The organism is Pseudomonas sp. TKO26, from assembly GCF_003225665.1.
GTDB classification, from domain to species: Bacteria; Pseudomonadota; Gammaproteobacteria; order Pseudomonadales; family Pseudomonadaceae; genus Aquipseudomonas; species Aquipseudomonas saponiphila.
Genome location: NZ_QKLN01000041.1, coordinates 56,883 through 113,661 on the forward strand (window position 1 = coordinate 56,883; position 56,779 = coordinate 113,661).

A 56,779-nucleotide genomic window follows, 5' to 3' on the forward strand; every position below is an offset into this window, starting at 1 on the left:
ACCGACTGAGCTATCACGGAACTACATATTTCAAGTTACAACTCTTTACTTCATCCTCTTTGGCTGTCCCGTATCGCTACGTTCATGCCTCCGAGGCGCGCTATTTTACAATCTTCAAACTACCTGTCAACCCCTTAAATTGCTTTTAAGACAATGATTTGCGACTTCATTGCCGGTTTCTTCTACATCAGAAAAAACCTAGGGGGGTGACTGACTGCGGGGCGCACTTTACAAGCCTTTTCCTTACAGTTCAACACCCTAGTGAAAAAAAGGCCTCGCCAGGCGAGGCCTTTTTACTCACCGGCCATCCAAGGCTCAGGCAAAGACGATTTCGTCGTCCTGCACCGAGGCGGTGACTGTGGCGCCTGGCAGGAAGCCACCGGACAGGATCAACTGGGCCAGCGGGTTCTCGATCCAGCGCTGAATCGCCCGCTTCAACGGCCGCGCGCCATACACCGGGTCGTAACCCACGGCTATCAGCTTGTCCAAGGCCTCGTCGCTCAGCACCAGGCTCAGCTCGCGCTCTGCCAGACGGCTGCGCAGACGCCCCAGCTGGATCTGCGTGATGCCAGCGATCTGATCCCGCGCCAGAGGCTCGAAGATCACCACTTCGTCGACCCGGTTGATGAATTCAGGCCGGAAGTGGGTGGACACCGCATCCATCACCGCTGCCCGCTGTGCTTCACGGTCCCCTACCAACTCCTGGATCTGTGCCGAGCCCAGGTTGGAAGTCATGACGATCACCGTGTTGCGGAAGTCCACGGTACGTCCGTGGCTGTCCGTCAGACGACCATCTTCCAGCACCTGCAGCAGGATGTTGAACACATCCGGGTGCGCCTTCTCGACTTCGTCCAGCAGGATCACCGAGTACGGCTTGCGACGCACGGCTTCGGTCAGGTAGCCGCCCTCTTCATAACCGACATAGCCCGGTGGCGCACCGATCAGGCGAGCCACGGAATGTTTCTCCATGAACTCGGACATATCGATCCGCACCATGGCCTCTTCGGTGTCGAAGAGAAATTCCGCCAGGGCCTTGCACAGCTCGGTCTTACCCACACCGGTCGGGCCGAGGAACATGAACGAGCCGCTGGGCCGGTTCGGGTCGGACAACCCGGCTCGGGAACGGCGCACCGCATTGGCCACCGCCACCACGGCCTCGTTCTGGCCGATCACCCGCTGATGCAACAGGCTTTCCATCTTCAATAGCTTGTCGCGCTCGCCTTCGAGCATTTTCGACACCGGGATGCCGGTCCACTTGGACACCACTTCGGCAATTTCTTCCTCGGTGACCTTGCTACGCAGCAACTGGTTTTCGCTCTGGCCGTGCTGGTCGACCATCTGCAGGCTTCGCTCCAGATCGGGAATCACCCCGTACTGCAGTTCGGCCATACGATTGAGGTCGCCTTTACGCCGGGCAGCTTCCAGCTCCTGACGCGACTGCTCGATCTTCTGCTGGATCTGTGCGGAACCCTGCACTTCGGCTTTCTCCGAGGTCCAGACTTCTTCGAGGTCAGCGTATTCGCGCTCCAGACGGACAATCTCTTCCTGGAGTTTTTCCAGGCGTTTGATCGCCGCCTCATCGTCTTCTTTCTTCAAGGCCTGGGATTCAACCTTGAGCTGAATCAGGCGCCGCTCTAGGCGGTCCAGCACTTCCGGCTTGGAATCGATCTCCATGCGGATGCGACTGGCGGCCTCGTCGATCAGGTCGATGGCCTTATCCGGCAGTTGCCGGTCAGTGATGTAACGATGGCTGAGCTTGGCCGCGGCAATGATCGCGCCGTCGGTGATCGCTACCTTGTGGTGCACCTCGTAGCGCTCTTTCAGGCCCCGCAGGATGGCAATGGTGTCTTCCTCGCTCGGCTCGTCCACCAGCACTTTCTGGAAGCGCCGTTCGAGGGCTGCATCCTTCTCTATATATTGGCGGTACTCGTTGAGCGTGGTGGCACCCACACAGTGCAACTCGCCGCGGGCCAGCGCCGGCTTGAGCATATTGCCCGCATCCATGGAGCCTTCGCCCTTGCCGGCGCCGACCATGGTATGCAACTCATCGATGAACAGAATGATCTGCCCTTCCTGCTTCGACAGTTCATTGAGCAGGGATTTCAGGCGTTCTTCGAACTCGCCACGGTATTTGGCGCCAGCGATCAATGCCCCCATGTCCAGGGACAGCAGGCGCTTGCCTTTCAGGCCATCGGGCACTTCGCCATTGATGATCCGCTGGGCCAGGCCTTCGGCAATCGCGGTTTTACCCACGCCGGGCTCGCCAATCAGCACCGGGTTGTTCTTGGTCCGGCGCTGCAGCACCTGGATGGTCCGGCGAATTTCATCGTCACGGCCAATCACCGGATCGAGCTTGCCCTCTTCGGCGCGCTTGGTCAGGTCAACGGTGTATTTATCCAGGGCCTGACGCGACTCCTCGACGTTGGCGTCATTCACCGCCTCGCCGCCGCGCAGGTTGTTGATGGCGTTCTCCAGAGCCTTCTTGCTCACACCCTGGCCCAGCAGCAGTTTGCCGAGCTTGCTGTTTTCATCCATGGCCGCCAGCAGCACCAGCTCACTGGAAATGAACTGATCGCCTTTCTGCTGCGCCAGGCGATCGGCCTGGTTGAGCAGGCGCGCCAGATCCTGGGACATGTTGACGTCGCCAGTGGGGTTCTGGATTTTCGGCAGTTTATCGAGCTCTTTGCTCAGCTCCTTGCGCAGGCTGTTGACGTCGAAGCCCACCTGCATCAGCAAGGGCTTGATCGAACCGCCCTGCTGTTCAAGCAGCGCCTGCATCAGGTGCGCTGGCTCGATGGCCGGATGATCCAGGCCAACCGCCAGAGATTGAGAATCGGATAAGGCCAGCTGAAGCTTGCTGGTTAATCGGTCTATACGCATTAGTCACCTTCCTTTTGAGCAGGCCGGAGCGATGGACACACCTAAATAGAGAAACCTGCCAGATGTTTCTCTAGATGCGGTCGATTCTGGGAGATTCAAGCGCCAGCAGCTTGACGCAAGTCAGATTAGTCTAGCGCTCAAGCCAGATCAGGGAGGCAAAACGTCCGGTACGCGGGCTGCGCCGGTAAGAGTAGAAGCGTGGGTCAGTCACGGTGCAGCAACCGCCACCATAGACCGCCGTTACCCCCCGCGCCGCCAGGCGCAGGCGCGCCAGTTGGTAGATGTCGGCCATGAAGCGGCCGGCATTGACGCTTGGCACAAAGGCTTGCTCGGTAACAGCCAACTGGCTGACGAAGGCTTCGCGCACTTCAGCCCCGACCTCAAAACGCTCCGGTCCAATGGCCGGCCCCAGCCATACCAGCACCTCGGCGGGTGCAGTATCCAGGCTGTCGAGGGTGGCCTCCAGCACACCGGCCGCCAGCCCGCGCCAACCGGCATGAGCCGCCGCAACCCGGGTTCCACTTTGGTTGCAGAACAGCGCCGGCAGACAATCGGCAGTCATCACCGCACAGGCAATCCCCGGAGTCGCGGACCAACTGGCATCGGCGGTTGCCACCACCCAAGGATCCGCGTGAGCCACGGCAATCCCGTGCACCTGCTGCAACCAGGCCGGCGCAATGTCGAAACGCTCGGTCAGGCGCCGTCGGTTTTCGGCCACCGCTTCAGGTTGGTCTTCAACGTGATCGCCCAGATTGAGGCTGTCGAACGGCGCCAGGCTGACGCCGCCGCTGCGGGTGGTGACACAGGCTTTGACCCCGGCCGGCGCGGGCCAGTCAGGCAGCAGCCAGTCACTCATCCGACGAACGCCTCACGGTCTTGCTTGAGCAGCGACAACAGCCAGACGAAGTCATCCGGCAATGGCGACTCCCAGCTCATGCGCTCACCGGTGGTCGGATGATCCAGCTCCAGGAAACGGGCATGCAGGGCCTGGCGCGGGAAGTTTTTCAGCGACTCGACCATGGTCTGGCTGGCCGCCGGTGGAATGCGGAAACGACCGCCATAGGCCGGGTCGCCCACCAGCGGGAAGTTGATATGGGCCATGTGCACCCGGATCTGGTGGGTACGACCGGTTTCCAGCTTGACCCGCACGTGGGTGTGGGAACGGAAACGCTCCAGTACCCGATAGTGGCTGACGGCCTGCTTGCCGCCTTCCATCACCGCCATACGCTGACGCTGCTGGCCATGACGGCCGATGGGCGCGTTGATCTTGCCCCCGGCGGTGACCACACCGATCACGATGCATTCATAGATGCGGCTGACGCTGCGACTCTGCAGTTGGGCCACCAGCTGGGTCTGCGCCTGGATGGTCTTGGCCACCACCATCAGACCGGTGGTGTCCTTGTCCAGACGGTGGACGATACCGGCCCGAGGCACATTGATAATGTCGGGAACGTGATGCAGCAAGGCGTTGAGCAAGGTGCCATCAGCATGGCCAGCAGCCGGGTGCACCACCAGGCCCGCGGGCTTGTTGATCACCAGGATGTCGTCATCCTCATAGACGATGTCCAGCTCGATGTCCTGGGCGATCCACTCGCCCTGGGCCTCCTGCTCGGCGGTCAGCTCGAGTACGGCACCGCCGTGCACGATGTCCCGCGGGCGGATCACCGCTCCGTCCACAGTCAGGCGGCCGTCTTTGATCCAGGCGGAAAGGCGCGAGCGCGAATGCTCAGCGAATAGTTGGGCGGCGACTTGATCGAGGCGTTGACCGCCCAGTTCGGACGGCACCTCTGCGCGAAGTTCAATTTTATCGGACATGCTCGGACTGGGCGTCGGCACAGCCTTTGGTTTCGGCTGCGCGCTTGTGGTTAAATACGGCGTCTTTTGCCCCGAGGCTTTCAACGGGGCGCTCATCATAACAGGACGGCCCCGCCCAAGACAGCGGCCGTCATAGGGACGCAAGCCGCCATGCAAGTGAAACACCTGCTGCTGATCGCCATCCTCGCACTGACCGCTGCTTGCTCATCGAAGGAAGTCGTTGACGAAAACCTGAGCGAAGTCGAGTTGTACCAGCAGGCGCAGACCGACCTGGACAACCACAGCTACACCAGCGCCACTGCCAAGCTCAAGGCCCTGGAATCGCGCTATCCCTTTGGTCGCTACGCCGATCAGGCACAGCTCGAGCTGATCTACGCCAACTACAAGAATGCCGAGCCCGAGGCCGCCAAGTCCGCCGCCGAGCGTTTCATTCGCCTGCATCCCCAGCACCCGAACGTGGACTACGCCTACTACCTCAAGGGCCTGACCTCCTTCGACCAGGACGTCGGTCTGCTGGCGCGCTTCCTGCCACTGGACATGACCAAGCGTGACCCGGGTGCCGCTCGCGACTCCTATAACGAGTTCGCCCAGCTCACCAGCCGTTTCCCCAACAGCCGCTACGCCCCGGATGCCAAGCAGCGCATGATCTACCTGCGCAACCTGCTGGCCGCCTACGAAATCCACGTGGCCGACTACTACCTGACCCGTCAGGCCTATGTCGCCGCCGCCAACCGTGGCCGCTACGTCGTGGAAAACTTCCAGGAAACCCCTTCCGTGGGTGACGGCCTGGCGGTGATGACCGAGGCCTACCAGCGCCTGCATCTGGACGAGCTGGCCGCAACCAGCCTGGAAACCCTGAAGCTCAACTACCCGAATCACCCAAGCCTGGTGGACGGCCAGTTCGTACCGCGCGTGGCCGAAGCCGACAACCGTTCGTGGCTGAGCAAGGCCACCCTGGGCCTGATCGAATCCCGCCCACCGCTGCCGCCGGGAGAAACCCGCGCCAACCAGGACGTGATGAAGCAGTACCAGGACGCCAAGGACGCGATCCCGTCGGAGCTCAAGCCCAAAGACAGCAACGGCGATGCGATCGAGGAAGAAAAGCACGAGGCCGCCGGCAACAACGGCGACCGCTCCTGGTTCAGCTACATGACCTTCGGCGTGTTCGACTGATAGCCAGCGCAGCTAATAAAGGGAGACTTCATGTCTCCCTTTTTCATGCCTGACACTTCTCGGGCCTGTGCGCCTGCCAGGCGCTTGGCTAAACTGCCGCCTCTCTCCCCCCACAAAGCGGGTCACCATGCTTCGTCTACTGTTCTGGATCGCCCTGATTGCCGCTGCGGTATGGTTCTGGCGCAAGTTCAAGCGCCCCGCAGCCACACCCCGCAGCCCCAACGAACCGGCCACTACACCAATGGTGCGCTGTGCCCATTGTGGTGTGCACCTGCCTCAGGACCGGGCGCTGAGCCTGTCGCAACAGTGGTACTGCAGCCAGGCACATCTGGAACAAGGCCCAGGCCGCCAGGACCGCTGACAGCTGCGACAAGGGCTCAAGCGCGCAGCCATTCCCGACATGCGCGCCTCGAGCCCTTGCCTGCACGGGAAGCCGTTGCTTTCCCCTCGCCCTGCCAGCTGCGGACTCACAGCGACAACCCACACAACTGGCGACAAAATAACCGTCGCCCAAGCCCCTGCGCGCGCCTCCCCACGGGCCTAGACTTCATCTCTCGCCTACAGCACGAGCGCTGTCGCCCGCTGTTCACTCTCGGAGAAAGACGGCCGCCGCCATGAATCCACAGCACAGAGCGCTGGTGGTCGATCAGACCAGGGAAATCCGCTCTGTGCTGGAGATCACCCTGGGCCGCATGCGTCTGCACACCCAAAGCGCCCGCAGCCTGCAGGAAGCCCGCAGCCATCTGGCCCGGGAGCACTTCGACCTGTGCCTGACCGACCTGCACCTGCCGGACGGCAGCGGCCTTGAGCTGCTGCAACATATTCGCCGGCACCATCCCCAACTGCCGGTGGCCCTGTTCAGCCACGAGGCCAGCGCGCCAACCAGCGCCCTGGCAGCCGAAACCTGCGACCTGCTGCCAAAACCCCTGGACCTCAAGCGCCTGCGGGACTGGGTGGCCACAGCTCTGAAACGACCACAGGCTTGCACCGCGACTCACGCCTCAGAGCAACTGCCGGGGGATTCACCGCCCATGGTCATGCTGCGCCGGCACATCGCCAAACTGGCCGCCAGCCTCGCGCCGGTCTATATCAGCGGTGAGTCCGGCAGCGGCAAGGAACGAGTGGCCCGGTGGATCCACCAGTCGGGCCCCAGAGGCGCGCAGCCCTTTGTCCCGGTCAACTGCGGGGCAATACCCGGCGAACTGATGGAGAGCGAGTTTTTCGGTCACCGCAAGGGCAGCTTCAGCGGCGCGCTGATGGATCAGCCCGGACTGTTCCGGGCCGCTCATGGGGGCACCCTGTTCCTCGACGAGATCGCCGACCTGCCGCTGGTCATGCAGGTGAAACTGCTGCGAGCCTTGCAGGAAAAGTCCGTACGCCCAGTAGGCACTCAAGAAGAACAGGCGGTGGATGTGCGAATCCTCTGTGCGACCCACAAGGACCTGAAAAGCGAGGTGCAAGCCGGACGTTTCCGCCAGGACCTATTCTATCGGCTGAACGTCATCGAGTTGCGGGTTCCCGCCCTGCGCGAACGTCGGGACGATATCGGGCTACTGGCCAGGCACATCCTCCAGCGCCTGGCCACCAGCAGTGGCCGGCCAGTCCCAAAGTTGCGCCCACAAGCGCTGCACGCCCTGGAGCGCTACGACTTTCCCGGCAATGTGCGTGAACTGGAGAACCTGCTGGAACGGGCCCAGGCCCTTTGCGAGAGTCCGTGGATCGAAGTAGCAGACCTGAATTTGCCCGCCCCCGAACCTGAGGACGGGCTCACGCCAGGGCCCGCCCCCAACTTCGATCTGGCGCGGCACCTGCAGCAGGTGGAGCGCCAGTTGCTGCTCCAGGCCCTGGAACAAACCCGCTGGAACCGCACGGAGGCGGCCCGGCGGTTGAGCCTGTCGCTGCGCTCGATGCGCTATCGCATGAAGAAACTCGGACTGGACTAGACACGCCCTTCGGGGGCATAGGGCGCCGGATCGATGATCGGTGGGTGCCCCAGCAACAGGTCGCAGAACAACTGGCAGGAAGCCGGTGCCAGCACCAGACCGTTGCGGTAATGCCCGCAGTTGAGCCACAGGCCGGCAAACCCGGGAACCGCTCCGATATAGGGAATACCCTCGGGAGAGCCGGGGCGCAGCCCGGCCCAGTGCCCCACCACTTCGGCATCCGCCAGGGCCGGGATCAGCTCGACGGCAGAGGCCTTGAGGCTCTCCAGTGCCGAGGCGGTCGGGGTCTTGTCGAAGCCCTCATGCTCCAGAGTACTGCCCACCAGGATATGGCCGTCACGTCGGGGAATGGCATAACGCCCCTTGGCCAGAACCATGCAGGACAGGAAATCAGCAGCGCACTTGTAGAGGATCATCTGCCCTTTAACCGGCTCCACTGGCAGCTCCAGCCCCAGGCTGGCAAGCAACTCGCCACTCCAGGCACCGGCACAAAGCACCACCTGATCGGCACGAATCTCTCCGAGCGAGCTATGCACCCCTGCCACTTGCTGGCCGTCGCGGATAAAACCACTGACCGCGCATTGCTCGTCAATGCGCACATTGGGCAAGGCCTGCAATGCCGCCTTGAGGGATTTGACCAGACGCGGGTTACGCACATTGGCCACATTGGCCATGTAGATCGCCAGCTGGTAGCCGGCGCCCAGCACCGGCACTCCGTCATGCACCGCCGAGATATCCACAGCACTCAGGGGACGGCCTTCGCGTTGCGCCCACTCCAGCGCCTGGGCCTGGTCTTCGAGATCCAGCCAGTAGAGCCCGGTGGTGTGGACCTCGGGATCGACCCCGGTGGCGTTCAACAGTTGCTGCGCCAGCTGTGGATAAAAATCCTGGGACCAGTGGGCCAGGGCCGTGACCGCCGGGCTGTAGCGCCAGGGATACAGCGGCGAGACGATCCCGCCACCGGCCCAGGACGACTCACGCCCCAGCTCCGAGCGCTCCACGAGCCGTACCTGCTGGCCCCGGGACGCCAGATTGAAGGCCGTGAGCAGACCAATCACCCCGCCACCCACCACCAGCACTTGCTGTTGTTCAGCCATAGTCAGATCCATTCAAGAGAAAGACAGTGGGCGCCGCAGCCCCCGAAACAAGTGATCAACGCCCCCAGCAGTCCTTGGCTGTCAGCCCTTCGGCCTGACCACTGACACTGATGGCGCCGGTTTGATCGATGCTGAAACTGCCGCATTTGTCCCCCGCCATCAGCGTATCGGCCTTGGGCGAAGCGGTCAGCGAGAAGCCGGTGTCGGTCAGGGTCGGGGCAATGCTGTAGTAATCGTTGCCAGCACTCAGGTCCGGGGCGTTGCTGTAGACACCAGCTTTGGAAAAGTGGCGTTCGAGCTGCTGCGCCTGCTCGGTGAGCAACGCCGCGATCTCGCTGCGATGGGGCTTCTTCAGGTGTTCGGTGATGCTGGGAAGGCTCAAGGTCAGGACCAGACCTATGATCGCAATCACGATCATGATTTCGATCAGGGTAAAACCTTGGTTGGATCTGCGCATGGTCAAGAATCTCGCTTACTGAATTTGTCGCCACAGGATGCGCCGGCTGCCACCCCTGGAGCTTTCCTCCAGGAAACTGCTGGCGCCGCCAGGGTCGCTGACGATCTTGCGGGGCTGATGGCTGGAAACACCCGCACGGCCGGTGAGCGCATCAGCGGTGCCCGTGGAGAAGGTTTCCTTGTCCGCCACGCCTCCGGCGCCGTCGGCGTCCAGCGGCGCGGCGTCGAGCATCTTACCGCTGAACGCCTGCAACTCGATCAATTTCCCGCAGGCCAGGCTTGAACAACCCACGCCAGCCTTGAACCATCCAGCACTCAAGGGCCACGGACCGGATAGACCGAACGGCTGCGAAACCTGATCAGCTACCGTGGCTGGCGACTGTACATCACTCGCGACAACCAGCCCCCAATTGCCCGGCAGCGCGACTGCAAACACCAACGGCCGCAGGTATCGAAGCACGCCGGACTCAGTACTTGGCATAAATGCTCTCAAGCACGCTGCGCGCCTGCCCCGCCAGCCCTATTGCAGTCACTCGGTACAACGTGGCCGAGGTGTCGGGGGGCAGGCCGACCGCATTCAGGACAGTCCCCAGGTTCTGCACCGCATAAAAACCCTCGCCAGTGGCGATCCAGGTCACGGCCGAAGCCTCATTGAACCCGGCACCGCTGACCACCGTCGATTCCGCGGGAGGTGCGCAGCGCACAGGATCTGCGCACAGCGGCAAAGAGTAATCACCCTGGCGGACCGCGCTTTCCCCCAGGCGCAACGCCGCCTCCGCGGCCTGGAAAGCCCGATTGTGCCGGACCAGGCTGGCGGCCATCTTTTCCTGCAAAGTGGCGTTCTGCAGGGATGACAGGCCAATCAGGCTCAGCACCAGCAGAAACACCAGACTCACCAACAGCGCCATGCCCCGTTCACCGACGGGCTTGAGTCCTGCCGGGAACCTCATCAGGGCAACCTGTTGCGCAAGGCCACTACCACCGTGTAGCTCTGCGGGCGGACACGGGCGTCGGGGTCGGCCAGGGTCAGGCGCAATCGCACGCTGCGAATCCGCGCCGGATCACCCGGAAGCGAGCTGTAGCTTGAAACCTCGCTATCCGTTGCAGTGCGGGCCACACCGAAACCGACGTCAAAGGCTTCGACGTTGTCCAGCAGCACTGCTTGCTGCTTGCCCAGGCCACTGCCCAGCAACAGTTGACGGTTCCTGAAGCTGTAGAACACGCGTCGCAAGGCAAACACCTGCTGCCCGACGCCTCCTTGATGAGCCCCCGAATAGGCCACCGCGCTGCGCTGGCAGTCGGTGACCAGGCTCCAGGTCGGCGCCCCGCCATCCTCACCGACATCCGCAGTGATCAGGGTCAGCTTGTGCTCGGCACTGTCCCACTGAATCGGAGTGGCCCGGTAGCGAGAAAACTCCGCGGCGCTGCTCGCGTCGTCAACCTCGCGCAAACAACCTGCCAGCCCCGCCATGCGAATTTCCTGGAGCATCTTGCTCAGGACAAATCGCCCGTCCTCCTGCAAGTAGGCCGCGGCGTTCTGGCTGAGGTAGGTGTTCTTCGCCGCGATAAATACCTGGGTTGCGGCCAAAACCAGCACCAGCCCCAAGAGCAGGGCCAGCATCATCTCCACCAGCGCAAACCCGCAGTTGCCTCGCTTCACCGCGTGCCTCCCGGCTCCACCGCCACTCGGCTGCTGACTTCAAGGCTGCGCTGGCTTTCGACCTGGCCCGCGGCGCGGGAGTCGTCCCAGGTGATGCGAACGGTATAGACCTGCCCGCTGACGCTGATGCGGCCCTTGGCGCCGGGGCCGCCAAAGCTGGCGACGTTGCCGGCGAAGTCCACCAAGTCCTGATCCCGCACCGTGCCCGCCCTGCCCCCAGAGGGAGTGGCAAGGGTGTAGTCGGCAGATGCATTGGCCCGGATGCGGTCGAGCATGTCGTAGGCGATAAAGCTGGCCTGGGTGCTCATACGCGCACTGTCGGTATGCTGCAGCGCCCTGATCTGCAGCGCCGCGGCTCCCAACAGGCCCAACGCCAGAATCGACAGCGCCACCAGCACCTCGATCAAGGACATGCCGTCCTGTGCATGCCACCGGTTCATCCGTAACGTCCTCCATGACACCCCTTTCATTGCGCCAGACACCGGCCACTCGCCGCAGCGACTGCCGCACGTAGGCGATGGCCAATCGAGCTCCGCCAGGAAGGCGCAAATCGATGCCGCCTCCAGAGGTTAGTCTCGGCGTCGCTCCCAGGGCGCTGGCTGGAACACCCCGCAATACATTGCCCTGCGCCCCCACACAGCGCGTACCGAAGGCGACAACGGACAGAACGATCTACGGTTGCGGCTAGCTGAAACCCTTTGTACGCAAATTCACCGCAGGCCTTGGCAAAGTCCTCGGCTATAACAGTTCAACGCCTGGCCGGTCGGAGACTGGCACCCCGGTCCTTTGGCTCAAGGGCCGTTAGCGATTGCGTGAAACCGGGCGCACCAGGGAGGGATACCGCATGCATGAGAAGGGTTTCAGCCTGATCGAACTGCTGAGCGCGCTGGCGGTGCTGGCGCTGTTGCTGCCACTGTCCGGCGCCGCCTTCAGTGAGCTGCTGCGCTCCAATCGCCAGCAGGACACCGCGCAGATGCTTGCCAGTGGCCTGCGCAATGCCCGGGCGGCGGCGATCCTGCATCAACGCACCGCGCTGATCCATGGCCTGGACAACGACTGGAGCCGAGGCTGGCGCATCATTCTGGACATCAGCGGCAAGGGGCCGGAGGATTCGGGAAATCCGCTGCTAATCGAGCGGCGCAGCGGCGGGCAGGTACTGATCGTGGGTAATCGCCCCGTGCAGCACTACGTGCGTTTCAGCCCACTGGGCAACCCGTTGCTGCCCAGTGGCGCCTTCCAGGCCGGCACCCTGCACATCTGCCAGGCCGGCCAGGAGCACAGCCGTCATCAGGTGGTGCTGTCACGCAGCGGGCGGGTCAGCCTGCGTAGCGATTCCGCCGAGCAGGCCTTGTGTGCGCCAGCAGGCTGATCAGAGCAGGGAGCGAACCCGCAGCTCTTTGGGCATGGAGAAGGTGATGTTCTCTTCGCGTCCCGCCAGTTCGTCGGCTCCCGTGGCACCCCAGGCTTGCAGTTGCTGGATCACGCCACGCACCAGCACTTCCGGAGCCGAAGCGCCGGCGGTGATGCCGATGCGCTCGACACCATCGAACCAGCTGCGCTGCAGATCCTCGGCACCGTCGATCAGGTAGGCCGGGGTGGCCATGCGCTCGGCCAGCTCGCGCAGGCGGTTGGAGTTGGAGCTGTTGGGGCTGCCGACCACCAGCACCACGTCGCACTCGTCGGCCAGTTGCTTGACCGCGTCCTGGCGGTTTTGCGTGGCGTAGCAAATGTCGTCCTTGCGCGGGCCGCCGATGGCCGGGAAACGCGCACGCAGGGCATCGATCACCCGGCTGGTGTCATCCATGGACAAGGTGGTCTGGGTCACGAAGGCCAGGCGCTCGGGGTTGCGCACCTGCAGCGCGGCCACGTCCTTCTCGTCTTCCACCAGGTAGATGGCGCCGCCGTTGCTGGCATCGTACTGGCCCATGGTGCCTTCGACTTCAGGGTGGCCGGCATGGCCAATCAGGATGCATTCACGACCGTCGCGGCTGTAGCGCGCCACTTCGATATGCACCTTGGTCACCAGCGGGCAGGTGGCATCGAACACCTTGAGGCCACGACCGGCGGCCTCGTTGCGCACTGCCTGGGAAACACCGTGGGCGCTGAAGATGACAATGACGTCATCCGGCACCTGGTCCAGCTCTTCGACGAAGATCGCTCCGCGATTGCGCAGGTCTTCGACGACAAATTTGTTGTGCACCACTTCATGCCGGACGTAGATCGGCGGCCCGAAGACTTCCAGGGCGCGATTGACGATTTCGATCGCCCGGTCCACACCGGCGCAGAAGCCACGGGGGTTGGCGAGTTTGATTTGCATGCTGTGCCTCGTGTCTTGCGCGCAAGAAGTTAGATCGTTGTAGACAGCGGATCGCCGGCAAACCAGCTCCTACAGAATAGGAGACAGCTTGCCGGCGATGCTTTTAAAGCGCTTTGACGTCGATGATCTCGACATCAAAGGTCAGGGTCTTGCCGGCCAGCGGGTGGTTGAAGTCGACGGTGACCTGAGCGTCATCGAAGGCTTTGACCACACCGGGCAATTCAGTGTTCGCCGCGTCATTGAAGATCACCAGCAAGCCTTCCGACAGCTCCATGTCCTGGAACTGCGAACGCGGGATGATCTGTACGTTCTGCGGGTTGGGCTGGCCGAAGGCGTTTTCCGGCTCGATCGTCAGCTTGCGCTTGTCACCGGCCTTGAAGCCGAACAGCGCTGCTTCGAACCCGGGCAGCAGGTTGCCATCGCCGACCTTGAAGGTCGCCGGGGCCTTGTCGAAGGTGCTGTCTACGGTGTCGCCGTTCTCCAGGCGCAATGCGAAGTGCAAAGTGACTTCGGTGTTCTGACCGATGCGTTGTTCAGCCAATACCTGTTCAGTCATGAACGGCTTCTCCGGTTTTCTTGCTCTTGAACATATCCAGGGCCAGCATCACCGCGCCGACGGTAATGGCGCTGTCGGCGAAGTTGAATGCCGGGAAGTACCAGCGGTTCTGCCAGTGCACCAGGATGAAATCGATCACGTGCCCCAGGGCGATGCGGTCGTAAAGGTTGCCCAAGGCACCGCCCAGCACCAGGGCCAGGGCGACGGCCAGCCAGGTTTCATTGCGCCCCAGGCGCTTGAGCCAGATCACCAGCACCGCGCTGACCACGATCGCGATCAGGGCAAACAGCCAGCGCTGCCAGCCGGAACTGTCAGCCAGGAAGCTGAAGGCGGCGCCGGTGTTGTAGGCCAGGGTCCAGCTGAAGTAGTCCGGGATCACCACCACCTGCTGGTACATGCTCAACGAACTTTCGAAGTGCAGCTTGCTGACCTGGTCGATGACCAGGACCAGCACGCTCAACCACAGCCAGCCCAGACGGCCGAAACGGCCTGCGGCGTTAGGCATAGTGACGAACCTCGCCTGCGCCGCTGATGTTGTCCACGCAACGTCCGCAGATCTCCGGGTGCTCCGGATGCACACCAACGTCTTCGCGGCAGTGCCAGCAACGGGCGCACTTGACGAAGCTCGACTTGACCACTTTCAGCTTGAGACCGCTGACTTCGGTTTCCACCGCGTCGGCCGGGGCCTGGGCCAGGGGCGCGACGCTGGCAGTGGAAGTGATCAGCACGAAGCGCAGTTCGTTGCTCAGCTTGGCCAGATCGGCCGACAGCGAGTCCTCGGCGTACAGAGTCACTTCGGCCTGCAGGTTGCCACCCACCGCTTTCGCGGCGCGCTGGTTCTCCAGCTCCTTGTTGACCGCCGCCTTGACCGCCATGATCCGCTCCCAGAAGGCACGGTCCAGCTCGAAGCCTTCCGGCAGTTCGCTCAGGCCTTCGTACCAGGTGTTGAGCATTACCGATTCGTTGCGCTCGCCCGGCAGGTACTGCCACAGCTCGTCGGCGGTGAAGGCCAGGATCGGTGCGATCCAGCGCACCAGCGCTTCGGAAATGTGGAACAGCGCGGTCTGGCACGAACGCCGGGCCTGGCTGTTGGCACCAGTGGTGTACTGGCGGTCCTTGATGATGTCCAGGTAGAAGCCGCCCAGCTCCTGCACGCAGAAGTTGTGCACCTTGGAGTAGACGTTCCAGAAGCGGTATTCGCCGTAGTGCAGCTCCAGCTCGCGCTGCAGCAGCAAGGTACGGTCCACGGCCCAACGGTCCAGGGCCAGCATGTCTTCAGCCGGCAGCAGGTCGGTGGCCGGGTTGAAACCGCTCAGGTTGGAGAGCAGGAAGCGCGCGGTGTTGCGGATCCGCCGGTAGGCGTCGGCGCTGCGCTGCAGGATCTGGTCGGAAACCGCCATCTCGCCGGAGTAGTCGGTGGCCGAAACCCACAGGCGCATGATGTCGGCGCCCAGGGTGTCGTTGACCTTCTGCGGGGCGATCACGTTGCCCAGGGACTTGGACATCTTGCGGCCGTTCTCGTCCACGGTGAAACCGTGAGTCAGCAGCTCGCGGTAAGGCGCGTGGTTGTCGATGGCGCAACCGGTGAGCAGGGACGAGTGGAACCAGCCGCGGTGCTGGTCGGAACCTTCCAGGTACAGGTCGGCCCGCGGGCCGCTTTCGTGGCCCATCGGGTGCGAGCCGCGCAGCACATGCCAGTGGGTGGTGCCGGAATCGAACCAGACGTCCAGGGTGTCGCTGATCTTGTCGTACTGGCCGGCTTCGTCGCCCAGCAGTTCAGCGGCGTCCATCTTGAACCAGGCTTCGATGCCTTGCTGTTCGACGCGCTTGGCCACCTCTTCCATCAGCTCGACGGTACGTGGGTGCAGCTCGCCGCTTTCCTTGTGCAGGAAGAACGGAATCGGCACGCCCCAGTTGCGCTGGCGGGAGATGCACCAGTCCGGACGGTTGGCGATCATCGAGTGCAGGCGCGCCTGGCCCCAGGCCGGGACGAACTGGGTGTCTTCGATGGCTTGCAGGGCGCGCTGGCGCAGGGTGCCGCCGGCTTCCGGCTGCTTGTCCATACCAACGAACCATTGCGCGGTGGCGCGATAGATCAGCGGGGTCTTGTGGCGCCAGCAGTGCATGTAGCTGTGGCTGATGGTTTCGGTGTGCAGCAGCGCACCGACTTCGCTCAGCTTGTCGACGATGGCCGGGTTGGCCTTCCAGATGAACTGGCCGCCGAAGAACTCCAGCGACGACGCGTAGACACCGTTGCTCTGTACCGGGTTGAGGATGTCGTCGTTGACCATGCCGTAGCGCTTGCAGGTCACGAAGTCGTCTTCACCGTAGGCAGGCGAGGAGTGAACCACGCCGGTACCGGCGCCCAGTTCCACGTACTCGGCCAGGTACACAGGCGATAGACGGTCATAGAACGGGTGACGGAAATTGATCAGTTCCAGGGCCGAACCCGGGGCGGTGGCGATCACCGAGCCTTCCAGGCCGTAGCGGGCCAGGCACGACTCCACCAGCTCCTCGGCCAGCACCAGCAGGCGCTCGCCGGCGTCGACCAGGGCGTAATTGAACTCCGGATGGACGTTCAGCGCCTGGTTGGCCGGGATGGTCCATGGGGTGGTGGTCCAGATCACGATGGCCGCGGGCTTGGCCAGCTTGGCCAGGCCGAAGGCGGCAGCCAGCTTGGCTTCGTCGGCAATCGGGAAGGCCACGTCGATGGTGGCGGACTTCTTGTCCTGATACTCGACTTCCGCCTCGGCCAGGGCCGAGCCGCAGTCGAAGCACCAGTTCACCGGCTTCAGGCCCTTGAACACGAAGCCGCCCTTGACCATCTCTGCCAGGGCACGGATCTCCCCGGCCTCGTTGGCGAAGTTCATGGTCTTGTAGGGGTTGGCCCAGTCACCCAGCACGCCCAGGCGGATGAACTCGGCCTTCTGCCCTTCGATCTGCTCCGACGCGTAGGCGCGGCACAGCTCGCGGGTCTGGTCCGAGGACAGGTTCTTGCCGTGAGTCACCTCGACCTTGTGCTCGATCGGCAGACCGTGGCAGTCCCAGCCCGGAACATAAGGCGCGTCGAAACCCGCCAGGGTTTTCGAGCGGATGATCATGTCCTTGAGAATCTTGTTGACCGCATGACCGATGTGAATCGAGCCGTTGGCATAGGGAGGACCGTCGTGCAGGACGAATTTCGGACGATCCTTGCCAATCTCGCGCAACTTTCCGTACAGGCCAATGCTGTCCCAACGCTGCAGAATCTGTGGTTCGCGCTGAGGCAGGCCGGCCTTCATTGGGAAGGCGGTGTCCGGAAGGTTTAACGTGGCTTTATAGTCGGTCATTTAAGGCTCTTCATTAGCGATTGGCGCTATGGATACGTGCCACTTGGGCACGGGCGGCGGCAACATCCGCATTGATCGCCGTCTTCAACGCCTCCAGGGAGGCGAAACGCTGCTCTTCACGCAGCTTGTGGTGGAAAACCACCGTCAAACGCCGGTCATACAGATCGCCGGCAAAATCTAAAAGATGAACTTCCAGGTGGGCCTTGCCATCACCTGCAACCGTAGGCCGCACGCCAATATTGGCGACGCCGGGCCAGGTCTTGCCATCGATATCGACGCTCACCAGGTAGACCCCGGAGAGCGGCACGCGGCGGCGTTTCAATTGCACGTTGGCAGTGGGCGTACCCAACTGACGCGCCAGCTTCTGCCCGTGCAGGACCCGTCCGGCAATCCGGTACGGACGACCGAGCAGCCGCTCGGCCAGAGCAAAGTCGGCAGCGGCCAGGGCATTGCGGACCTGGGTGCTGCTGACGCGCAAGCCATCCAGCTCAACGGTCTGCGCGGCTTCCACGGTAAACCCGTGGCTGGCTCCGGCCTGCTGCAGGAACTCGAAATCGCCGACCCGGTCGCAACCGAAGCGAAAGTCGTCCCCCACTTCCAGGTGCTGCACACCCAGGCCGTCCACCAGGATCCGCTCGACGAACTCGCTGGCGCCAAGCTTGCTCAGGCGCTGGTTGAAGGCCAGGCACAGGACCCGATCAACACCGGCCTGGGCCAGCAACTGCAACTTGTCGCGCAAGCGGGCCAAGCGGGCCGGGGCGGTTTCCGGTGAGAAAAACTCCCGCGGCTGCGGCTCGAAGATCACCACGCAGCTGGGCACGCCCAACTCGAGCGCACGCTCACGCAGTCGCCCCAGAATAGCCTGGTGACCACGGTGAACACCGTCAAAGTTGCCAATAGTGGCGACGCAGCCCCGATGCTGGGGGCGCAGATTGTGGAGGCCTCGAACCAGCTGCATAACGCGCTTCTTGCTCATAAAGTGGCCGATTATAACCACACCCGGCGGCCGACGACAGGCAGCACCGTAACCCAAAGTGATCGAACCGACAAAACCGGTACCCACCCTGCCCCGACCATCAAAGCGTCATCAGTTCAAGGCTTTGCGATTGAAGTCGCGCAAACGGAAGCCCAGCACGGCCAGCATGCCGAAATAGGCCACCACGCCAGCCACCACCAGAAGTCCCAGACGCAGGAAACGCGCAAGCATGAGCCCTTGGTCCCAGGCCGGCATGAAATGCAGCAATCCCAGAAGCACAGCGGACATTACCGCCACGGCCACCACCAGCTTCAGTGCAAAGCGTCCCCAGCCTGGCTGCGGCTGGAACATCTGCTGTTTGCGCAGTTGATAAAACAAAAGGCCCGCATTGATGCAGGCTCCGGCACTGATGGCCAGGGCCAGGCCGGCGTGTTTCAGGGGGCCAATAAAGGCCAGGTTGAGCAACTGGGTCACGATCAGGGTGAAAATGGCGATTTTCACCGGCGTGCGGATGTTCTGCTGCGCATAAAAGCCCGGCGCCAGCACCTTGATCACGATGATCCCCAGCAAACCAACGGCATAAGCCACCAGTGCGCGCTGGGTCATGGAGGCATCAAAGGCGCTGAACTCGCCATATTGGAACAGCGAGACAGTCAGCGGCTCGGCGAGTATGCCCAGCGCCAGGGCACACGGCAGCACCAGGATGAAACACAGGCGCAGCCCCCAATCGAGAATCCGCGAGTACTCATGACGATCCTTGCTGGCGTAGGTCTTGGCCAGGGTCGGCAGCAGAATGGTCCCCAAAGCGACACCCAGCACGCCGGATGGCAGTTCCATGAGCCGGTCGGCGTAATACATCCAGGACACGGAGCCGGCCACCAGAAACGAGGCAAAGATGGTGTTGATGATCAGCGAGATCTGGCTGACGGACACCCCGAGGATCGCCGGCAGCATCTGCTTCATCACTCGCCAGACACCGGTGTCCCGCAGATTCAAGCGTGGCAGCACCAGCATGCCGATCTTCTTCAGGTGCGGCAGTTGGTAGAGCAATTGCGCCAGGCCACCGGCCAGTACCGCCCAACCCAGCGCCATCACGGGCGGATCGAAATACGGGGTGAGGAACAGCGCAAAGATGATCATGCTGACATTGAGCAGCGTCGGCACGAAGGCCGGTACCGAGAAGCGATTCCAGGTATTGAGGATCGCCCCGGCCAGAGAGGACAGCGAGATCAGCAATATATAAGGAAAGGTCACTCGCAACAGATCGGAGGTCAGGGCGAATTTTTCCGGTGAATCGACGAAACCCGGCGCCGTGGCCCAGATCACCCACGGCGCGGCAATGATGCCCAGGGCTGTGACCAGGGCCAGCACCAGAGTCAGCAACCCCGAGACGTAGGCAATAAAGGTGCGGGTTGCCTCCTCGCCCTGTTGACTCTTGTACTCCGCGAGGATCGGCACGAAGGCCTGGGAGAAGGCGCCCTCGGCAAAGATCCGCCGCAGCAGGTTGGGCAGTTTGAAGGCGATGAAGAAGGCATCCGTCGCCATCCCGGCGCCGAAGGTGCGCGCGATGATGGTATCGCGGACAAACCCCAGCACCCGGGAAAGCATCGTGATAGAGCTGACCGCGGCCAATGACTTGAGCAGGTTCATGAAAAGGTTGTTTGCCTGTAGATAAACAGCAGGCGAAAAGACGCCCACCTATGCGATACTCCGCGCCGCAACAGCACAGAGCCAAAGCTCGCGAGTTTACAGGTCAAGCGCCGGAAATAAATATCCCGCCTCTTCAGATCGACCACTCAGCGGAACGTATCACCCGCCCTTGACAAGACTTCAACTCATCGGCATGATTCGCGGCCTATTTTGTTTGCTATTTCCCAAAAAGTCTTTCGAGGAGCTCGACGGTGGCCAACACACCTTCCGCCAAAAAACGTGCAAAACAGGCTGAGAAGCGTCGCAGCCACAACGCCAGCCTGCGTTCCATGGTTCGTACCTACATCAAGAACGTAGTTAAGGCCATCGACGCCAAAGACGCCGCTAAAGCGCAAGCTGCTTATGTTCTGGCCGTGCCAGTTATCGACCGTATGGCCGATAAAGGCATCATCCACAAGAACAAAGCTGCTCGCCATAAAGGTCGTCTGAATGGCCACATCAAGGCTCTGAACCTTGCTGCTGCAGCCTAAGCGACGCGCTTGTTAAAAAACCGACCCAAGGGTCGGTTTTTTATTGCCTGCCATTTATCACCTCGACCAGCCAGCCCCACCCGGAGCCGGCTCGCCAAGATTCAACATTTCACTGATGCGGCCAAGGCAGGATAGGAATCGCCGTCACCGCATTCTGCGGACTGCCCTCGATCACCCGATCGCTGTAGACCAGGTACACCAGGGTGTTGCGCTTCTTATCGAGAAAACGCACCACCTGCATGGTCTTGAACACCAGGGAAGTACGCTCCTTGAAGACCTCCTCACCATCCTTGAGCTCACCCTTGAACGCGACCGGCCCCACCTGGCGACAAGCGATGGACGCCTCGGCACGGTCCTCCGCCAAACCCAGACCACCCTTGAGGCCACCCGTCTTGGCTCGCGACAGATAGCACGTCACGCCGTCCACCTTGGGATCATCGAAGGCCTCGACCACGATGCGATCATTCGGCCCGACAAACTTGAACACCGTGGACACCTGGCCAATTTCCTCGGCCGAAACCATGAACGGCATCGCCAAGAGCAAGCCCAACAATCCTTTTGCTACGCGCATTCGCTTTTCCTTAGTTCGCTTACACCAGAATCAGGTTATCGCGGTGAACCAGCTCCGGCTCAGCCATGTAACCCAGGACACCCACAATTGCATCAGAGGGCTGACCGATAATCTTCTGCGCCTCAAGCGCACTATAGTTGGCCAGGCCACGGGCGATCTCACGACCGTCAGGCGCCACGCAAACCACCATTTCGCCACGCCGAAAACCACCCTGCACCTGCTTGACCCCCACCGGCAACAAGCTCTTGTTGCCCTGGGCGAGCGCCGATACCGCCCCCTCATCCAGCACCAGGGTGCCACGGGTCTGCAGATGCCCGGCCAGCCACTGCTTGCGCGCCGCCAGCATGCCGCGCTCCGGCGACAACAAGGTGCCAATGCGCTCGCCAGCCTTGAGGCGATCCAGCACCCGCTCCAGACGCCCACCCACAATGATGGTGTGCGCACCGGAGCGCGCCGCCAGTCGCGCCGCACGCAGCTTGGTCTGCATGCCGCCACGCCCCAAGGCACCGCCGGTACCGCCAGCCACGGCATCCAGCGCCGGATCGTCGGCACGCGCCTCGTAAATCAACTGAGCATCGGGATTGCTGCGCGGATCAGCATCGAACATGCCATCGCGATCCGTGAGAATCACCAGCAGATCGGCCTCCACCAGGTTGGCAACCAGCGCCGCCAGGGTGTCGTTGTCGCCAAAGCGGATTTCATCAGTGACCACAGTGTCGTTTTCATTGATCACCGGGATCACCTTGAGCTCCACCAGCGCCCGCAGGGTACTGCGCGCATTGAGGTAACGCTTGCGGTCCGACAGGTCGTCATGGGTCAGCAGAATCTGCGCGGTATGCCGGCCATGCTCGGCAAAACTCGACTCCCAGGCCTGAACCAACCCCATCTGGCCAATGGCAGCGGCCGCCTGCAACTCATGCATCGCACTCGGTCGTGCGGTCCAGCCCAGGCGGCTCATCCCGGCCGCCACAGCGCCCGAGGAAACCAATACCAATTCGACGCCAGCCTCATGCAAGGCCACCATTTGCTCGACCCATACACCCATTGCAGCGCGATCCAGCCCCTTGCCGTCCGCCGTCAGCAGCGCGCTACCGATCTTCACGACCCAGCGTTGCGCACCCGTCACCTTGCTCCGCATCTTATTCAACCTTTGCCAGCGAGCAGCGCGACCGAGCGCCACTCATGGGGTTATTCGTATTTACGCCTTGCAGATACCAAAACGCCGCTCGAATGAGCGGCGCCTTGAGAGCTGGCTGGCAGCGATGATAACACCGCGCCAGGCCAGATAAACCGTCTTCGCGGGCCAGCCCGCGACGACAGGATCAGTCGCGGACGTAGATGATTTCCGGACCATCCTCGTCATCCACATCCTCTTCATCCCAATCATCGTCACCGATGTCGTGGACACTCTTGACGCCACTGCGACGCAGAGCACGCTGATCATCCAGCGCCTGCAACTGGGCACGCGCCTCATCCTCGATACGCTGATCCAGCTCGGCCAGCTCGTCGGCGTAGGCCGGGTCGGCTGCCAGACGGTCAGCGCGATCCTCCAGGTAACGCATGATGTCGCGACTCAGACGCTCGGTGCCATCCTTGGAAATGGCCGAGATCACATAGACAGGACCGGTCCACTGCAGGCGATCAACGATCTCCTTGACTCGCTCCTCACGCTCTTCCTCAAGGATCTGATCGCTCTTGTTCAATACCAGCCAACGCTCGCGCTCGGCCAGGGACGGACTGAACTTGACCAGCTCGTTGACAATCACCTCCGCAGCATCCGCCGGACTGCTTTCGTCCAGCGGCGCCATATCCACCAGGTGCAGCAGGATGCGCGTGCGCGCCAAGTGCTTGAGGAAGCGAATCCCCAGGCCCGCACCATCGGAAGCCCCTTCGATCAGCCCCGGAATATCGGCAATGACGAAGCTCTTCCAGCGATCGACGCTGACCACGCCCAGGTTCGGCACCAGGGTGGTGAACGGATAATCGGCCACCTTCGGCTTGGCCGCGGAAACCGAGCGAATAAAGGTACTTTTGCCGGCATTCGGCAGGCCCAGCAGACCGACGTCCGCCAGCACCTTCAGCTCCAGCTTGAGATCACGCTGCTCACCCGGCTTGCCTGGAGTGGTTTGGCGCGGCGCACGATTGGTACTGGACTTGAACCGGGTGTTACCCAGACCGTGCCAGCCGCCCTGCACCACCATCAGGCGCTGACCGGCCTTGGTCAGGTCGCCAATGACCTCCTGGGTGCCGGCATCGATGATGGTGGTGCCGACCGGAACCCGCAGCTCCAGGTCTTCACCCTTCTTGCCGGTGCAGTCGGTACTGCCACCATTGGAACCGCGCTCGGCATCGAAATGCCGGGTGTAACGGTAATCCACCAGGGTATTGAGGTTTTCGTCGGCAACCATATAGATCGAGCCGCCGTCACCACCATCGCCGCCGTTGGGACCACCGTTCTCGATGAATTTTTCCCGACGGAAACTCATGCAGCCATTGCCGCCGTCGCCGGCCTTTACTCGAATCGAAACTTCATCAACAAACTTCATGTTCAAACGCCTCTCGCCACACGGGCGAGCTGAAAAGCACTAAGACATAAGACTCTTGCAAAAATGAGCGCAGCGACCTCAATCAACGACCGAAACATCCAACGCTGGCAGCTCGTACAAACAGTTTTGCAAGAGACTCATCCCACAAACGAAAAAGCCCCGTCGCGAGACAGGGCTTTTCCAGCGATCGCGCAATTAAGCTGCGACAACGCTCACGTAACGACGACCGAAGGCGCCTTTTACTTCGAACTTGATCACGCCTTCGATTTTCGCGAAGAGGGTGTGATCTTTACCCATGCCAACGCCGTAGCCAGCGTGGAATTGGGTGCCGCGCTGACGCACGATGATGTTGCCGGCCTTGATGACCTGGCCGCCATACATCTTCACGCCAAGGCGTTTGGCTTCTGAGTCGCGACCGTTACGGGTACTACCACCAGCTTTTTTGTGTGCCATGAGTTCAATTCTCCTAGTGAGGAATTAGGCTGAAATTAAGCCTGAATACCGGTGATTTTGATCTCGGTGAACCACTGGCGGTGGCCCATACGCTTCATGTGGTGCTTACGGCGACGGAACTTGATGATGCGGACTTTATCGTGACGACCTTGGGAGATCACTTCAGCCTTGACGGTTGCGCCAGCAACAACAGGTGCGCCGATGTTCACGTCGTCGCCGTTGGCGACCAGCAGAACGCGGTCAAAAGTCACGGATTCGCCAGTGGCGACTTCCAGTTTTTCGATCTTCAGGTATTCACCTTCAGCGACCTTGTATTGCTTACCGCCGGTAACGATTACTGCGTACATGGTATTTCTCCGATAATCCTGCTCACCCAGCTCTTTATAAGAAGAGGTATTGGCTGGCATGGCTGCATGGGGCTGGAACGGCCCAAGTGCAATTGCGTAAGGCAGGTGCTGCCCAGGAAGTTCAGGGTGCGCGATTGTACGCAAGGCACAATAGCGATGCAAGTGCCGTTCAGGCGGCGCGAAGCACCGCCGGGAGCGCGCCTTGACACCTGCGGACGCGGGTCCTAGCATGCCGCGCAACCCTTCTGGAGCACCTGTCGCTGATGCAACCCCAAGCTTTCTACCGCGCGGTGGCGGACGATTTTAGCGCCGTCGACGGCATCATCAAGAAACAGTTGACTTCCCGAGTACCGCTGGTTTCAAAAATCGGTGACTACATCACCTCGGCCGGAGGCAAGCGCCTGCGTCCGCTGCTGGTGTTGCTATGTGGCAAGGCCCTGGGCCGCGAAGGCGATGACCTGCGCCTACTGGCCGCCACCATCGAGTTCCTGCACACCGCCACCCTGCTGCACGACGACGTGGTCGACATGTCCGGCATGCGCCGTGGCCGCTCCACCGCCAACGCCATGTGGGGCAATGCTCCCAGCGTCCTGGTGGGCGATTTCCTGTACTCGCGCTCCTTCGAGATGATGGTTGAGCTGGGCTCGATGCCGGTCATGCGCATTCTGTCCCAGGCCACGCGGATCATCGCCGAAGGCGAAGTGCTGCAACTGTCCAAGGTGCGTGACGCCAGCACCACCGAAGAAACCTATATGGAAGTCATTCGCGGCAAGACCGCGATGCTCTTCGAAGCCTCGACCCACAGCGCCGCCGCCCTGGCCGGCGCGACGCCGGAACAGGCCGAAGCCCTGCGCACCTTTGGCGACCATCTGGGCGTGGCCTTCCAACTGGTAGACGACCTGCTGGACTACCGTGGCGATGCCGAAACCCTGGGCAAGAACGTCGGTGACGACCTGGCGGAGGGTAAACCGACCCTGCCGCTGATCTACACCATGCGTGAAGGCACCCCGGAACAGGCAGCCCTGGTACGCCAGGCGATCCAGAAGGGCGGTATCGAGGACCTGGAAAGCATCCGTGCCGCAGTTGAGGCGTCGGGCTCCCTGGACTACACCGCGCAACTGGCTCGCGACTACGTGGCTCGCGCCATTACCTGCCTGGAAGCCCTGCCACCCAGCGAATACCGTGACGCGCTGGTGGAACTGAGCGAATTCGCCGTCGCCCGCACCCACTAAACCGCGCTGGCTCCTGCCGATCTGCAGGAGCCGGCTCGCCGGTGCAACTGCCCAGCGCCCCCTCCGCGACAAAACCCTATACAATGTGCGCTTTTTAGCCATCCTGACTTTGAGGAGCTTAAGTGAGCACTTTGCCACCCTGCCCAAAATGCAATTCCGAATACACCTACGAGGACGGCACCCAGCTGATCTGCCCCGAGTGCGCCCACGAGTGGTCTGCCAGCGGCGAAGCCGAAGCCGCATCCGATGAAGCCGTGAAGAAAGATTCGGTGGGCAACGTGCTGCAAGACGGCGACACCATCACCGTGATCAAGGACCTCAAGGTCAAGGGCACCTCTCTGGTGGTCAAGGTCGGCACCAAGGTCAAGAACATCCGCCTGTGCGATGGCGACCACGACATCGACTGCAAGATCGACGGCATCGGCCCGATGAAGCTCAAATCCGAGTTCGTCCGCAAGGTCTGACGCCTGCACCCTCTCGCGCCTGCCGCGAGAGGGTATCCCGCCTATACCCCCGCCATGCTTGATTCACACGCCTGCTAGCGAAAAGCCAGCCGATTTGATCGAAAACAATTTCCACACAGAAAAAAGCAGAAACCGCCAATAGGTACTTGCTATTCATTGAATAAGAATTATTCTCATTGAAACCCATTCAAGGAGATGACACCCATGACTTATTTGATTGATGCCTGGCTGGACCGGCCACACCCCTACCTGCGAATCCTGCATCGGGAAACCGGGGAAGTCTGTGCTGTGCTGGAAGAGGAAGCCCTGAGCGAGCTGCAGGACCAGGGGGATCTGGACCTGAACGGTTTGAGCTCCAGCGAGCCGCTGGTACTCAAGGAGTTGGTGCGCAACCTGTTTTTGTTCTGCTACGCCAGAGCCTTGCGGCCAACCGGCGCCGATGGCCAGAGCCTGGGCGCAAAAATCCGTCTATGAAACCAGGAGCGCGAAAGGGGCAAGCTGGCCGAAGATGAACTGACCGCGCGTGCGCGGCCGCCATCGCCAGCCATCTGGCCCCTACACGGGTTACAGAACGTCCAGCAGCTCGACGTCGAACACCAGAACGCTGTGCGGCGGGATGCTGCCCACGCCTTGTGCGCCGTAAGCTAGTTCGCTCGGCACGTACAGACGCCATTTGCTACCGGCGTTCATCAGTTGCAGCGCTTCGGTCCAGCCGGCGATCACGCCACCTACCGGGAACTCGGCAGGCTGGCCGCGCTCGTAGGAGCTGTCGAACACGGTGCCGTCGATCAGGGTGCCATGATAGTGGGTGCGCACGCTGTCTTCGCGGGATGGCTTGGCGCCGTCGCCCTGGGTCAGCACTTCAAATTGCAGACCGGAAGCCAGGGTGGTGATGCCTTCACGCTTGGCGTTTTCCGCCAGGAAAGCCAGGCCGGCACCAGCAGCCGCTTCAGCCTTGGCTGCCGCTTCGGCCTGCATGATTTCGCGAATCACCTTGAAGCTGGCGGACATCTCTTCCTGACCCACACGGCTTGGCTTACCGGCGAATGCGTCGGTCAGGCCCGCCAGGATTGCGTCCAGGCTCACACCCGGTGGCGGGTTGTCGCGCAGCTGGTCACCCAGCTGACGGCCAATACCGTAGCTGACGCGGGTTTCGTCGGTGGACAGATTTACTTCGGACATGACACTGCTCCGCTGTGCGGACGGCCCAGGAACGGCCGCAGAAACACAGGGCCTCCCGGAGCGCCCGGAATCAAAAGGGCGAGCAGACTAGCACAGAAGTTCGGCGATAATCAGCGCAACCCCGCCATTACCAGGCAGAGCGCATTGTGATCGGTACCTTCAGGCTTTCTTCGGCACTGGCGGACAAACCGCACATCTCATCGTGCACCGAAGTGTGGATCAGGTTGAAAGGCAACTTGGGAAAGGACTGCAATACCTCACGGGCATGCTCTACCGAACGCAGATGAAACATCTGCCCCTGGGCGTCGCTGAGCGGGTAAGCAGCCCCGTGCATGCGCGCTTCAAGCAGATAGATCCCGCCTTCCAGGGAGATCAGGTTCAATTCATCGACTTTTCCGGCGATGGCGTAGGCATTCATTTCCTGCAGGTTCATAAGCGCACCTCGTGCATTGGAAACCTCCGACGCCTACATGGATATTCCTCGGCCAAGAAAAGCACAAGCCACAAACAACACCGCCCGTCCGTTTCGCAACGCACAGGCGGCCGGTACTCATCCAGCAGGCGCAATCAGTGCTTGGTCAGCTTGTCCAGGTAGCCCATGGCAAACGCCGAAATCACGAAGGTCATGTGAATCACCACGTACCACAGCAGGTACTCGGTCGGAGTGTTCTTGGCGTCCATGAACACCCGCAACAGGTGAATCGACGAAATGGCCACGATAGACGCCGCCACCTTCATCTTCAGCGACGAAGAATCCATCTTGCCCAGCCAGCTGAGCTTTTCCTTGTTTTCGTCAATGTCCAGCTGCGAGACGAAGTTCTCATAGCCGGAGATCATCACCATCACCAGCAGACCGCCCACCAGGGCCATGTCGATCAACGACAGCAGGACCAGGATCAGATCCGACTCAGCCATCGAAAACACATTGGGAATGACGTGAAAGACTTCCTGGAAGAACTTCAATGCCAACGCCAGCAGGCCCAAGGACAAACCGAAGTAGATCGGCGCCAGCAGCCAGCGTGAGGCATACATCGCATTTTCGATAAAACGTTCCATTGAATCTCGCACCCGGAGTAAAAAACGGCGGCGAGTATATCAGCGCTCCAAATGCCCATAAACCAAAGGCAATCTCCGTTTCTACGAGTTTTTCCGCACGTTTTTTCTGCTAGTGTCGAACCGTTCCTACCACTCACCGACATTGGACAGGAAGACTGGAAAATGGATTTGCGATTGCCTTTGACAAGCATCGGCCTTGGCCTGGTTCTGCTGATCAGCGGCGGCTGTTCACCCAGCGACGAAAACAAGCAGGCCAGCCTCGAAGAGAGAACCCGGCAGTTCGAGGCCTCCCTGGACGCCATTCAGGATCCCAAGCTGAAAGATGCCGTCAGCGATCTCGGGGGCTCGCTACTGCTTCTGGAGCGTGCGCAAGGCAAGCTTGCCAGCAAGCCGATCGACACCGAATACGGCGAAGACAGCCTGGCCCTGCTCAAGCACTACCCCACGCCACAAGCCTTGGTGGACACCTACGTCAATGGCCTGTTCGTGCTGCGCAAGCCTTCCAGCTCCGACTACCTGACCGATCTGCAACCGGTGTTTCCCTTCAGCTTCGAAATGCCCGCGCAGTTCCCCTTTCCCCACGGCCTGGAGTGGCAGTCGGTCACCCTGAGCAACAAGAAAGTCATCCCCTTCCAACCTGAATGGTCGGAGACCGATCCGGGGATTCAACTGAGCCCGTCAAGCTCCAACCTGACCAATCCGGACGACCTGACCGTAACCTACCCCTTTATCGAGGGCCTGGAGGTGGACAACAAGAACCAGCCGCAGCCCGTCTCCCTGCTGGGCAAGCTTGAAGTGATCGCCCCCAGTCGCGTACTCACCTTCGAGCTGAGCAAGGCCGATATCGGCAAGCCACGCCAAGACGGCAACATCCGCCTGACCCTGCTGTCGCTGGAGAAAAACGTCGCTGAAATCGAACTGAACAACAGCAGCCCGCTCCCCGAAGAGGCCAACGACACGTCGCTCAACCCGCTGTTGACACAAGCCCGGGACAGCACCGGCCAGATACTCTCCCGCTCCGGCTCGATCAACGAGAGCGCGGCACAAATTGCCTTTTACCAACAGCAACTGGCCGAGATGCAGAAGCAGAAAAGCTGGAGCGACGACTTCGAGAAACAACTGGAGAACGAGCAGAAGGCCTTCGAGCAACAACACACCAATCATTACGCCAAGGTGTATTTCAACGGCGTGGTGGAAAAGCTCGAGGTGGCGGTGCTCGACTTCGCTCAGGCCAGCGTCACACGCAAGGACCTGGAACTGCCGGTGCATCGTTTCGACCGCAGCACCACCGACAAGAACGTCCAGCCGCTGCCCATGCCGGTGGTGGTCTATGACGATCAGGCTGCCAACTACCTCAAGGGCGCTCAGCTCGACGAGGAAACCCTGAAGAAATCCGTGACCATCAGCCAATCGGTGGAGGATGCCAGCGCAATGCGCATTGAGTTCAGCCACTCACGGACCTTCAATGACGAACTGCTGGGCTCGGAGTTCAGCACCGGCGACACGCCCCTGACCTTCTTCACCCAGAACGACAAGGGCCAGCGCGGCGAACCGATCGAACTGCCCGACGAGGCCTTCGAGATCGACCCGCTGCGCGGCATCATCACCTACGACCTCAACCTGTTCCCGGAAACCCCGGCTTACGCCGTGGGCTCCATTCCACTGTTCCTGGCCAGCATCAAGAAGGACAGCATCAGCACCCGGCAGCTGCCCAAGGGGCTCGAGCTCAAGGGCAATGCCCTGATCGTGGACCAGAAACTCTTCCCCGCGGACGCCTGGCGCTTTTATGCCAAGGACGACAACGGCCAGTACCTGAAGGAGATTCTCGCGACCAGCCATACCGCGTCGGCCGATGGTCCGGCGCTGTTCGACGTGCACTACTTCTACGGCCAGCCCAGCCAGTTGGAGAGCTATACCCGCAGCGACCTCGAAACCGTGGAATATGGCTTCGAGGTCAAGTTGGAGAAAAGCGAGTCGGCACCACCAGCTTCCTGAGGATCAGGGCTCGGGCTGGAACTAGAAGTCGCCGACGCCGCGTCCCCGTTCGCCATTGATCTGCCGCAGCTGGGCCTGGAGGTGCAGGCACCAGATCTGCGGGTCGTCGGCCAACTGATAGCCATGGGTGGTCAGGCTTTCAACGATCGAGTCGAGAATCGATTCGGCGACCACGGGGCCACAGAACGGTCCCTGGGACTTGATCGCGGAGGGTTGTTCACCGGCCATTCCGGCGGCGAAGAGAAGAGTCCACATACCGTTGTCCCCCGCCAGTGGGCGGACGCTGCATTCGATACGGGTAACCAGGCCAAGGCATTGGCGGGTGAGACAAAGGTTGCGCGACATGGCGGCGACCCTCGGTAGAACCACTGTTCAGCCTTCAGTTGAGGGCTGTTTCGATCCAGCGACGACTGTCGTTCTCCTTGCCCTGAGAATAGAAGAAAAGCCTGATAAACAAAGTTGAGCGATCCGACAGGCGCCGAATGGTCTATTTTGTCAAATTGACGTCAGACTCCCGACGCCGACAGCGAGGGACACAGCCCTCGCCATCGACAGCCGTCACGCAGGCTTGGCCTCGCTCAACGCCTCTTGCGCCAACTCCTTTTCCGCCTCTTTGAGATCTTCTTCACTGATCATCTCGGCGATGACCCGCAGACGCTCTACAACCCGCGCATTGACGCTGCCTTCAGGGAACTGCCCTTCGGCATCCGGCTCACCGGCCGGCTCACCCACCAGCAAGCTCAGGGCCTCGTCTGCCTGACGCACCGCGTAGACATGGAACTGCCCGGCACGCACCGCCTGCAGCACTTTCTCGTCGAGCATCAGGGTGGCCACGTTGGCCTGGGGAATGATCGCCCCCTGCTCTCCCGTCAGGCCGCGAGCCTCGCACAACCGGAAGAAGCCTTCGATCTTCTCGTTGACCCCGCCCACCGCCTGCACTTCGCCGAACTGGTTGATCGAGCCGGTGATGGCAAAACACTGCTTGAGTGGGGTTTTCGACAGCGCCGAAATCAACGTGCAGGCCTCTCCCAGGGAAGCACTGTCGCCGTCCACGTAGCCGTAGGACTGCTCCAGGGCAATGCTGGCGGAAATCGCCAGAGGGAACTCCTGGGCATAGCGGCTGCCCAGGTAACCAGTCAGGATCATCACCCCCTTGGAGTGAATCGGCTGGCCAAGATTGACCTCACGCTCGATGTCGACAATACCGCTGCCGCCCGGATACACCGTGGCGGAAATCCGCGCCGGCACCCCGAACGCCGAGTCGCCGACTTCCAGCACCGTCAGGCCGTTGCACTTGCCCACGGCCGCGCCGTCGGTGTCGATCAGGATGATCCCGGCCAGCATGTCGTCGAGGATCCGCGCCGACACCCGGCCGGTACGCGTGGCCTTGGCTTTCAGTGCTCGCTCGATATGCCCGGCGTCGGTCATCTCGTCCGAGGCCAGGTGACGGATGAAGTCGGCCTCGCTGACCAGTTGGAACAGATCGCCAATCCGCGCCGAAAGACGCCCCTGGTGTTCCGCCAGACGTGCACTGTAGGTAGCCAGCCGCGCCACGGCATCGGCTGTCAGCGGCGCCATGCCCTCCTCCGAGGTGCGGGTTTTGAGCAGCTGGGCGAATTGCTCCAGGCTTTCGTCCACCATCGGAATGTCTTCGTCGAAATCCACCAGTACCCGGAACATCTCCTGGAAGTCCGGGTCCAGGTCCTGCAGCGTGTAATACAGCTGGCGGGCACCGATGATGATGACCTTGACCTGCAACGGGATCATTTGCGGCGTCAGGGTCACGGTGGCCAGGCGGCCCATCTCGCCCAGAGGCGATTCCATCTTCAGCTTGCGTGACTGCAGGGCACGCTTGAGGGCGTCCCAGACAAAGGGCTCGCTGAGCATCTTCTCGGCTTCCAGGATCAGGAAGCCGCCATTGGCCCGATGCAAGGCACCGGGACGCAGTTGCCGGTAAGTGGTGTAGAGCGCGCCCTGATCGGTGCTGTACTCGATCCGGCCAAACAGATTGTCGTAAGTCGGATGCGGCTCGAACACCACCGGCGCACCACCACTGGCCGGGTGACCCACCACCAGGCTCGGGCAGTACTGCTCTTCCAGCAGCTTGCGCGCCACCGCGTCGGTCTTGCTGTCGTCCACCAACTGCTCGACCACCGTCTTCAGCAGATAGACCTGCATCGCCTGCAGATATCCACAGACCGCGGCGTTTTCCGCGTACTTCTCGGACAGCGGCGCGAGCAAGGGCTGCAAGGCCAGGGTGATGGTTTCCTCATTGAGCTGGCGCAGCTGGTTGCTCGACTCGCGCTTCCATTGCGGCAGACTCGCCAGCTCTTCGTTGAGGCGCTCTTCCAATGCGGAAATGTCCTCATGGAAGCGCTCGCGATCGGCCTCCGGCAACTGAGCGAATTCGGCTTCGTCCAGGGCCTTGCCATCGAACATCGGGGTAAAGGCGATGTTGCTGCTGTCGCGGTACAGCGCCACGTCCTTTTCCAGCGCCAGGCGCTCGATCACATCCAGGGCACGGTCATAACGCTGGTTGAAGGCGCGGTCGATGGCGCTCTTCTTCTGCTGATAGGACGGATGCTCGAACACCGCAGGAAAGGTCGCCAGCAGGTTGTCGATCAGGCCGTTGATGTCGCTGATGAAGCTGCCGGCGGCACCGGCAGGCAACTCCAGCGCCCTAGGCTCCCTGGGCTCGTCGAAATTGTTGACGTAGACCCAGTCGGACGGGGTCTGCAGGCGCTTGCCTTCGGCCTTCAGGTAACGCTTGACGAAGGAGAAGCGGCCGGTGCCCGGCTCGCCCATGACAAACACGTTGTAACCGGGGCGGGGCATGGCCACGCCAAACTGCAAGGCTTCGACCGCACGTTCCTGGCCAAGCACACCGCGAAAGGGCTCCAAATCATTGGTGGTCGAGAAGCTGAACTGTTCAGCAGAGAAAGGGCGGGTCAGCGCTTCAGGCGCAAGACGCAGGCTGGCAGCAACAGGATCAGGCATCGGGCTTCCTTACATCAGGCGGGGCAGATGGCGGCATTCTGGCGCCGGGTATGCCCGGCTGGCAAGGCGCGCCTCAGGGGAAAGCATAGACAAGCCGGATACCGTCCCCAGCGACAAATAAATCCTGCTGTTTCAGGCACTGTTTGTAAAAAATCACGGAACCCGGGGAACCTGCCTAAACTCCAAACTGCGCGGCTGGATAGATAACCGGCCCACTGGTGCCCCCACGGGCCAGTCTCCCCCCGTCCATTGGTATGCACACAAAGAGAACAACGCTATGAAACGGATTCTTCTCGGTACTCTTTTCACCGCTGTATCCCTCAACGCCATGGCTCAAGCGCCCGGCGGTCCGGATTGCGGCTGGGGCAACATGCTGTTCCAAGGCCAGCGTGGCACGCCTGCGCACTTCCTGGCCTCCACCACCAACGGCACCTCCGGCAACGCCACCTTCGGCATGACCTCCGGCACCAACGGTTGCTCCACCAACGCCTCGCTGACCTATGGTGGCAAATCCTGGTTCGCCATGAACGGCATGATGAACGAGCTCTCCGAAGACATGGCCAAGGGTCAAGGCGAAGCCCTGACCACCTACGCCGTGGTACTCGGCGTAGCACCTGAAGACCGAGCGCACTTTGCCGCGGTCACCCACGAACACTTCCAGCAGATCTTCAGCAAGGCTGACGTGACCGCGGAAGATGTGCACACCAATACCCTGGCCGTGTTGAAGAACGATGCGCGCCTGGCGAAATACGCCACTCCAGCTTAATCTCGACCCGCCCGCTTCCTTCGGGGAGCGGGTTTTATTTTGCGGACCTTGCCCATCTTGGGTCTTTGTATTTCCGACTTAAGTTGCCCACCATGCTCAAACGCCTTGCCTACCTGGCGCTCTGTGTCTGCGCCCCGCTGTATGCCGCGCCCCAGATCGACCCCCAACGTTTGCAGCAACTGGCCCATGACCCCTTCTGGATTTCCATAGGTCATTACGAAACCGCCCAGCTCGGTGGCTGGCGCAGTTACGTCAGCGACCCGAAGTTCTTCCTGGCGGTCGACGGCGCCCATCATCCCGATGCCGAACTGGCCGCGACCCTGAAAGCCCTCTACGCCCCGGCCGACGCAGGTGACCGGCATGCCCAGTGCGTCTACCCATCCCGCACCCGCTGGCTCAAGGCACAACTGGGCCTGAACGATTTGCCCCAGGTGGACTGCGCCGAGTTCAGGCAGTGGTTCAAGGATGTGTCGCCCCACAGCACGGTGATGATCTTTCCGGCCGCGTACCTGAACAGCCCCTCGTCGATGTTCGGCCACACCCTGTTGCGCATCGACCAGGCCGATGTGCAGAGCAACCACACCGCCCTGCTCAGCTACGCGATCAACTTCGGTGCCTATATCGAAGGGTCCGACAACAGCATCCTCTACGCCTGGAAAGGCTTGATGGGCGGCTACCCGGGGCTGTTCGCCCTGGTGCCCTACCAGGAAAAGCTCTCGGAATACCGCAGCCTGGAAAACCGCGACCTGTGGGAGTACCGGCTGAACCTGACCCAAGCCGAAACCGAACGCATGGTGGAGCACGTCTGGGAACTCAAGCAGATCAAGTTCGACTACTTCTTCTTCGACGAGAACTGCTCCTACCGCCTGCTGGAACTGCTGCAGGTGGCTCGGCCCAGCCTGCGCCTGACCGGCCAGTTCCCCCTGACCGCCATTCCCACCGACACGGTCAAGGCCGTCAAGGACGCCGGCCTGGTGGAGCGGATCGACTATCGCCCTTCCCGGGAGCGGGAGCTGCTCAGCCGCGCCCAGCCCCTGAGCCACGCCGAACAGCAGTGGGTACTCAAGGTCAGCGCCGATCAGAAACAAATGCAGACTGGCGAATTCAAGGCCCTGCCCCGGGATCGCCAGGCCTTGATCGTCGATGCAGCCTACCGCCTCGAACGCTACCGGGCCAACGGCCTGGAACGTGATGCGGAGCGTTCCCAGCGCAGCTTCGAACTGCTGCGGGCGATCAACCAGAACCCGGCGCCAGAGCTGCAGATCCAGCGGCCCGGCCTGCCGGAAGACGGCCACCAGTCCCGCACCTGGCAACTGGGCGTCGGCACCCGGGACGACCGGGCTTTCGCCGAATACGGCCTGCGCATGGCCTACCACGACCTGAACGACAACGCCGAAGGCTTCCCCCTGGGGGCGCAGATCGAGATCCTGCAGATGAAACTGCGCCAGTACGAAGGCAACCACTGGCAGCTGCAACAGCTGGACCTGGCCACCATCCGCTCACTGACCCCGCGTAACGAACTGCTGCAACCCTGGTCCTGGCAGGTCACCGGCGGCCTGGAGCGGGTGCCGGGCAAGCACGACGATGAAACCCTGGTCAGCCACGTCAACGGAGGAGCCGGCGGCACCTGGCAACTGGGCGAGGACACCCTGGGCTTTGTCCTGGGCACCGTGCGAGTCGAACACAACGCTGATTTCGCCGGTTTCATCGCCCCGGCGGCAGGCTTCAACTCCGGGCTGCTGTGGAAAAACCCGCTGGGCAATTTCAGCGTCGAAGCCAAGGGCGACTACTTCACCAACGGCGAGGTGCGCCGCAGCCTGAGCCTCAACCAGCAATGGGAACTGTCACGCAATCTGGGCCTGCGTTTGAGCGCGCAACGGGAGTTCAGCCAACTGGCGACCCCGGTGAACGAAGTGCTGCTGGAACTCAAGTGGTATCACTATTAACAGCAGCCGCAAGCTTCAAGCTGTTAGCGACAAGGTTTTCACGCCTCGCCGACAATCGCCCTTCTAGACTTCACTCAGGTGAAGCCCGGGAGCTTGTGGATGTGGCGTTATGCTTGGGCTGTGCTGGCACTGGCCCTGATCGGTGGCTGTGAGTCGAACCACGAGTATTTGCTCAAGCAAGGCTACCCGCCGGCCTTTGTCGACGGCTTCGATGCGGGCTGCGTCAGCGGCCGCCAGGCGGCCGGATCGATGAGCGGCGAGTATCGCAAGGACGTTCCGCGCTACCTGGCGGACCCGCAATACGCCGCGGGCTGGGACGACGGTTTCCGCCAATGCCAGGGCATGCTGGAGAATCAGGACCGCAACCGTTACCGCGATCGTCACTGGGACGAGCGGGAGCGGGCCTGGCAACAGGAAAAGGATCGCGACGCGGCCCGGGCCTATCGCTCGCCGTAAGTCGCTTACAGGCAACCGCCCTGCTTGAAAGTCTGCAACCATGGCCTCCCCTCCACTCAAGGAGCACCTCATGAGCCGCGCTTTCGTCAATGAAGATCAGGCCGCAGCCCAGGCCGAACAGCCCGTGGAGCGCCAGATCAGCACCCAGCCCAACTACGTCACGCCCCAGGGCCTTGCCGAATTGCAGGCCAAAGTCGCCCTGCTGCACAGCCAGCACGCGGAGCAAAATGCCCTGGGGGATGCCGCCGACAAGCAGCAGGTGGCCGAGCTTGAGCGCGACCTGCGTTATTTTACCCAGCGCCTGCATAGCGCCCAGGTGGTCACGCCAGCCACTTCAACCGACAAGGTACAGATCGGCAGCCGCGTGACCTTCGCCGATGACCAGGGTCATCAGCAAAGCGTGCAACTGGTGGGAGAGGATCAAGCCGATGCGGCCCGGGGACTGATCAACTGGGCCTCGCCCCTGGGCCGTGCCCTGCTGGGGGCACAACCCGGTGACGAGGTTCTGTGGCAGCGGCCGGCGGGCAATCAGTTGATCGAGATCATCCGTATCGAACCGGCCTGAGACGCCTCAGACCACGCCCTGGGCCAGCATGGCATCGGCCACCTTGACGAAGCCGGCGATGTTTGCCCCTTTGACGTAGTTGATCCGGCCATTTTCTTCGCCGTAATGCACGCAGGCATGGTGGATCGACTGCATGATGGCGTGCAGTTTGCTGTCCACTTCACCCGCAGTCCACAGCAGGCGCATGGCGTTCTGCGACATCTCCAGGCCGCTCACCGCAACGCCACCGGCATTGGAGGCCTTGCCCGGGGCAAACAGGATGCCCGCATCGATAAAGATATCCACAGCCTCCAGCGTGGTGGGCATGTTGGCGCCTTCGGCCACGCAGGTGCAGCCGTTGCGCAACAGGTTGCGGGCGGCTTCGGCGTCCAGCTCGTTCTGCGTGGCGCAAGGCAGGGCGATATCGCAGGCCAGGTCCCACGGGGTCTTGCCGGCGCGGAACTCCAGGCCGAAACGGGCCGCCAGCTCGCTGATCCGTCCACGCTGCACGTTCTTCAGCTCCAGCACCGCCAGCCACTGCTCCTCGCTCAGGCCGGACTCGCAGTACAGGGTGCCTTCGGAGTCGGACAGGGAGATCACCTTGCCCCCCAGGTCCATGACCTTGCGGGCCGCGTACTGGGCAACATTGCCGGAGCCGGAGATCGCCACTCGCTTGCCTTCAACCCGGTCGCCGCGACGCTTGAGCATTTCCTCGGCGAAGTACACACAACCGAATCCTGTGGCTTCCGGACGGATCAGGCTGCCGCCGTAGCTGATGCCCTTGCCGGTCAGCACCGAAGTGAACTGGTTGCTCAGGCGCTTGTACTGGCCAAAGAGGAAGCCGATTTCCCGGGCACCAACGCCAATGTCGCCTGCCGGCACGTCCACATCGGCGCCGATATGCCGGTACAGCTCGGTCATGAAAGCCTGGCAGAAGCGCATGACCTCGGCGTCGCTCTTGCCTTTGGGATTGAAGTCCGAACCGCCCTTGCCGCCGCCCATGGGCAGCGACGTCAGGGAGTTCTTGAAGGTCTGTTCGAAGGCGAGAAACTTGAGCACGCCCATGTTGACCGACGGATGGAAGCGCAAGCCGCCCTTGTAGGGGCCGATGGCGCTGTTCATCTGGATGCGGAAGCCGCGGTTGACCCGGACCTTGCCCTGATCGTCGACCCAGGACACACGAAACACCACGGTGCGCTCCGGCTCGCAGATGCGCTCGAGAATGCCCGAGCTCAGGTAGTGCGGATTGGCTTCGAGAAACGGCCAGAGGCTGCGCAGTACCTCTTCCACTGCCTGGTGAAACTCGGGCTGGTCCGGGTCGCGCTTTTTCAGGCGGGCGAGGAAGTCTTCGACGGATTCGATCATGGGAAGTCTCGGCAAATTTATTGTCGTTAAGGAGAGATTTGCTCAGGACTTTATCAATTCAATCCGCACCGTGACAGCGCAAAATGTCGCAGATCTGAATTTAAATGGTGCATTAGATATAAATGGCGACGATTTTCAGGGGTTTTGTGCACGGATTTGGTGGCACAAATTGCTGGGCCCGCACGCTTTTGGTGATCCGCGAAAACACCTTCGCCGGCATGTCGACGAACAAAAAAAACGGAGCCCGAAGGCTCCGTCTCTTTCAAGCAGCGACCCGATCAGGCCAGCTTCTTGTGCCGCACACGGTGCGGTTGCGCCGCGGCTTCGCCCAGGCGCTTCTTGCGATCGGCTTCGTACTCGGTGTAGTTGCCTTCGAAGAACACCGCTTGGGAATCGTCTTCGTACGCCAGGATGTGAGTGGCCACCCGGTCCAGGAACCACCGGTCGTGGGAGATCACAATGGCGGCGCCCGGGAAGTCCAGCAGGGCTTCTTCCAGGGAACGCAGGGTTTCAACGTCGAGGTCGTTGGACGGTTCGTCGAGCAGCAGGACGTTGCCGCCCTCTTTCAGGGTCAGGGCCAGGTGCAGGCGACCGCGCTCACCACCGGACAGGTCCTTGACGAACTTCTGCTGGTCACCGCCCTTGAAGTTGAAACGACCGACGTAGGTACGCGACGGGATCTCGTAGTTGCCAATGCGGATCTGGTCGGAACCGTCGGAAATCTGCTGGAACACGGTCTTGCTGCCGTCCAGGTCCTCACGGCTCTGGTCCACACAGGCAAGCTGCACGGTTTCGCCGATCTCGATGCTGCCCGAATCCGGGGTTTCCTTGCCCATGAGCATGCGGAACAGGGTCGACTTACCGGCACCGTTGCCGCCGATCACGCCAACGATGGCGCCTTTGGGCATGGAGAACGACAGGTTGTCGATCAGCACGCGATCGCCATAGCCCTTGGTGACGTTCTTGAATTCGATGACCTTGTCACCCAGGCGCGGACCGGCCGGGATGTAGATCTCGTTGGTTTCGCTGCGCTTCTGGAATTCCTGGGACTGCATTTCCTCGAAGCGTTGCAGACGGGCCTTGGATTTCGACTGGCGGGCCTTGGCGCCTTTACGCACCCACTCCAGCTCTTCCTTCATGGCCTTCTCATGGGCCGACTGCTGCTTGGATTCCTGGGCCAGACGCGCGGACTTGGCTTCCAGCCAACCCGAGTAGTTGCCCTCGTAGGGAATACCGGCGCCGCGGTCGAGTTCGAGAATCCAGCCGGCGACGTTGTCCAGGAAGTAACGGTCGTGCGTGATCGCGACCACGGTGCCCGGGAAGTCGTGGAGGAAATGCTCCAGCCAGGCCACCGAGTCGGCGTCCAGGTGGTTGGTCGGTTCATCCAGCAGCAGCATGTCGGGGGCCGACAGCAGCAGGCGGCACAGCGCCACGCGACGCTTCTCACCACCGGACAGGTGCTCGACCTTGGCATCCCAGGCTGGCAGGCGCAGGGCGTCGGCGGCCACTTCCAGCTGGCGCTCCAGGTTATGGCCGTCGCTGGCTTGCAGGATGGCTTCCAGCTTGGCCTGTTCGGCGGCCAGCTTGTCGAAGTCGGCATCCGGCTCGGCGTAGGCGGCGTAGACTTCGTCCAGGCGCGCCTGGGCGTCCTTGATCACGCTCACCGCTTCCTCGACCACTTCACGCACGGTCTTGGTCGGATCCAGCTGTGGTTCCTGAGGCAGGTAGCCGATGTTCAGGTCCGGCATCGGACGGGCTTCACCTTCGAACTCGGTGTCGACGCCGGCCATGATTTTCAGCAGCGTGGACTTGCCCGAACCGTTGAGGCCCAGCACGCCGATCTTGGCGCCGGGGAAAAAAGACAGGGAGATGTTTTTCAGGATTTCCCGCTTCGGCGGAACAACTTTGCCCAGCCGATGCATGGTGAAGACGTATTGAGCCATGGTGAACCTAGCGTCAGTGACTGATGAATAGAACGGGCCGGGCCCGGGCCAGGCCATGCGCAGCGCTGGCATTGACCATGATCAATACCGGCGGGCGGAAAAAGCCTGATGGTCTGGAGCTGGAACGCTCCCGCGTAACCGGCAAAACTACCTCAATGGGCGATCCAGGTCCAGCCGAGCGGGACTGGCACTTTGCCACAACTCAAGGCATGCTAGCCGCCCTTCGGGCGTCCGGCTTATAGTGCACGTCGCGCCAGCCCAGCCAAACCGCAGGATCACAGCTTGTCCAACGTCATTTCGCCACAGCCCGCGCGCGCTAGAGCCTCCGCGTCGGCCCATCCTTTGCGGGGCACACTCAAAGGCGCACTGGCAACGCTGGTGTTGCTACTCCTGGCTCTGTTGTTCTGGCAACTGCTCGATCAATTGCAGCAGACCCGCAAGGACCAGCGTCAGCACGCCATCGACTACAGTGCCGAACTGGCCGACCACCTGAGCCTGAACCTGGCACTCAATGCGCAAATCGCCCTCAATCTGCTGCCGATCGTCGAATCGCCCCAGGACAGCCAGCAACAGCAGCAATTGCTGTACAAGCTCCAGCGCTCCCTGCCGGATGTGCGCAGCTTTGCCTTGCTGGACGCCTCTGGACAGATTCTCAGCGACAGTGCCAGCGACAGCCATGACGCCCCCTGGCTCGCCGACCTGATCCAGCGCAGTCACTTGCAGCGCTACTACTACAGCAACCCCGCCGACGGTTCGGTGGTGCATGTGCTGCTGCACCAGTCCAGTGGTGCCACCCCCAGCTACTGGGTCCTGCGCCTGGCGCCCAGCTTCCTGCAGACCCTGGTGCGGCAGAGCGAAGGCAACTTCAAGCCCACCTGGGTGATCGAGAACCGCCTCAGCCGCCAGGTGATCAAGCGTGACGAGCACAGCACCCCGACCCCGGGCATGCTGGATCCCGATGAAATGGCCGACAGCGTGCTGCTGGTGCCCCTGAGCAACAGCGACTGGCAACTGCGCGGCCTGTTCGACCAGCAGGCGGTGATCGAGGAACTGCTGCCGGCCTTCATCGGCAAATGCCTGCTGGGCCTGGCTTTCTCCCTGATACCAGTGATCGCCCTGTTGAACATGCGCCGGCGCCAGCGCCAGTTGCACGAAGGCCGGCGGCGCTACCAGGACATTTTCGAAGGCACCGGCGTGGCCCTGTGCGTCATGGACATCTCCGGGCTCCCCGAGTTGCTCGACAAACACCATGTACACAACAGCGACCAACTCAAGCGCTGGCAAGCCAGCCACCCGGATCATCGCCAGCAGTTGCTGAGCGAATTGCGCATCACCGAAGTCAACCAGGTGGCCCTGCGCCTGCTCAACGTCGAGTCCAGCGAGCAGGCCTGGCAGCTGCTGATAGAAGGCGACCCGAAGAATGGCAACGCGATCGGCAGCCAATTGCTGGAAGCGGTGGTCAACCAGCAGAAGCAACTGGAACTGGAAATCAAGCTCAGCGACGCCCAGGGCAATGACCAGCACCTGTGGCTGGTCCTGCGCCTGCCTGAGGCCGTCGAGGACTACAGCGCGGTGATCCTCAGCATCAGCGACATCACCAGTCGCAAGCTGATCGAGCTGTCGCTGCTGGAACGCGAGGGGTTCTGGTCCGATGTGGTGCGCACCGTGCCCGATCACCTGTATGTGCAGGACGTGATCAGCCAGCGGATGATCTTCAGCAACCACCACCTGGGCCAGACCCTGGGCTACAACAAGACCGAACTGCACCAGATGGGCGAATACTTCTGGGAAATCCTCCTGCACCCGGAAGATGCCGACCTCTATCACCGCCTGCGCCAGGAGCAGCGCCACTCGGCCTACGCCCAGCTCCTGCAATGCCAATTGCGCTTCCGCCACCGCAGCGGCCAGTGGCGGCGCTTCGAAATCCGCGAGCAGGCCCTGGCCCGGGATCGCTACGATCAGGTAACGCGGATCATCGGCGTGGCCAAGGACATCACCGACCAGATCGAGGCCAGCGAGTCGCTGCGTGACAGCGAGCAACGCTACCGCATGCTCGCCGAGAGCATCAGCGACGTGATCTTCTCCACCGACAGCAAGCTCTCGCTGAACTACGTCAGCCCCTCGGTGCATGCGGTACTGGGCTACGACGTGGAGTGGATCTTCCAGAACGGCTGGCAGTCGACCATTGCCAACCCGCAGCAACTGACCGGCATCTATACCCTGATGGACCGGGTCAGCAAGGCCCTGGACAAACCCGAGCAACTGGCGCAATTGCGCAGCCAGGTGCAGACCCAGCTGTTCCTGTTCGACTGCCTGCGGGCCGACGGCCGCAAGATCCCCATCGAACTGCGCCTGGTCCTGGTGTGGGACGAGCACGGCGCCTTCGAAGGCGTGCTCGGGGTCGGCCGCGACATCAGCCAGCAGCGCCGGGCGGAAAAAGACCTGCGCATGGCGGCCACGGTATTCGAGCACTCGACGTCGGCGATCCTGATCACCGACCCGGCCGGCTACATCGTCCAGGCCAACGAAGCCTTCAGCCGGGTCAGCGGCTACGCCGTGTCCCAGGTGCTCGACCAGTTGCCCAACATGCTCACCGTCGACGAGCAGCAGGAAGCCCATCTGCGCTACGTGCTCAAGCAGTTGCACCAGCACAGCACCTGGGAAGGCGAAGTCTGGCTCAAGCGCCGCAATGGCGAACACTACCCGGCCTGGGTCGGGATCACCGCGGTACTCGACGACGAAGGCGACCTGGCCAGCTACGTGTGCTTCTTCAGCGACATCAGCGAACGCAAGGCCAGCGAACAGCGGATTCACCGCCTGGCCTATTACGACGCCCTGACCCACCTGCCCAACCGCACCCTGTTCCAGGACCGCCTGCACACAGCCCTGCAATCAGCGGAACGGCAAAAGTCCTGGGTGGTGCTGATGTTCCTCGACCTGGACCGCTTCAAGCCGATCAACGACTCCCTGGGCCACGCCGCGGGGGATCGCATGCTCAAGGAAATGGCCACACGGCTGCTGGGCTGCGTCGACGATGACGACACCGTGGCGCGCATGGGCGGCGACGAGTTCACCCTGCTCCTGCAACCCCGTTCCAGTCGCGAAATCGCCCTGAACCGGGCCATCAACGTGGCCGAGAAGATCCTTGCCAGCCTGGTCAAGCCCTTCGTCCTCGAAGGCCGGGAGTTCTTCGTCACTGCCAGTATCGGGATTGCCCTGAGTCCGCAGGACGGCAACGAGCTGAGCCAGTTGATGAAGAACGCCGACACCGCGATGTACCACGCCAAGGAACGCGGCAAGAACAACTTCCAGTTCTACCAGGCCGACATGAACGCCAGCGCCCTGGAGCGCCTGGAGCTGGAAAGCGACCTGCGCCACGCTCTGGAGCAGGAAGAATTCGTGCTCTATTACCAGCCGCAATTCAGCGGCGACGGCAAGCGCCTGACCGGTGCCGAGGCGCTGCTGCGCTGGCGGCATCCGCGGCGCGGCCTGGTGCCGCCGGGGGATTTCATTCCGGTGCTGGAAGAGCTGGGTCTGGTGGTGGATGTCGGCGACTGGGTAATCAGCGAAGCCTGCCGCCAGCTCAAGGCCTGGCACCAGGCCAAGGTACGGGTGCCGAAGGTTTCGGTGAACATCTCCGCGCGGCAGTTCTCCGATGGCCAGTTGGGCATGCGCATCGCGACCATCCTCAAGGACACCGGCCTGCCGCCGGCGTGCCTGGAACTGGAGCTGACCGAAAGTATCCTGATGCGCGAAGTCAGCGAGGCGATGCAGATCCTCGACGGCCTGAAGAACCTAGGCCTGAGCATCGCGGTGGACGACTTTGGCACCGGCTATTCCTCGCTCAACTACCTCAAGCAGTTCCCCATCGACGTGCTGAAGATCGACCGCACCTTCGTCGACGGCCTGCCATCCGGCGAGCAGGATGCGCAGATCGCCCGCGCCATCATCGCCATGGCCCACAGCCTGAACCTGGCGGTGATCGCCGAGGGCGTGGAAACCCACGAGCAGTTGGAGTTCCTGCGCGAACATGGCTGCGACGAGGTCCAGGGCTACCTGTTCGGCCGGCCGATGCCGGCCAATCGCTTCGAGGCGCAATTCAGCAACGACGCCCTGTTCATGTTCGACTAGAAGCAGTGGCAATCTTCAAGCGACCAGCGGCAAGAAAGCATGGCGGTTTTCTGCTTGCGGCTTGCTGCTCGTCACTTGAACGCTGCTTCTATGCGACATGATGTCCTTTCATATGCCATCTAAAACCCATTGGGTTAGAATGCCTCCCTTTTCTGCCCCCCGATCCTTGAGGACCGCCATGTTCAGCCGTGATTTGACTATTGCCAAGTACGACGCCGATCTCTTTGCCGCCATGGAGCAAGAAGCTCAGCGCCAGGAAGAGCACATTGAGCTGATCGCTTCGGAAAACTACACCAGCCCAGCGGTGATGGAAGCTCAAGGCTCGGTACTGACCAACAAGTACGCCGAAGGTTACCCAGGCAAGCGCTACTACGGCGGCTGCGAATACGTCGACGTGGTTGAACAGCTGGCCATCGACCGCGCCAAGGAGCTGTTCGGCGCCGACTACGCCAACGTCCAGCCACACGCCGGTTCCCAAGCCAACGCTGCGGTCTACCTGGCCCTGCTGCAAGGCGGCGACACCATCCTGGGCATGAGCCTGGCCCATGGCGGTCACCTGACCCACGGCGCTGCCGTTTCCTCCTCCGGCAAGCTGTACAACGCCATTCAATACGGCATCGACGCCAACGGCCTGATCGACTACGACGAAGTCGAGCGCCTGGCCCTTGAGCACAAGCCGAAAATGATCGTGGCCGGTTTCTCCGCCTACTCGCAGATCCTCGACTTCCCGCGTTTCCGCGAAATCGCCGACAAGGTAGGCGCCTACCTGTTCGTCGACATGGCCCACGTGGCCGGTCTGGTCGCCGCTGGCGTCTACCCGAACCCGGTGCCGTTCGCCGACGTGGTGACCACCACCACCCACAAGACCCTGCGCGGTCCACGTGGCGGCCTGATCCTGGCTCGCGCCAACGCCGACATCGAGAAGAAGCTGAACTCCGCGGTATTCCCGGGCGCCCAGGGTGGCCCGCTGGAGCACGTGATCGCCGCTAAAGCGATCTGCTTCAAGGAAGCCCTGCAGCCTGAGTTCAAGGCCTACCAGGAACAAGTGGTGAAGAACGCCCAGGCCATGGCCGAAGTGTTCATCGCCCGCGGTTTCGACGTGGTTTCCGGTGGCACCAAGAACCACCTGTTCCTGCTGTCGCTGATCAAGCAGGACATTTCCGGTAAAGACGCCGACGCCGCCCTGGGTAAAGCGTTCATCACCGTGAACAAGAACTCCGTGCCTAACGACCCGCGCTCCCCATTCGTCACTTCCGGCCTGCGCTTCGGTACTCCGGCCGTGACCACCCGTGGCTTCAAGGAAGCCGAGTGCAAGGAACTGGCCGGCTGGATCTGCGACATCCTGGCCGACCTTTCCAACGAAGCGGTGATCGACGCCGTGCGTGAGAAGGTCAAGGCCATCTGCAAGAAGCTGCCGGTATACGGCGCTTAATCAGCCCGCAGACCGCAGCACAAAAGAGCCCGGCCCAGCGCCGGGTTTTTTTGTGCCTGTGGAAAACGTCCGGGCAGCGCCAGCGAAAGAGGAAAAACCACTGGTCAGACCGGTCATGCCAATTTGCGTCATAGCTCTTGTAAACCCGTAAAACCCAAGCGTAGACTGCGCCTGCACTGGACATACCGGTAAGACCACAATAATTAAGTCCTCCATCCGCTGCGCCCCCAATGCGCACGGCAGACAGGACACCGACCAGGATTCCTCCCCATGCTCAGATGGTGCTCGCGTTCGATTTTCCTCCAGGTTGTGCTCGGACTGATGCTTGGCATCGTCTGCGGCCTCACCCTCCCCGAATACTCCTCACAACTCAAACCACTGGGCGATGGCTTCATCAAGCTGATCAAGATGCTCATCGGCCTGATCGTGTTCTGCGTGGTGGTCAGCGGCATCTCCGGCGCCGGCGATCTGAAAAAGGTCGGACGCATCGGCCTCAAGTCGGTGATCTACTTCGAGATACTCACCACCATCGCCCTGGTGATCGGCCTGGTCATGGCCTTCAGCACCGGTATCGGCAGCGGCGCCAATATTCACCTGGAGCAGCTGTCCACCGCGGACATGGGCGACATTGCCCAGCGCGGCCAGCACATGCACACCACCACCCAGTTCCTCATGGACCTGATCCCCACCTCGGTGATCGGCGCCTTTGCCGAGAACAACATTCTCCAGGTACTGCTGTTCTCGGTGCTGTTCGGCAGCGCCCTGAACCTGGTGGGCGAAGCGGCCTCGGGCATTTCCCGGCTGATCAACGAACTTAGCCACGTAATCTTCCGCATCATGGGCATGATCGTGCGCCTGGCGCCTATCGGGGTGTTCGGCGCCATCGCCTTCACCACCAGCAAATACGGCCTGGATTCGCTGCAGCACCTGGGCAGCCTGGTGGGCCTGTTCTACCTCACCTGTTTTGCTTTCGTGGCGGTGATCCTCGGCCTGGTGATGCGCCTGTCGGGCCTGCGCATGCTGCCCTTCCTCAAGTATCTGCGCGAAGAATTGCTGATCGTCCTCGGCACCGCCTCCTCCGATGCCGTGTTGCCGCAGATCATGCGCAAGCTGGAGCACCTGGGCATCGGCAGCTCGACCGTGGGCCTGGTGATACCCACCGGCTACTCCTTCAACCTCGACGGTTTCTCCATTTACCTGACCCTGGCCATCGTCTTCATCGCCAACGCCACCGGCACGCCGTTGTCCATGTCGGACCTCTTGACCATCCTCCTGGTGTCGCTGATCACCTCCAAGGGCGCCCACGGCATTCCCGGTTCGGCCTTGGTGATCCTGGCCGCGACCCTGACCGCGATCCCGGCGATCCCGGTGGTGGGCCTGGTGCTGGTACTGGCGGTGGACTGGTTCATGGGCATCGGTCGCGCGCTGACCAACCTGATCGGCAACTGCGTGGCCACCGTGGCCATCGCCCGCTGGGAGAAGGACATCGACGTGCAACGAGCCAACAAGGTGCTCAGCGGTCAACAGGGCTATACCTTCCAGGCACGAAAACCGGTGGCAGGTGCCCACCAGCAGGAATTTTGATCCAACCTTGTGCCTGCCCACGGCAGGCACAACCATCAGCGCGGCAACACGCGCTACCGATAGCTCATGGAGTCAACAGTGATCAGCTCGTCAACGGTTGTGAATTCAGTGGTGGAAAAGCTCCGGGCCGCCCTCGCCCGTGGCCAGTGGCGCTCCGGCGACATGCTGCCCGGGCAACGTGAACTGGCCGAGCAATTGGGCATCAGCCGCCCCAGCCTGCGCGAAGCGGTGATCGTCCTGGAGACGCTGGGCCTGGTGCGCTCCATGCCCGGCAAAGGCGTGGTGGTGCTGGACGCCCCCCAGGACGAAGCCCAGGGGGCCGAGAGCCGCGTAGCCGGCGCCAGCCTCGAGGACGTACTGCAACTGCGCTACACCCTGGAGCCCTTCATCGTCGGACTGGTGGCGCAATCGATCAGCAGCAAGGAGGTCGGCCAGTTGCGCCTGACCCTGATGGACATGCGCGAAGCCCTGGAGGCCGGCGACAGCGAAGCCGGAGTCAACGCCTACATCGCCTTCCATGAAGAACTCTTCACCCTGACCAGCAACCCGATCTTCCAGAACGTGGTGCAACAGACCAGCAATGCCCTCAAGCAAAGCGCGCAGATCCTGCGCAACTCGCCCGAGCATCTGGCCGAACGCCTGGAAGAAAATGAAGCGGTGGTGCGGGCCATCCGCAACAAGAACAGCGCCCTGGCCAGCGCCGAGATGCGTCGGCACATCCTCCAGGAAGGCCAGCGCATGGGCATCGAACTGAACATTCCGGACGATCACCTGGGCAACAACGCCTTGTAATCAACCCCCGAGTCAGCAACTGGACTGGAGACAGGCCATGGTCAGCTACGCCCTGAAAAACAACCCTTTCACCCTGGTGGCCAGCCTGCCGCGGCGCCAGTGCGGCGAAAAAAAACTGCTGGTGGATGACGTCTATCCGCAGATCTTCGATGCCATCCTCGAACAGCGCATCGCACCCGGCAGCCGCTTCACCGAGGACAGCCTGGGACAAGCCTTTGGCGTCAGCCGCAGCATCATCCGCCAGGTCCTGGCGCGCTTGTCCCATCAGCAAGTGATCATCCTGCGGCCCAACCACCGGCCTCAGGTCGCGGCTCCTGACCTGGAGCAGACCCGGCAGATACTGCATGCCCGGCGCCTGACGGAAATCACCCTGGTGCGCCTGGCCTGCCAACAACCCCGGCGCCAGTTGCAATCTCTGCGGCAATTGATCGCCCGGGAGCGTGAAGCCATCGAGCGCGACCAGCGTGGACCGGCGATCCGCCTGTCCGGGGAGTTCCACCTGCAACTGGCAGACGTGGCCGGCAACGCCCCACTGGCGCAGTTTCTCGGCAGCCTGGTGCCCCTGACGTCCCTGGCCATCGCCCAGTTCGAAGGCCGCGCCCACCACTGCTGCGCCTGGCAAGAGCATGCAACGCTCATCGACGCGCTACAGGCAGCTGACGTCGAGCAGTCCGAAGCCCTGATGCACCAACCCCTGGATCACCTGGAACGACGCCTGCTAGGCACGCCCCCCGCCGAGGCCGACCTGTAGGAGCCGGCTTGCCGGCGAAACCTCAGCCGCCCAGCATCTTCTGGAAACCCTGCCGGATCTTCTCTTCCGGCAGATCGTCGGCGATGAACACCATCACACTCTCCCGCGCCTCGCCTTCGGCCCAGGCGGTGTCCCAATCGAAGCCGTAGAGCTTGAGCACGCCCTGGAACACCATGCGCCGCGGCTCGTCGATCACGTTCAGCACGCCCTTGTACCGCAGCAGTTGCCGGCCATGATCCTCCAGCAGCTCGTTCATGAATTCGCTCAGGCGATCCAGATCCAGGGCCTGTTCGGTGCGCAACACCAGACTGGAAATCCGGTCCACCGCAGGAGCCTGGCTCACCGGGCGTAGACTGATGCCACCCCCCAGATCAGCATTCAAATTGAAGCCCCGCACATCCAGCAGTTCGGCCAGGTCGATGCGGCCATGCTCCACCAGCCGGATCGGCGCCCGGCGGTTGATTCGCGTCAGGCGCTGGCTCAGGGCGTCGAAGGTCGGCTCATCCACCAGGTCGCGCTTGCTCACCAGCAAGCGGTCGGCAAAGCCGATCTGCGCCTGGGCGATGGTCTGGGTCAGGTGCAAATCGGCATGCTTGGCATCCACCAGGGTGATGATGCCGTCGAGAATGTAGCGCTCACGCAGCTCTTCATCGATGAAGAAGGTCTGCGCCACCGGCGCCGGGTCGGCCAGCCCGGTGCACTCGATCACCAGCCGGTCGAAGGCGATCTCGCCGCTGTCCAGGCGCTCCAGCAACAGGTACAGGGCCTTGGTCAGATCGGTGTGGATGGTGCAGCAGACGCAGCCGTTGGACAGGGTCATGACCTGCACCGGCGCATCGCCCAGCAGTTGGGTGTCGATGCCGGCGTCACTGAATTCGTTCTCGATCACGGCGATTTTCAGGCCGTGTTCGGCCTTGAGCAGGTGCCGCAACAGGGTGGTCTTGCCGGCACCGAGAAAACCGCTGAGCACGGTCACGGGAATAGGGTTTTGCACTACAGGATCTCCCACGCCTAAAAACGCAGGAGCCGGCTTGCCGGCGATAGCGATCTCACTGACGCCATCGCCGGCAAGCCGGCTCCTACATGGGTACGACTTAAACGCTGTGTTTCAACAGCACTTCGGACCGCCCTTGCCGCCGTAGCGGGCTTCCTGGCGTTCCCGGAAGAACGCCTCGTAGGACATCACCGGCTTGTCCGGGTGCTTGGTCTGCATATGCTCGACGTAGGTGTCGTAGTCGGGCATGCCGACCATCAGGCGCGCGGCCTGACCGAGGTATTTACCGAGGCGACTCAGGTCATTGAACATGTTTGCAATCCTCGGGTTACGCGTCCGGCACCGCCTGATAGGGCGATTCTTTATCCGTACGCTCCTTGCTGCCCCAGGCCGCAACACCGACCTTGAGCGCGTAGAACAGGATGCTGAACACCACCAGCAGGAACAAGGCTGTCAGGGTCGCGTTGGTGTAGGCGTTGAAGATCACGTGCTGCATCTGCGTGATGTCCTTGGCCGGAGCGAGGATCTGACCGTTGGCCAGGGCATCGCTGTATTTCTTCGCCAGCGCCAGGAAGCCGATCGCCGGGTTGGCGTCGAACAGCTTGATGAAGCCTGCGGTGGTGGTGCAGATCAGCAGCCACACAGCCGGCAGCAGGGTGACCCAGATGTAGCGCTGGCGCTTCATCTTGATCAGCACCACGGTGCCGAGCATCAGGGCAATACCCGCCAGCATCTGGTTGGAGATGCCGAACAGCGGCCACAGGGTGTTGATGCCGCCCAGCGGATCGATCACGCCCTGGTACAGCAGGTAACCCCAGAGCGCCACGCAACCTGCGGTGGCAATCAGGTTGGCGGTCCACGACTCGGTGCGTTTCAGCGCCGGAACGAAGGAGCCCAACAGATCCTGGAGCATGAAGCGCCCGGCACGGGTACCGGCGTCCACTGCGGTAAGGATGAACAGCGCCTCGAACAGGATCGCGAAGTGGTACCAGAACGCCATGGTGTTCTCACCCGGCAGTACATGGTGGAGGATCTGCGCGATCCCCACCGCCAGGGTCGGTGCACCGCCGGCACGGGCCAGGATGGTGTTCTCGCCGATGTCCTTGGCCACTGCCTGCAGTTGTTCCGGGCTGATCACGAAGCCCCAGCTGCTGACGGTCTGGGCAACCGCAACCACGTCGCCACCAACGATGGCCGCCGGGCTGTTCATGGCGAAGTACACGCCCGGCTCGATCACCGATGCCGCGACCATGGCCATGATCGCCACGAAGGACTCCATCAGCATGCCGCCGTAGCCGATGTAGCGGGCGTTGGCTTCGTTATCCAGCAGCTTGGGCGTGGTCCCCGAGGAAATCAGCGCATGGAAGCCGGACACCGCGCCACAGGCGATGGTGATGAACAGGAACGGGAACAGGCCGCCCTTCCACACCGGGCCGGTGCCGTCGGTGAACTGAGTCAGGGCCGGCATCTTCAGCTCGGGCATGGTGATCAGGATGCCGATCGCCAGGGCGATGATGGTGCCGATCTTGAGGAAGGTCGACAGGTAGTCCCGCGGAGCCAGGATCAGCCACACCGGCAGTACTGCGGCGACGAAACCGTAGCCGATCAGCATCCAGGTGATCTGGATACCGGTGAAGGTGAACAGCTTGCCCCACACCGGGTCCGCCGCCACCTGGCCGCCCAGCCAGATGGAGCCGAGCAGCAGCACCACACCGATCAGGGAAATCTCGCCGATGCGGCCCGGACGGATGTAGCGCATGTACACGCCCATGAACACCGCGATCGGGATAGTCGCCATGACCGTGAAGATGCCCCACGGGCTCTCGGCCAGGGCCTTGACCACGATCAGCGCCAGCACCGCGAGGATGATGATCATGATCAGGAAGCAGCCGAACAGCGCGATGGTCCCCGGGATGCGGCCCATTTCCTCACGGACCATGTCGCCCAGGGAACGGCCGTTACGCCGGGTGGACAGGAACAGCACCATGAAGTCCTGCACCGCACCAGCCAGGACCACACCGGCAATCAGCCACAGGGTTCCGGGCAGATAGCCCATCTGCGCCGCCAGGACCGGGCCCACCAGGGGGCCTGCGCCGGCAATGGCAGCGAAATGGTGACCGAAGAGAATATGTTTGTTGGTCGGCACGTAGTCCAGACCGTCATTATTGACCACTGCGGGCGTAGCCCGGCCCGAGTCCAGCTGCATTACATTGTTGGCAATGAACAGACTGTAATACCGGTACGCCACCAGATAGATGGCCACGGCGGCGACCACAATCCACAAGGCGTTGATCGCCTCACCGCGACGCAATGCAACGACGCCGAGGGCGCACGCTCCTACGATTGCCAGCAGCAGCCAAGGAACATGGCGTAGCGGGCTATTATTATTTTTCATGTTTTTATTCCAGCCAGGGTGGACAGAAAGACAGCGTTTCGAGTGTAGCGCTACTGCTCTCAAAGACCACCCCCCACGTTGGTCTAGAGCCTTCTTTTAACGAATGAGCAGTTTTTTTTCGAAACTTTTTCAACTCAGGCAACACTGAACGACAACGCCGCCGCACGCTTTCAGGTCGCCCGTAGCAACAGTCATAAAGCGCGGTCTATAGTCAGTGCACCACGCAGAGGGCCAGCCCATGAGCGAGCAACATGCCGACCGCCGACGCTTCAAGCGCATCGCCTTCGATGCAAAGACCAAACTGAGCCAGGGTACCCACCGCTGGCCGGTGCAACTGCTGGACCTGTCCCTCAAGGGCTTGCTGATCGAGCGCCCCGATCCCTGGCTGGGCGACCCCAACCGCATCTTCGAAGCCGATATCCATCTCGGTCCCGATGCCGATGTGCGCATGGACGTGCAACTGGCCCATGACAATCATGGCCAGCTGGGATTCGTCTGCCTGCACATCGGCCTGGAGTCCATCGAACACCTCAGGCGCCTGATCGAGCTGAACCTGGCAGACCCCGAGGAATTGGAGCGCGAGCTCGGAGCCTTGATCGATATCTGATCGGCCCCACTGTTGCTCAGGGAAACAGCGCCGGTTCGGGAAACTCGCTTTCCATGTCCCAATAACCCGCCTGTTGCCGCGAGGCAACGGTCCACTGGCCGTCGACATAACGGAAGGTGCGATAGGTGGTGATGAACTCTTCGTTCTCCATCGACGACGCCGACGACACCTGTTGGATGCTTTCAGTGCCGCCCTTGTCCGAAGGCACGATCTGCCAGGCGGCCTTGCCGGTCTGGGCGAACACCAGCGGCTGCTTCTCGCCGCCTTCCCCCTGGCACAGCACCGGGTCCAGCTGACTCTGCTCCGGCGTCAGTACCTCAGTGAGCGGACCGCTGTAGCTGCCCATGGGCGCGGTCTGGTCAATGGTCAGGAAAAACGCCGGTGACGGCAGTCCGTTCAGCGGAGCCTTTTCCACCGTGGCCATCGGGTAGCCCAGGGACTTCTGCGCCAACACCTCGCCGCCATCGGACACCAGGCGTGCCAGCGCTCCCAACGGGGCAACCGAAGGATCATTATCGGACTGCAGCAGACTGTCGGCGTCCAGGCCATTGCCCCAGCTGTCGGCATGCAGTTCAGGGGTGATACGCACATCCTCCAGTACTTCCAGCACCGAGCCATCCCCCACCAGTACCTGCTGCGCGATCCGATAGCCTTCCGGTACTTCAGCCTGTTGGGCCATGGCCAGCGCCGAACAGCCCAACAGCCCCGCCCCCAGCATCCAGCGCTTCAACCTTGTCATGCCCATCCCCTGCATCCTTCCCTGCGAGTCCAGCTCTGATTATTCGAAAAGCGCATCCAACGCCTGTTCCAGGCGGGTCACGGCAATGATCTTCAAGCCTGGCGGCGCCTCCTTCGGTGCGTTGCCCTTGGGCACGATGGCCCGCTTGAAGCCATGCTTGGCCGCCTCTTTCAGGCGCTCCTGACCACTGGGCACCGGGCGCACTTCGCCGGACAGCCCCACCTCGCCAAACACCAGCAAGTCATGGGGCAGCGGACGATTGCGCAGGCTCGACATCACCGCCGCCATCAGGGCCAGGTCGGAGGCGGTTTCCAGCACCTTGACCCCGCCCACCACGTTGAGGAACACGTCCTGATCGTGGGTGGGAATGCCGCCATGGCGATGCAGGACCGCCAGCAGCATGGCCAGGCGATTCTGATCCAGCCCCAGGGTCACCCGTCGCGGGTTGGCCAGGTGGCTGTCATCCACCAGCGCCTGCACTTCCACCAGCATCGGCCGGGTGCCCTCCCAAGTGGCCATCACCACACTGCCCGGCACCTCTTCCTGGGCCCGGGTGAGGAAAATCGCCGAAGGGTTGGAGACTTCCTTCAAGCCGCGGTCGGTCATGCCGAACACTCCCAGCTCGTTGACCGCGCCAAAACGGTTCTTCACCGCCCGCAGCAACCGCAGGCGACCGTCGGACTCCCCCTCGAAATACAGCACGGTGTCGACCATGTGCTCCAGCACCCGCGGCCCGGCCAGGGCGCCTTCCTTGGTCACGTGGCCCACCAGGAAAATCGCCGTGCCGCTCTGCTTGGCGTAGCGCACCAGCAAGGCCGCGCTCTCGCGCACCTGGGACACACCGCCCGGGGCCGATTGCAGTTGCTCGGTGAAAATCGTCTGGATCGAGTCGATCACCATGACCTTGGGTTTTTCCACCCGGGCGGTGGCGATGATGGTTTCGATGCAGGTTTCAGTCATCACCCGCAGCTGATCCTGGGGCAGGCCCAGGCGCCGCGCCCGCATCGCCACTTGTTGCTGGGACTCCTCACCCGTGACGTACAGCGCCGGCATGCGCGTGGCGATATTGCACAGGGTCTGCAACAGGATGGTCGACTTGCCGATCCCCGGATCACCACCGATCAGCACCACCGAACCGTCAACCAGGCCACCGCCCAGCACCCGGTCGAGTTCGCCGGAGGCGGTGGAGAAACGCGGAATTTCCTCGACACTGACCTCCGCCAGGGTCTTGATCTGCGCCTGTTGCCCAGCCCAGCCGGTGCGCCCGGCCGGCGCTGCGGCGCCGCCGCTTTCGATCATGGTCTCGGTCAGGGTGTTCCAGGCCCCGCACTCGCCGCATTGCCCGGCCCATTTGGGAAAGGTGGAGCCGCACTCGGTGCAGCCGTACATGCGCTTGGCCTTGGCCATCTGAACCCCCGGCAAAAACCGCGATGATAGCTCAGCTGGAACGGATCAGCGCGACGGCGCGGTGCGTATCTGCCCGCTGGCCAGCCGCGTGGCGCTATTGCCCAGGGGATCCTCGGCATTCAGGTCCGCGCCTTTGGCCGCCAGGGCCTGAAGCAGTTCCTCCCGCTTGAACAGCCCGGCATACATGGCGGCAGTCTGCCCCGCGCCGTTGCGCTGGTCGGGGCTGCAATCGGCGGCCAACAGGCGCCGGGCAATCTGCACCTCGCCCTTGAAGATCGCCCCCATCAGCGCCGTGTTGCCGCGTTTGTCCTGGGCGCAGGCGTTGGCGCCGGCGTCCAGCAGGCGCTCCACCGCCGGGCCCTGGCCGTGATAGGCGGCCAGGATCAGCGCCGTGTAGCCCTTTTCATCCTGGGTATCGAGGGAATAACCGGCCTCGATAAAGGTATCGAGCATCTCCACGTCGCCCCGGCGGGCGGCATCGAAATAGTAGTGTTCCAGCTGTACCTTGACTGCCACCGGGTCGGTTGGCTGTGCCTGGGCAGCCAAGGCCCAGGCCAGGGTCAGCAGCGAAATGCACAGACGCATGACGCACCTCCTTTTTCCTGAGAAGCGCAGGAGCCGGCTTGCCGGCGAAGGACGCCGCCTGAAGCAGCGCGGCGCCCATGTTCACTGGCAAGCCAGCTCCAAGAGGTGAAGGATCAGTCGCTCAGCTTGGCCGCCAGCGCCTTGACCCGGGCCAGGTCGCCCTTGGCCACGCGGGTCACGCCAGTGCCGTACTCCGGGTCGGCCTTATAAAGGAACGACAGGATGATGTGCTTGCTCTCGTCATCAGTGGTGGCCAGGGAGCCGCCGAAGCTGTCGATCAGGTCCTGACGCTCTTTCTTGCTGAAAGAGCGATACAGATCCCCTGCCTGCTTGAAGTTCTGCTCGCGCTGGATCTTCGCCTGCTGGGTGCTGCCCGCCAGCGCCATCTGGCTGTAGCGCGCGGCTTGCGGCTCTTCGCGCGGCATCAGGCGGCTCGGCTGGTAGTTGACCCCGGTGCTGGTGTGGCCCGGGTTCATGGCGCCGTCCTGGTTGCCGTTGTTCACCGGGCTCTTCGGCGCGTTGATCGGCAGTTGCAGGGCGTTGGCGCCGAGGCGATACATCTGGGTATCGGCGTAGGAGAACACCCGGCCTTGCAGCAGGCGGTCTTCCGACGGTTCGATCCCAGGTACCAGGTTGGACGGGGCCATGGCCACCTGCTCGGTTTCCTGGAAGACGTTGGCCGGATTGCGGTTCAACACCATCTGCCCAACCTTGCGCTCAGGCACATTCGGCCAGATCTTGGTGGCGTCCAGCGGGTCGAAATCAAACTTGGCCAAGTCTTCGGGTTTCAATACCTGGACATACAAGTCCCACTTGGGAAAGTCCCCTTTATTAATGTGGGTTACCAAGTCGTTGCTCATATGGCTGTAATCACGCCCCTGAACCTCGACCACCTGTTTCGGATCGAGATTCTTCAGACCTTGCAGACTCTTCCAGTGAAACTTCACGTAGTGCACTTCGCCTTTGGCGTTGATCAACTTGTAGGCGTGCACGCCATTACCATCCATTTCCCGGTAACTGGCCGGAGTTCCGGAGTTGGAATACAGTTCGGTCAATGTGCGAGTGGCTTCGGGAACATGAGAGAAGAAATCAAAGCGCCGCGAATCATCATCCAGGT

General features: G+C 62.0%; 53 protein-coding genes and 1 tRNA gene (2 of these 54 only partly in view). 19 read left to right on the forward strand and 35 right to left on the reverse strand.

Features of this window, described 5'->3' with window-relative positions:
• The 4 genes from DNK59_RS29795 to rluD form a co-directional block, all read right to left on the reverse strand.
• Window positions 1–20 (reverse strand) — tRNA-Asn (locus DNK59_RS29795) (it extends 56 nt beyond the left edge of the window).
• A gap of 295 nt (window positions 21–315) precedes the next feature.
• A complete protein-coding gene (clpB, locus tag DNK59_RS29800; RefSeq protein ID WP_092309962.1) occupies window positions 316–2,880 on the reverse strand; it encodes an ATP-dependent chaperone ClpB in 2,565 nt (854 codons plus the stop codon).
• A 130-nt stretch (window positions 2,881–3,010) separates the two neighbouring features.
• A complete protein-coding gene (pgeF, locus tag DNK59_RS29805) occupies window positions 3,011–3,736 on the reverse strand; it encodes a peptidoglycan editing factor PgeF (RefSeq protein ID WP_110725624.1) in 726 nt (241 codons plus the stop codon).
• Window positions 3,733–4,695, reverse strand: coding sequence for a 23S rRNA pseudouridine(1911/1915/1917) synthase RluD (gene rluD, locus DNK59_RS29810; RefSeq protein WP_016964308.1), 963 nt, complete (start codon window positions 4,693–4,695; stop codon window positions 3,733–3,735). Before rluD ends, pgeF begins: the two co-directional genes overlap by 4 nt.
• A gap of 150 nt (window positions 4,696–4,845) precedes the next feature.
• On the opposite strand from rluD, the gene DNK59_RS29815 reads away from it, so the two are divergent.
• The 3 genes from DNK59_RS29815 to DNK59_RS29825 all read left to right on the forward strand — a co-directional run bounded on the left by DNK59_RS29815 (window position 4,846) and on the right by DNK59_RS29825 (window position 7,811).
• Window positions 4,846–5,868: an outer membrane protein assembly factor BamD gene (locus DNK59_RS29815; protein WP_110725625.1), complete on the forward strand. Its 1,023-nt coding sequence runs from the start codon at window positions 4,846–4,848 to the stop codon at window positions 5,866–5,868.
• A 127-nt stretch (window positions 5,869–5,995) separates the two neighbouring features.
• Entirely contained in the window at window positions 5,996–6,229 is a 234-nt protein-coding gene (locus DNK59_RS29820; RefSeq protein ID WP_110725626.1) for a PP0621 family protein, read from the forward strand.
• Window positions 6,230–6,482: 253 nt separating this feature from the next.
• A complete protein-coding gene (locus DNK59_RS29825) occupies window positions 6,483–7,811 on the forward strand; it encodes a sigma-54 dependent transcriptional regulator (RefSeq protein WP_110725627.1) in 1,329 nt (442 codons plus the stop codon).
• Here DNK59_RS29825 and thiO read toward each other — a convergent pair.
• The 6 genes from thiO to pilV are packed head-to-tail and all read right to left on the reverse strand — an operon-like array spanning window position 7,808 to window position 11,464.
• The gene (gene thiO / locus DNK59_RS29830; protein ID WP_110725628.1) at window positions 7,808–8,908 is read right to left on the reverse strand and encodes a glycine oxidase ThiO; all 1,101 of its coding nucleotides are present in this window, start codon (window positions 8,906–8,908) and stop codon (window positions 7,808–7,810) included. The two genes, DNK59_RS29825 and thiO, sit on opposite strands and share 4 nt — an antisense overlap.
• 55 nt (window positions 8,909–8,963) lie before the next feature.
• Window positions 8,964–9,365 (reverse strand): type IV pilin protein, encoded by a 402-nt coding sequence (locus DNK59_RS29835; protein WP_110725629.1) that lies wholly within the window; start codon window positions 9,363–9,365, stop codon window positions 8,964–8,966.
• Window positions 9,366–9,380: 15 nt separating this feature from the next.
• Complete coding sequence (locus DNK59_RS31755; protein ID WP_146249947.1) at window positions 9,381–9,824, reverse strand: hypothetical protein; 444 nt, start codon at window positions 9,822–9,824, stop codon at window positions 9,381–9,383.
• Between the two features lie 7 nt (window positions 9,825–9,831).
• Entirely contained in the window at window positions 9,832–10,314 is a 483-nt protein-coding gene (locus DNK59_RS29845) for a PilX N-terminal domain-containing pilus assembly protein (protein ID WP_256596734.1), read from the reverse strand.
• On the reverse strand, window positions 10,314–11,024 hold the full coding sequence (locus DNK59_RS29850; RefSeq protein WP_110725632.1) for a PilW family protein: 711 nt from the start codon (window positions 11,022–11,024) through the stop codon (window positions 10,314–10,316). Before DNK59_RS29850 ends, DNK59_RS29845 begins: the two co-directional genes overlap by 1 nt.
• Entirely contained in the window at window positions 11,021–11,464 is a 444-nt protein-coding gene (pilV, locus tag DNK59_RS29855) for a type IV pilus modification protein PilV (protein WP_110725633.1), read from the reverse strand. The genes DNK59_RS29850 and pilV overlap by 4 nt, the downstream gene beginning before the upstream one ends.
• Before the next feature lie 404 nt (window positions 11,465–11,868).
• Here pilV and DNK59_RS29860 point away from each other — a divergent pair, with 404 nt between their 5' ends.
• Window positions 11,869–12,393: a GspH/FimT family protein gene (locus tag DNK59_RS29860; RefSeq protein WP_110725634.1), complete on the forward strand. Its 525-nt coding sequence runs from the start codon at window positions 11,869–11,871 to the stop codon at window positions 12,391–12,393.
• On the opposite strand, the gene ispH is transcribed toward DNK59_RS29860, so the two are convergent.
• The 6 genes from ispH to murJ form a co-directional block, all read right to left on the reverse strand.
• Window positions 12,394–13,341: a 4-hydroxy-3-methylbut-2-enyl diphosphate reductase gene (gene ispH, locus DNK59_RS29865; protein ID WP_092309926.1), complete on the reverse strand. Its 948-nt coding sequence runs from the start codon at window positions 13,339–13,341 to the stop codon at window positions 12,394–12,396.
• Window positions 13,342–13,444: 103 nt separating this feature from the next.
• Window positions 13,445–13,882, reverse strand: coding sequence for an FKBP-type peptidyl-prolyl cis-trans isomerase (gene fkpB, locus DNK59_RS29870; protein ID WP_177431320.1), 438 nt, complete (start codon window positions 13,880–13,882; stop codon window positions 13,445–13,447).
• A 7-nt stretch (window positions 13,883–13,889) separates the two neighbouring features.
• Window positions 13,890–14,402 (reverse strand): signal peptidase II, encoded by a 513-nt coding sequence (gene lspA, locus DNK59_RS29875; RefSeq protein ID WP_092309920.1) that lies wholly within the window; start codon window positions 14,400–14,402, stop codon window positions 13,890–13,892.
• Window positions 14,395–17,226, reverse strand: coding sequence for an isoleucine--tRNA ligase (gene ileS / locus DNK59_RS29880; protein WP_110725635.1), 2,832 nt, complete (start codon window positions 17,224–17,226; stop codon window positions 14,395–14,397). Before ileS ends, lspA begins: the two co-directional genes overlap by 8 nt.
• 13 nt (window positions 17,227–17,239) lie before the next feature.
• A complete protein-coding gene (gene ribF / locus DNK59_RS29885; protein ID WP_167365622.1) occupies window positions 17,240–18,184 on the reverse strand; it encodes a bifunctional riboflavin kinase/FAD synthetase in 945 nt (314 codons plus the stop codon).
• Between the two features lie 129 nt (window positions 18,185–18,313).
• Entirely contained in the window at window positions 18,314–19,852 is a 1,539-nt protein-coding gene (murJ, locus tag DNK59_RS29890; protein ID WP_110725636.1) for a murein biosynthesis integral membrane protein MurJ, read from the reverse strand.
• Between the two features lie 251 nt (window positions 19,853–20,103).
• Between murJ and rpsT the strand changes: the two genes are divergently transcribed.
• Window positions 20,104–20,382 carry a 30S ribosomal protein S20 gene (gene rpsT / locus DNK59_RS29900; protein ID WP_016967023.1) on the forward strand — a complete coding sequence of 93 codons (279 nt, stop codon included), beginning with the start codon at window positions 20,104–20,106 and terminating at the stop codon, window positions 20,380–20,382.
• Between the two features lie 109 nt (window positions 20,383–20,491).
• Here the strand turns inward: rpsT and DNK59_RS29905 are convergent, their stop codons facing one another.
• From DNK59_RS29905 to rplU, 5 genes are all read right to left on the reverse strand, one after another.
• Complete coding sequence (locus DNK59_RS29905; protein ID WP_110725637.1) at window positions 20,492–20,953, reverse strand: CreA family protein; 462 nt, start codon at window positions 20,951–20,953, stop codon at window positions 20,492–20,494.
• A 19-nt stretch (window positions 20,954–20,972) separates the two neighbouring features.
• Complete coding sequence (gene proB / locus DNK59_RS29910) at window positions 20,973–22,091, reverse strand: glutamate 5-kinase (RefSeq protein WP_060841168.1); 1,119 nt, start codon at window positions 22,089–22,091, stop codon at window positions 20,973–20,975.
• A 184-nt stretch (window positions 22,092–22,275) separates the two neighbouring features.
• Window positions 22,276–23,499, reverse strand: a complete 1,224-nt coding sequence (cgtA, locus tag DNK59_RS29915) for an Obg family GTPase CgtA (RefSeq protein ID WP_016967026.1) — start codon at window positions 23,497–23,499, stop codon at window positions 22,276–22,278.
• Window positions 23,500–23,694: 195 nt separating this feature from the next.
• Entirely contained in the window at window positions 23,695–23,952 is a 258-nt protein-coding gene (gene rpmA / locus DNK59_RS29920; protein WP_003228360.1) for a 50S ribosomal protein L27, read from the reverse strand.
• A gap of 35 nt (window positions 23,953–23,987) precedes the next feature.
• Window positions 23,988–24,299, reverse strand: a complete 312-nt coding sequence (gene rplU, locus DNK59_RS29925) for a 50S ribosomal protein L21 (protein ID WP_003228361.1) — start codon at window positions 24,297–24,299, stop codon at window positions 23,988–23,990.
• 263 nt (window positions 24,300–24,562) lie between these two features.
• Between rplU and DNK59_RS29930 the strand changes: the two genes are divergently transcribed.
• The 3 genes from DNK59_RS29930 (at window position 24,563) to DNK59_RS29940 (ending at window position 26,469) form a co-directional block, all read left to right on the forward strand.
• Window positions 24,563–25,531, forward strand: a complete 969-nt coding sequence (locus tag DNK59_RS29930) for a polyprenyl synthetase family protein (protein ID WP_016967027.1) — start codon at window positions 24,563–24,565, stop codon at window positions 25,529–25,531.
• A gap of 122 nt (window positions 25,532–25,653) precedes the next feature.
• A complete protein-coding gene (locus DNK59_RS29935) occupies window positions 25,654–25,995 on the forward strand; it encodes a zinc ribbon domain-containing protein YjdM (RefSeq protein WP_016967028.1) in 342 nt (113 codons plus the stop codon).
• A gap of 204 nt (window positions 25,996–26,199) precedes the next feature.
• Window positions 26,200–26,469, forward strand: a complete 270-nt coding sequence (locus DNK59_RS29940) for a hypothetical protein (protein ID WP_016967029.1) — start codon at window positions 26,200–26,202, stop codon at window positions 26,467–26,469.
• A gap of 90 nt (window positions 26,470–26,559) precedes the next feature.
• Here DNK59_RS29940 and DNK59_RS29945 read toward each other — a convergent pair whose 3' ends face one another.
• The 3 genes from DNK59_RS29945 to DNK59_RS29955 all read right to left on the reverse strand — a co-directional run bounded on the left by DNK59_RS29945 (window position 26,560) and on the right by DNK59_RS29955 (window position 28,233).
• Complete coding sequence (locus DNK59_RS29945) at window positions 26,560–27,177, reverse strand: FKBP-type peptidyl-prolyl cis-trans isomerase (protein WP_044465159.1); 618 nt, start codon at window positions 27,175–27,177, stop codon at window positions 26,560–26,562.
• A gap of 127 nt (window positions 27,178–27,304) precedes the next feature.
• On the reverse strand, window positions 27,305–27,610 hold the full coding sequence (locus DNK59_RS29950) for a DUF6482 family protein (RefSeq protein ID WP_060841170.1): 306 nt from the start codon (window positions 27,608–27,610) through the stop codon (window positions 27,305–27,307).
• Between the two features lie 134 nt (window positions 27,611–27,744).
• Entirely contained in the window at window positions 27,745–28,233 is a 489-nt protein-coding gene (locus tag DNK59_RS29955) for a TIGR00645 family protein (protein WP_110725638.1), read from the reverse strand.
• 162 nt (window positions 28,234–28,395) lie between these two features.
• On the opposite strand from DNK59_RS29955, the gene DNK59_RS29960 reads away from it, so the two are divergent.
• A complete protein-coding gene (locus tag DNK59_RS29960) occupies window positions 28,396–30,228 on the forward strand; it encodes a hypothetical protein (protein ID WP_110725639.1) in 1,833 nt (610 codons plus the stop codon).
• A gap of 21 nt (window positions 30,229–30,249) precedes the next feature.
• Here DNK59_RS29960 and DNK59_RS29965 read toward each other — a convergent pair whose 3' ends face one another.
• Window positions 30,250–30,573 carry a hypothetical protein gene (locus DNK59_RS29965; protein WP_092309902.1) on the reverse strand — a complete coding sequence of 108 codons (324 nt, stop codon included), beginning with the start codon at window positions 30,571–30,573 and terminating at the stop codon, window positions 30,250–30,252.
• A gap of 213 nt (window positions 30,574–30,786) precedes the next feature.
• Window positions 30,787–33,225 carry a Lon protease family protein gene (locus DNK59_RS29970; RefSeq protein ID WP_110725640.1) on the reverse strand — a complete coding sequence of 813 codons (2,439 nt, stop codon included), beginning with the start codon at window positions 33,223–33,225 and terminating at the stop codon, window positions 30,787–30,789.
• A 277-nt stretch (window positions 33,226–33,502) separates the two neighbouring features.
• On the opposite strand from DNK59_RS29970, the gene DNK59_RS29975 reads away from it, so the two are divergent.
• The 4 genes from DNK59_RS29975 (at window position 33,503) to DNK59_RS29990 (ending at window position 36,958) form a co-directional block, all read left to right on the forward strand.
• The gene (locus tag DNK59_RS29975; RefSeq protein ID WP_016967017.1) at window positions 33,503–33,991 is read left to right on the forward strand and encodes a DUF3015 domain-containing protein; all 489 of its coding nucleotides are present in this window, start codon (window positions 33,503–33,505) and stop codon (window positions 33,989–33,991) included.
• Between the two features lie 92 nt (window positions 33,992–34,083).
• Window positions 34,084–35,937, forward strand: coding sequence for a DUF4105 domain-containing protein (locus DNK59_RS29980; protein ID WP_110725641.1), 1,854 nt, complete (start codon window positions 34,084–34,086; stop codon window positions 35,935–35,937).
• Between the two features lie 99 nt (window positions 35,938–36,036).
• The gene (locus tag DNK59_RS29985) at window positions 36,037–36,393 is read left to right on the forward strand and encodes a hypothetical protein (RefSeq protein WP_110725642.1); all 357 of its coding nucleotides are present in this window, start codon (window positions 36,037–36,039) and stop codon (window positions 36,391–36,393) included.
• 70 nt (window positions 36,394–36,463) lie between these two features.
• Window positions 36,464–36,958, forward strand: a complete 495-nt coding sequence (locus DNK59_RS29990) for a GreA/GreB family elongation factor (protein ID WP_110725643.1) — start codon at window positions 36,464–36,466, stop codon at window positions 36,956–36,958.
• A 6-nt stretch (window positions 36,959–36,964) separates the two neighbouring features.
• Here the strand turns inward: DNK59_RS29990 and gdhA are convergent, their stop codons facing one another.
• Together gdhA and ettA are read right to left on the reverse strand one after the other, a co-directional pair.
• On the reverse strand, window positions 36,965–38,302 hold the full coding sequence (gene gdhA / locus DNK59_RS29995; RefSeq protein WP_110725644.1) for an NADP-specific glutamate dehydrogenase: 1,338 nt from the start codon (window positions 38,300–38,302) through the stop codon (window positions 36,965–36,967).
• A 278-nt stretch (window positions 38,303–38,580) separates the two neighbouring features.
• A complete protein-coding gene (gene ettA, locus DNK59_RS30000; RefSeq protein ID WP_092309880.1) occupies window positions 38,581–40,245 on the reverse strand; it encodes an energy-dependent translational throttle protein EttA in 1,665 nt (554 codons plus the stop codon).
• A 282-nt stretch (window positions 40,246–40,527) separates the two neighbouring features.
• On the opposite strand from ettA, the gene DNK59_RS30005 reads away from it, so the two are divergent.
• The 5 genes from DNK59_RS30005 to DNK59_RS30025 all read left to right on the forward strand — a co-directional run bounded on the left by DNK59_RS30005 (window position 40,528) and on the right by DNK59_RS30025 (window position 48,935).
• On the forward strand, window positions 40,528–44,376 hold the full coding sequence (locus DNK59_RS30005) for a bifunctional diguanylate cyclase/phosphodiesterase (RefSeq protein ID WP_110725645.1): 3,849 nt from the start codon (window positions 40,528–40,530) through the stop codon (window positions 44,374–44,376).
• Between the two features lie 178 nt (window positions 44,377–44,554).
• Window positions 44,555–45,808, forward strand: a complete 1,254-nt coding sequence (gene glyA / locus DNK59_RS30010) for a serine hydroxymethyltransferase (protein ID WP_060841179.1) — start codon at window positions 44,555–44,557, stop codon at window positions 45,806–45,808.
• A gap of 270 nt (window positions 45,809–46,078) precedes the next feature.
• Complete coding sequence (locus tag DNK59_RS30015; protein WP_092309874.1) at window positions 46,079–47,392, forward strand: C4-dicarboxylate transporter DctA; 1,314 nt, start codon at window positions 46,079–46,081, stop codon at window positions 47,390–47,392.
• A 78-nt stretch (window positions 47,393–47,470) separates the two neighbouring features.
• Window positions 47,471–48,184, forward strand: a complete 714-nt coding sequence (locus DNK59_RS30020; protein WP_092309871.1) for a FadR/GntR family transcriptional regulator — start codon at window positions 47,471–47,473, stop codon at window positions 48,182–48,184.
• Window positions 48,185–48,221: 37 nt separating this feature from the next.
• A complete protein-coding gene (locus DNK59_RS30025) occupies window positions 48,222–48,935 on the forward strand; it encodes a GntR family transcriptional regulator (RefSeq protein WP_110725646.1) in 714 nt (237 codons plus the stop codon).
• Between the two features lie 22 nt (window positions 48,936–48,957).
• On the opposite strand, the gene yjiA is transcribed toward DNK59_RS30025, so the two are convergent.
• The 3 genes from yjiA to DNK59_RS30040 all read right to left on the reverse strand — a co-directional run bounded on the left by yjiA (window position 48,958) and on the right by DNK59_RS30040 (window position 52,324).
• Window positions 48,958–49,929 carry a GTPase gene (yjiA, locus tag DNK59_RS30030; RefSeq protein WP_110725647.1) on the reverse strand — a complete coding sequence of 324 codons (972 nt, stop codon included), beginning with the start codon at window positions 49,927–49,929 and terminating at the stop codon, window positions 48,958–48,960.
• Between the two features lie 114 nt (window positions 49,930–50,043).
• A complete protein-coding gene (locus DNK59_RS30035) occupies window positions 50,044–50,241 on the reverse strand; it encodes a YbdD/YjiX family protein (protein ID WP_010448516.1) in 198 nt (65 codons plus the stop codon).
• Window positions 50,242–50,257: 16 nt separating this feature from the next.
• Window positions 50,258–52,324, reverse strand: coding sequence for a carbon starvation CstA family protein (locus tag DNK59_RS30040; protein ID WP_110725648.1), 2,067 nt, complete (start codon window positions 52,322–52,324; stop codon window positions 50,258–50,260).
• Window positions 52,325–52,562: 238 nt separating this feature from the next.
• On the opposite strand from DNK59_RS30040, the gene DNK59_RS30045 reads away from it, so the two are divergent.
• Window positions 52,563–52,931 (forward strand): PilZ domain-containing protein, encoded by a 369-nt coding sequence (locus DNK59_RS30045; protein ID WP_092309859.1) that lies wholly within the window; start codon window positions 52,563–52,565, stop codon window positions 52,929–52,931.
• A gap of 16 nt (window positions 52,932–52,947) precedes the next feature.
• On the opposite strand, the gene DNK59_RS30050 is transcribed toward DNK59_RS30045, so the two are convergent.
• The 4 genes from DNK59_RS30050 to DNK59_RS30065 all read right to left on the reverse strand — a co-directional run.
• Window positions 52,948–53,676: a hypothetical protein gene (locus DNK59_RS30050; RefSeq protein ID WP_371920328.1), complete on the reverse strand. Its 729-nt coding sequence runs from the start codon at window positions 53,674–53,676 to the stop codon at window positions 52,948–52,950.
• A gap of 33 nt (window positions 53,677–53,709) precedes the next feature.
• Window positions 53,710–55,077, reverse strand: a complete 1,368-nt coding sequence (gene radA, locus DNK59_RS30055) for a DNA repair protein RadA (RefSeq protein ID WP_011063580.1) — start codon at window positions 55,075–55,077, stop codon at window positions 53,710–53,712.
• 45 nt (window positions 55,078–55,122) lie between these two features.
• Window positions 55,123–55,662 carry an ankyrin repeat domain-containing protein gene (locus tag DNK59_RS30060; protein ID WP_110725649.1) on the reverse strand — a complete coding sequence of 180 codons (540 nt, stop codon included), beginning with the start codon at window positions 55,660–55,662 and terminating at the stop codon, window positions 55,123–55,125.
• A gap of 113 nt (window positions 55,663–55,775) precedes the next feature.
• A protein-coding gene (locus DNK59_RS30065) for a catalase (protein ID WP_110725650.1) crosses the window boundary here: on the reverse strand, window positions 55,776–56,779 show its 3' portion. The gene runs 538 nt beyond the window's last position; only the last 1,004 of its 1,542 coding nucleotides appear in the window; its start codon lies beyond the right edge, outside the window; its stop codon occupies window positions 55,776–55,778.

What these genes read in the sequence shown, in the direction of transcription:
- clpB (WP_092309962.1), bottom strand. Translation starts at nt 2,880, where the DNA reads ATGCGTATAGACCGATTAACCAGCAAGCTTCAGCTGGCCTTATCCGAT.
- pgeF (WP_110725624.1), bottom strand. Translation starts at nt 3,736, where the DNA reads ATGAGTGACTGGCTGCTGCCTGACTGGCCCGCGCCGGCCGGGGTCAAA.
- rluD (WP_016964308.1), bottom strand. Translation starts at nt 4,695, where the DNA reads ATGTCCGATAAAATTGAACTTCGCGCAGAGGTGCCGTCCGAACTGGGC.
- DNK59_RS29815 (WP_110725625.1), top strand. Translation starts at nt 4,846, where the DNA reads ATGCAAGTGAAACACCTGCTGCTGATCGCCATCCTCGCACTGACCGCT.
- DNK59_RS29820 (WP_110725626.1), top strand. Translation starts at nt 5,996, where the DNA reads ATGCTTCGTCTACTGTTCTGGATCGCCCTGATTGCCGCTGCGGTATGG.
- DNK59_RS29825 (WP_110725627.1), top strand. Translation starts at nt 6,483, where the DNA reads ATGAATCCACAGCACAGAGCGCTGGTGGTCGATCAGACCAGGGAAATC.
- thiO (WP_110725628.1), bottom strand. Translation starts at nt 8,908, where the DNA reads ATGGCTGAACAACAGCAAGTGCTGGTGGTGGGTGGCGGGGTGATTGGT.
- DNK59_RS29835 (WP_110725629.1), bottom strand. Translation starts at nt 9,365, where the DNA reads ATGCGCAGATCCAACCAAGGTTTTACCCTGATCGAAATCATGATCGTG.
- DNK59_RS29845 (WP_256596734.1), bottom strand. Translation starts at nt 10,314, where the DNA reads ATGAGGTTCCCGGCAGGACTCAAGCCCGTCGGTGAACGGGGCATGGCG.
- pilV (WP_110725633.1), bottom strand. Translation starts at nt 11,464, where the DNA reads ATGAACCGGTGGCATGCACAGGACGGCATGTCCTTGATCGAGGTGCTG.
- DNK59_RS29860 (WP_110725634.1), top strand. Translation starts at nt 11,869, where the DNA reads ATGCATGAGAAGGGTTTCAGCCTGATCGAACTGCTGAGCGCGCTGGCG.
- ispH (WP_092309926.1), bottom strand. Translation starts at nt 13,341, where the DNA reads ATGCAAATCAAACTCGCCAACCCCCGTGGCTTCTGCGCCGGTGTGGAC.
- lspA (WP_092309920.1), bottom strand. Translation starts at nt 14,402, where the DNA reads ATGCCTAACGCCGCAGGCCGTTTCGGCCGTCTGGGCTGGCTGTGGTTG.
- ileS (WP_110725635.1), bottom strand. Translation starts at nt 17,226, where the DNA reads ATGACCGACTATAAAGCCACGTTAAACCTTCCGGACACCGCCTTCCCA.
- ribF (WP_167365622.1), bottom strand. Translation starts at nt 18,184, where the DNA reads ATGCAGCTGGTTCGAGGCCTCCACAATCTGCGCCCCCAGCATCGGGGC.
- murJ (WP_110725636.1), bottom strand. Translation starts at nt 19,852, where the DNA reads ATGAACCTGCTCAAGTCATTGGCCGCGGTCAGCTCTATCACGATGCTT.
- DNK59_RS29905 (WP_110725637.1), bottom strand. Translation starts at nt 20,953, where the DNA reads ATGCGCGTAGCAAAAGGATTGTTGGGCTTGCTCTTGGCGATGCCGTTC.
- proB (WP_060841168.1), bottom strand. Translation starts at nt 22,091, where the DNA reads ATGCGGAGCAAGGTGACGGGTGCGCAACGCTGGGTCGTGAAGATCGGT.
- cgtA (WP_016967026.1), bottom strand. Translation starts at nt 23,499, where the DNA reads ATGAAGTTTGTTGATGAAGTTTCGATTCGAGTAAAGGCCGGCGACGGC.
- rpmA (WP_003228360.1), bottom strand. Translation starts at nt 23,952, where the DNA reads ATGGCACACAAAAAAGCTGGTGGTAGTACCCGTAACGGTCGCGACTCA.
- rplU (WP_003228361.1), bottom strand. Translation starts at nt 24,299, where the DNA reads ATGTACGCAGTAATCGTTACCGGCGGTAAGCAATACAAGGTCGCTGAA.
- DNK59_RS29930 (WP_016967027.1), top strand. Translation starts at nt 24,563, where the DNA reads ATGCAACCCCAAGCTTTCTACCGCGCGGTGGCGGACGATTTTAGCGCC.
- DNK59_RS29940 (WP_016967029.1), top strand. Translation starts at nt 26,200, where the DNA reads ATGACTTATTTGATTGATGCCTGGCTGGACCGGCCACACCCCTACCTG.
- DNK59_RS29945 (WP_044465159.1), bottom strand. Translation starts at nt 27,177, where the DNA reads ATGTCCGAAGTAAATCTGTCCACCGACGAAACCCGCGTCAGCTACGGT.
- DNK59_RS29950 (WP_060841170.1), bottom strand. Translation starts at nt 27,610, where the DNA reads ATGAACCTGCAGGAAATGAATGCCTACGCCATCGCCGGAAAAGTCGAT.
- DNK59_RS29955 (WP_110725638.1), bottom strand. Translation starts at nt 28,233, where the DNA reads ATGGAACGTTTTATCGAAAATGCGATGTATGCCTCACGCTGGCTGCTG.
- DNK59_RS29960 (WP_110725639.1), top strand. Translation starts at nt 28,396, where the DNA reads ATGGATTTGCGATTGCCTTTGACAAGCATCGGCCTTGGCCTGGTTCTG.
- DNK59_RS29965 (WP_092309902.1), bottom strand. Translation starts at nt 30,573, where the DNA reads ATGTCGCGCAACCTTTGTCTCACCCGCCAATGCCTTGGCCTGGTTACC.
- DNK59_RS29970 (WP_110725640.1), bottom strand. Translation starts at nt 33,225, where the DNA reads ATGCCTGATCCTGTTGCTGCCAGCCTGCGTCTTGCGCCTGAAGCGCTG.
- DNK59_RS29975 (WP_016967017.1), top strand. Translation starts at nt 33,503, where the DNA reads ATGAAACGGATTCTTCTCGGTACTCTTTTCACCGCTGTATCCCTCAAC.
- DNK59_RS29980 (WP_110725641.1), top strand. Translation starts at nt 34,084, where the DNA reads ATGCTCAAACGCCTTGCCTACCTGGCGCTCTGTGTCTGCGCCCCGCTG.
- DNK59_RS29985 (WP_110725642.1), top strand. Translation starts at nt 36,037, where the DNA reads ATGTGGCGTTATGCTTGGGCTGTGCTGGCACTGGCCCTGATCGGTGGC.
- DNK59_RS29990 (WP_110725643.1), top strand. Translation starts at nt 36,464, where the DNA reads ATGAGCCGCGCTTTCGTCAATGAAGATCAGGCCGCAGCCCAGGCCGAA.
- gdhA (WP_110725644.1), bottom strand. Translation starts at nt 38,302, where the DNA reads ATGATCGAATCCGTCGAAGACTTCCTCGCCCGCCTGAAAAAGCGCGAC.
- ettA (WP_092309880.1), bottom strand. Translation starts at nt 40,245, where the DNA reads ATGGCTCAATACGTCTTCACCATGCATCGGCTGGGCAAAGTTGTTCCG.
- glyA (WP_060841179.1), top strand. Translation starts at nt 44,555, where the DNA reads ATGTTCAGCCGTGATTTGACTATTGCCAAGTACGACGCCGATCTCTTT.
- DNK59_RS30015 (WP_092309874.1), top strand. Translation starts at nt 46,079, where the DNA reads ATGCTCAGATGGTGCTCGCGTTCGATTTTCCTCCAGGTTGTGCTCGGA.
- DNK59_RS30025 (WP_110725646.1), top strand. Translation starts at nt 48,222, where the DNA reads ATGGTCAGCTACGCCCTGAAAAACAACCCTTTCACCCTGGTGGCCAGC.
- DNK59_RS30035 (WP_010448516.1), bottom strand. Translation starts at nt 50,241, where the DNA reads ATGTTCAATGACCTGAGTCGCCTCGGTAAATACCTCGGTCAGGCCGCG.
- DNK59_RS30040 (WP_110725648.1), bottom strand. Translation starts at nt 52,324, where the DNA reads ATGAAAAATAATAATAGCCCGCTACGCCATGTTCCTTGGCTGCTGCTG.
- DNK59_RS30045 (WP_092309859.1), top strand. Translation starts at nt 52,563, where the DNA reads ATGAGCGAGCAACATGCCGACCGCCGACGCTTCAAGCGCATCGCCTTC.
- DNK59_RS30050 (WP_371920328.1), bottom strand. Translation starts at nt 53,676, where the DNA reads ATGGGCATGACAAGGTTGAAGCGCTGGATGCTGGGGGCGGGGCTGTTG.
- radA (WP_011063580.1), bottom strand. Translation starts at nt 55,077, where the DNA reads ATGGCCAAGGCCAAGCGCATGTACGGCTGCACCGAGTGCGGCTCCACC.
- DNK59_RS30060 (WP_110725649.1), bottom strand. Translation starts at nt 55,662, where the DNA reads ATGCGTCTGTGCATTTCGCTGCTGACCCTGGCCTGGGCCTTGGCTGCC.